Genomic DNA, 57671 nt, shown 5'->3' with positions numbered 1-57671 from the left:
GCAGGTCGGCTTTCGCACGGGGATGCTCAAGGTAGGATTGCCCGGCGCCAGGGAAGGACTCCAGGCGCGCGATATCACCATCGCCGAAATGCTCAAAGCCAGGGGCTACAAGACGGGCCAGTTCGGAAAAAACCACCTTGGCGACCTCGACGAACATCTGCCGACGGCGCACGGCTTTGACGAATTCTTCGGCTCGCTCTACCACCTCAATGCCGAAGACGAACCCGAGCATCCGGACTATTTCAAGAATCCCGAACTGCGCAAGCGCTATGCGACGCGCGGCGTGATCCACAGCTGGGCCAACCCGGGCGGTGCGCAGAAGATAGTGAGCACCGGTCCGCTGGACAAGAAGCGCATGGAGACGGTGGATGAGGAGGTCACCCGGGAAGCCATGCGCTTCATGGAAGAATCCAAGAACGAAGGCAAGCCGTTCTTCCTGTGGTGGAACTCGACCCGCATGCATATCTGGACGCGGCTGAAGGCGCAATCGCAGGGCAAGACGGGCCTGGGCATCTACCCGGACGGCATGGTCGAACACGATGCCATGGTCGGGCAGTTGCTTGACAAGCTGAAGCAGCTTGGCCTCGAAGACAATACCATCGTGATGTATTCGACCGACAACGGCGCCGAGAAATTTACCTGGCCGGACGGCGGCCAGTCACCCTTCCGCGGCGAGAAGAACACCAACTGGGAGGGCGGCTACCGCGTGCCATGCGCCATCCGCTGGCCCGGCGTGATCCAGCCCGGCACGGTACTGAACGATATCTTCGCGCACGAGGACATGTTCCCCACGTTGCTCGCGGCCGCAGGCGAGCCTGACGCCAAGGAGAAGCTGCTGAAGGGAACCAGAGTGGGGGGTAAAAGCGCCAAGGTCCACCTGGACGGATACAACCTCACCGATGCCCTTGCCGGAAAATCGCCAAGTCCAAGGCATGAGTTCTTCTACTTCAACGACGATGGCTCACTGGTCGGCCTGCGCTACGACCAGTGGAAGATCGTGTTTGCCGAGCAGCGCGAGCATGGCATGAATGTCTGGCAGGAACCGTTCGTTCCGTTGCGGTTGCCCAAGCTTTTCAACCTGCGCTCCGATCCTTTCGAAACCGCGGACCATGAAGCCATGGACTACGAGCGTTGGCGTGTGGAACACCTGTTCGTGATGGTGCCGGCGCAACAGTACGTCGGGCAGTTCCTGTCGACCTTCAAGGCGTTTCCGCCCAGCCAGAAGCCGGGCAGCTTCAGCATTGACCAGGCCTTGTCGGCGCTGCAGAACGGCGCGCAAGGCAGCCGGTAACGGCCACCCGGCATGCCGATGTCGCCGGTACGGAAGTCGCCGCCGGTAGTGAAGGCATCGGCGTTGGCGTCTGGCTTGTACCAGTAGCCGCGCATGACCTGCGGCCCCTTGGCGCAGACTTCGCCCGCGGTGAAGGCGGGTCGGTCGGCGTGCCGGCGCAGCGCCGTGTCGAACAGCGCGGTCAGCGAGTGCGGCGTGTCCGCATCGATCGTGGCGGAAATGCCGCCATAGCCGCGAGCCAGGCCGCTTAACGTTGGTAAGTCTGTGCAGCGCGCGCACCCGCCTGGCGCAGTCGCTCAATGACCGTATCCGCCGCGGGCGACAAGACCCGCTTGGCGTGTCGCACCACACCAACAGGCGGCAGCCTCATGTCCAGGTTCAAAGGTAGGAATCGGATCAGGCCTAGTTGGGCGTCGGCATGCAGGATCTCAACCGGGAACGGACAGATCATGTCCGTCTGCAGCATGAGCGAGCGCATGACCAGGAATGAAGTGGTTTCGACCGGATTGGGCGGCAGTCCTTGTCCGGTTGTGCGGAACATGCTTTCCAGCGCCGCCCGCGTATGCGTGCCTGGCGGTGGCAGTATCCACTGAAGGCCCATCAGGTCGCCTAGCCGCAGGCGGCGTTTGCCCACTAGCGGATGCGCCGCGCGCACGCCTATGCGAAAGGTCGACTCGTACAGCACCTCCGTGAGTAGGTCCGCGTCGTCTCCCGGCCAGAAGCGGCCTACCAGCATGTCGATCCGGCCTGTCTTCAATTCCTCGAACATGCTATCCGAATTGCCCTCTATGACCCGGACGGTAATGCGCGGCGCGTTGGCGGCCAATGATGTCAACGCCTCGGGGAGCAGCCATGGCGTGGCAACTGGCAGCGCCCCGACCGTCACATGGCCAGCGCCTCCGGAGTGCCAGAGGCCTAGCTCTTCTTCCACATCCCGAAGTTCAGCAAGTACAAGCCGTGCACGCCTGCACAAGATCAGCCCGGTGTCGGTCAGCACGCTACCTCCGCTGCTCCGGCTCACCAGCACTTCCCCCACGGCTTGTTCCATCTGTCTCAGTGCTTTGGTTGCGGCCGGCTGGCTGATATGAAGTGCATCTGCCGCACCTAGAAGTGAGCCGGTATCGGCGATGCCGATGAGCAGCCGCAACTGGCTGAGCTTGAGGCGGTGGGCTAAAGGTGAGTGGTTCATGTGTGGCGAGCAGGAATCGATATAACCGAAGGTTATACAGATTGGAATTTATTTCAATCGTTTATTTATTGCCCCATCTCTATACTCGCTCCGCAAGCAACACATCAAATTCATCGAACAACGATAGCGGAGATCATGCATGCTCCCTGCACCAGGATTGGTGGGCCTTACATCGGCACTCGAGATTTTTGAGTTCGTCGGTGGAAGACATGTCCACCTGCGGTCAGGCCGCACGTTCCGGCCGGTTGACCAATGTGCGATTGAGGCAAGTTGCACCGCGAGATGAGCTTCTGGGTGCCATGTCAGCCCGAGTGGTTCTACTGCTACGCGGGACTTGTGGTGCATGCATTGCTAAAAGAGACCTGCCATGCCTTCCAAACCAAACTTCCTACTCATCACAACCGACCAGCAGCGTGCCGATCATCTCGGCTGCTATGGCAATGTCCGTATCCGCACCCCCCACATTGACTCGCTTGCCGTCAGGGGCCGCCGCTTTGACCGCTTCTATGTAGCAACCGGGGTCTGCATGGCGAACCGCGCTTCGCTGATGACGGGGCGGATGCCATCCCTGCACGGTACGCGCTGCAATGGCATTCCTCTTGCCCGCAACAGCACCACCTTTGTTGACCTGTTGCGCGATGCCGGTTACTACACAGGCCTGGTCGGCAAATGCCATTTGCAGAACATGACCGACATGCCGCCGGAAGAGCCTCGCGACCCGGTGCCTGCAGGGCTGCAGGCACCGCCGCCGGCGCTTGCTGATGCTGTGACGGGTCGCTGGGGCGAAGGCGGCTATGACATGGAGCTGCTGCGCAAATGGCGCCAGGATCCGGCGCATCGCGTGCAGACACCTTATTACGGCTTCGATCACGTGGACCTGTGCACGATGCATGGGGACATGGTCGAAGGCGACTATGCGCGATGGCTGCGGCAAGTCGCTGGTGATATCGATCAGCTCCGCGGGCCAAAGAATGCGCTGCCGGACAGCCGCTATACCGCGCCCCAGGCGTATCGGACCCGTGTGCCGGAGGAACAGTATCCCAGTGCCTGGGTCGGCGATAGGGCGGAGGCTTTCCTTGAGCAAGCTGCACGGGGTGATCGACCATTCTTCCTGCACTGTTCGTTTGCTGACCCGCATCACCCCTTTACACCGCCAGGCAAATACTGGGATATGTACGATCCGGACGACATGGTGTTGCCGGCATCTTTCTACCAGGCGGAGGATTCGCTGTTTGCACCGGTAGCCGCCTTGCACAACGAACGTGCGCAGGGCAGGGGGCGTATCCATTCCACAGTCAGCTTCGCGGCCAGGGAGCGCGAGGCGAAAGAAGCCCTGGCACTCACGTACGGAATGATCAGCATGATCGACGACGTGGTGGGAAGACTGATGGCAGGGTTGCGGGCGCTGGGTATGGACCGGAATACGGTCGTAGCGTTCACCAGCGATCATGGCGATTTCATGGGCGACCACGGGCTGTTGCTCAAGTCTGCGCTGCATTATCAGAGCCTAATCCGCGTGCCGTTTATCTGGGCAGATCCGTACCGCGATACTGAAGGCGCAGCGACCGATGCACTGGCAGGAACGATCGATATTCCGGCTACTGTCCTGGCGCGCGCAAAGCTTGCGCCGTTCCATGGCATGCAGGGCCGCAGCCTGCTTGGGCTGATCGACGGTCAACACGCCGGCGTGCGTGACGCAGTGCTGGTGGAGGAAGACGGACATGCGCCAACATTTGGCCTGGACAAGCCGGTTCGAGCCCGTACGGTGGTAACCGCCTCACACCGATTGACGCTGTATGACCAACCTGGATGGGCGGAGCTCTATGACCTGCGTAATGACCCGAATGAGTTGGTCAACTTGTTCGAGGATCCCCGGCATGCAAAGGTGCGCGCGCAGATGTTTGAAGTGATGGCGCGTGAGTTGATGCTGGCCGATGACAGGGCGCCGTTTCCGTTGGGGAGAGCCTAGCGCCAGTGGAAGTATTGTTGACGTGCTCTTACAAAGTGGCAGAGACCACCAGAGCTCTGCCTGTTGAACCGGAGAAAAAAGTGCCCCCCAAAACTTACATGAGGCGGCAGTATGCCGTCAGCAGCAGTCCGCTGCGCCGGCTGATGCTTGTGGCCATGGCAACCGTTGGGTTCAGCGGACTTGGGATCGCATCGGCGCACGCTGACCCGTTTCCAGCCAAGCCTATTACGTTGATTGTTCCTGCCGTTGCAGGAGGTGCCATGGATGGCATCGCCCGGTTAGTTGCTCAGCGCCTGGGCACGCGCCTGGGTCAGCCGGTGGTGGTCGACTCCAAGCCCGGAGCAGGAGGAACGGTCGGAATGATGCTTGCCGCCAAAGCGCCAGCAGACGGGCATACGTTGGTGATTGCGGCCGACTCCTACCTCACAGTGACGCCGCGCCTCATGCCGGCTGGCGCGTTTCAGCCAACCAACGCCTTGATGCCGGTGGTCGAGTTGGGGTCGTCGCCAATGGTGCTGGTCGTCAATCCGTCGCTGGGCGTACGGACACTTCCGGAATACCTCGCAAAAGTCCGGGGGCGGCCTGGGACGGTGACATATGGCTCAGCGGGCTCTGGCTCGCCTCATCATCTCTTCATGGCAATGCTGGACCAGCAACTCGGACTTAAACAGGTCCACGTTCCATATAAGGGGGGCGCCCAAGCCTTTGCTGACCTGCTGGGTGGGCATGTAGACAGCATGTTCATAGTAATGAGCACCGCTGAGCCCTACATCAAAAGCGGCAAAGTGATAGCGCTGGGAGTGTCAGGATCCAGACGATTGGCGGAGCAACCTAACGTGCCGGCAATCGGAGAAATTGCCCCCGGCTATGAAAGCGAATTCTGGTTTGCGATCCTCGCGCCGAAGGGCACGCCGCCTGCAGTCGTCACGCGCCTAAACCGGGAAATTGGAGCAGTGCTGGCCGAAGCCAAGGTGACCCAAGGCATGCAGGCAATTGGCGTTACGCCCGCAAGTGGCGGAACGCCCGATGCATTAGTGCAAAAGCTGAGGCAAGAGGATGCGAAGATGGACAAGTTGATCCGCTCGATCGGCCTCAAGCCCGAATAGGCCTCACCGCGGCGGAAACCTACCAGCCGCCGAGGTGGGGCACGGCTGGACGAATGCTGGCACCACGTTGGTGACTTGCTGCAATCTAGGTCCTCAGCGTGGACGCCAGGCAGTCTTCAGGACTTCCCAACCGGGGAGCATGTATTGTCCGACCCCTTGCCTCTCACTCATGCCGGCCCGTCTTGCCCGCTGCCGACGAGTCCAGGCTGCGCTCCAGCAGTGTCAGGTCGTCGCGCAGGAGTTGAAGTATGGCAGCCGGCCCGGCTCGGTCGAGCTTGCGGCTCGAGGGCAGTTCCACTGAGCCCAATGCCATGTCGGCAATCTGGCGTGCCACTTCACCCATGGAAACTTGCCCGGATGGATTGAACCACCACGCGGTCCAGTTGCACATGCCGATGATCGAGAACGCAGCGACCTTGGCATCCATGACGCGGAACTTCCCCTGGTCGATACCGGATTCAATGGCCTGCCGGAACTGAGCTAGCACGGCGCGCCGGGATTGCTCGGCCAGCTTGCGCTGCTTTGGCGGCAGGTTGTTCTCATTGCGCTCCACCACCCTGAACTGCAACGGGTGGGACAGGATCAGCATCGCGTGACGCATGACCAGGTGGCGCAGGATGCCGGAAGGCGTGCGCATGGCTTCGGGGATTGCCTCGGTAGCCAGGTCGGCGGCGGTGCGCGTCACCGCGGTGGTCAGTTCCTCAAGAATCGCTTCCTTGCTCTTGAAGTAGTAGTACAGGGCCGGGCGGCTCAATCCCACGGCGTCGGCGATGTCGTTCAGTCCGGTGCCGTCAAAACCGCGCTCGATGAACAGGCGGGTCGCCACTTCCAGGATCGAGTCCCGCAGCGCATCGCTCTTCGTCTGTGCCTTCGCCATAGATTGTCATTCGGATTTTCGACGCAGGCGTCGAGAAGCTCATCACGATAAACAAAAAGTCGGCTGGACGCCAGTTCCGGATCGGCATCTTGGCGGTCCTGGCTGCTGCCGTCTCATGCTTAGTACGTAACTTTCTCCGCTAGTTTCAACGCGCTCGAAAAAAATTTTACGTATGTGTCAAAAAATCGACTATGCTGTAAAAAACGGAGTGAATGACGATGACAAGCAAGACGCCTCCCAGCGCTTCGCCCGCGCTTTCAGGCCCTATTGCGGGCTTTCTCAACACGGACTGGAATCCGCGTGACGTGCCTCCCGGCACCGTGACGCGCAACGTCGTGCTGCGCACCGAGGATGGTGCGGCCACGGGTGGCTCGCTCTATGCCGCAGGCCAGCCGGATACCGTGGTTTGCATCATGCATCCACGTGAGTTCATGGCTTGCCACTACCTGATTCCCGACATCGTAGAAGCGGGCTATGCAGCGTGGTCGCAGTCCCCGCGTTCAGTGGGGAACGACCAGCGCCTGGAACATGAATTTGCGCTGTACGACGTGGCGGCCGGTGTGCGCTACCTGCGTGAAGCGGGCTTTCGCCGCATCGTGCTGCTGGGCAATTCGGGAGGCAGCGGGTTGTATGCCCTGTACGTTCAGCAATCGAATGCCGCGCCCGAAGCGCGTATCGGCCGGACGCCCGGCGGCCGCGCCACGAATCTTGCGTCGGCGCTGCTGCCGGCGGTGGATGGCGTCGTGTTTGTCGCGCCACACCCCGGCCAGGGCGTGCTGCTGCAGGGCTGCATCGATCCTGCTGTGGCCGACGAGCGCGACCCGCTGTCTGTCGACGCGGCGCTCGATGCATTCTCCGCAGCCAATGGCTTTGCACCGGCCCCTGAGTCCTCCAGCTATCGTGCCGACTTTGTCGCGCGCTATCGCGCCGCGCAGATGGCACGGGTGCAGCGCCTCGACGAACTGGCCAGGACGATGATTGCCGAGCGCATGGACGCTCGTGCCGAAGTGAAGCGCAATCCCGGTTCCGTCAGCGATGCCATCCGGCGCCGCGCCGCCCATACCCAGCTCTTCACCGTCTGGCGCACCGATGCCGACCTGCGCTGCTTCGACCTGTCGCTCGATCCGTCGGACCGCAAGTACGGCTCGCTCTGGGGCGCGGACCCGTTTGCATCCAACTACGGTTCAGTCGGCTTCGCGCGCGTGTGCTCGCCCGAAAGCTGGTTGTCGACGTGGTCAGGCCTGTCGTCGAACGCCGCGCTGTCCCGTACGGCCCCGGCCATTCACCAGCCCACGCTGCTGATCGAATACACGGCGGACCAGGCCTGCTTCCCGAGCGTCATCGCGGACATCTTTCACGGCATTGCAAGCACTGACAAGCAGCACCACCGCGTTCGCGGCGACCACCACGGCCGCGCGCTGGCCAAAGGCGAGGAACCCGGCCGCTACGCGGCGGGACGCCTGCTGCAGACATGGCTGCGCGAGACCTTCCCGCAATAGCGCACCCGACACACACACACGACCCATTCCGATCCGGAGACACAACGATGCATGCAAGGACCGCCCCGTCCGACGCCGCCGCGCCACTGCGACTGCACGGCGTCGACCATACCGCCCGGCCCACCTGGCGCCTGAAGGAAACCGTCACGTTCTATCGCGACATCCTGGGCCTGCCGCTGATCCACACGATCTCGGCGCGCGGCTGGGGGCCTTCGACGCACCCCGACTTCCTGCACTTCTTCTTCGACAGCGGCAAGGGCAGCACGATCGCGTTCTTCTATTACCTCGGCAGTGACGAGCCCGAAGCGCTCGCCAGCCGCGACAGCCGGCCGCCGCTCCCGGACGACCACGTGTTCGACGCCACCCACACTGCCTGGCTGGTCGATACGCAAGAAGAATTACTGGCATGGAAGACGCGCCTGGAAGCGCGCGGCGTGGTGGTGTCCGCCGAAACTGCGCATGAGGTGATCGAGTCGATCTACTTCCGCGACCCGAACGGCTATTTCATCGAGATCACGCGCAAGCTGCGGCCGCTGGCGGCGCTCGATGCGCGCGACGCCGATGCGACGCTCGCCGCGGCCATCGAACTGGAGGACGAAGCCCGTGCCACGCAAGCGCGCGTGACGTCGATCGACGATATCTGGGTGCGCAAGGCAGAGCTCCTCGGCCGCCGCCTGAACCTGGACCAGGAGTGTCACGCATGAGCCAGTCCGCCCTGCGCATCTTTGTGCTGAACGTGCCCGAGTTCGCCTCACTGACGGAAGCGGCGCGCAGCCTGCCGGCATGCCGCCTCAGCGACCTTGGTGACTACACCGTGATCGCTTCCGATGAGCCGGTCGAGTTCGGGCGCCGCGCCCTTGGCCTGAAGCCCGCGGTCTGGTACGGCCTCTTCACTGGCGGGCTCGACGGCAGGATCGAACGATTCGACCGCGATATCGTGCGCATCGTGCCGCGCAATGCCGCGGTGGCATGAACGCCGGAGACCATCATGACCGGTATTCATTTTCCGATTGAGGGCGTGGCGTACTGTCCGCCTGCCGACGCGGCGCGGTACTTCGCAAGCGGCGCATGGGTCGACGACACGCTCGGCGGCGCACTGCGCAAGACCGCCCGGCGAGTGCCGCACCAGCCGGCGTTCATCAGCGACGAGCGTTCGATCACCTTCGCCGAACTCGACGCGCGCAGCGAGCGCCTCGGCGCCGCGCTGCATCGGCTCGGTCTTCGGCCCGGCGATCGTGCCATCTTCCAGATGGGGACCACGATCGACACCGTCATCGCGCTGATGGGTTGCTACAAGGCTGGCGTTGTTCCGGTGTGCGCGGTGCCGCAGTACCGTGAAGTCGAGATCGGACAGCTTTCGGCGCTGTCCGAGCCGCGCGCCTATTTCGTGCAAGCCGATTTCAGTGCGTTCGACCTGACCGGCTTCGCTCGCGGCATGGCGCAGCGCTATCCGTCGATCCGGCATCTGATCGTCGCGCGTGGCGTCAGTTCCGCCGCACAGGGCCCGCTCGCCGAACACGGCATGGATGCACTGATCGATACGATCTCTTACGAACAGGCCATCGAGGTGCTGGCCGGTGTCCTCATCGGCAGCGAGGACGTGCTCAGCTTCCAGTTGTCCGGCGGCACGACCGGCGTACCGAAGATCATTCCGCGCTTCCACGCCGAGTACACCGGCCATGCGCTGGCCAGCATGCGCCAGCTCGGCCAGACCGCGCAAAGCCGCCTGATCTGGTCGCTGCCGCTGCTGCACAATGCCGGCCAGCTCTACGTGCTGGTACCGGCCGTGGCCGGCGGCATGACCTCGGTGCTGATGCCGCGCGTCGACATCCAGCGCATGCTCGAACTGATCGCGGAGCACCGCGTCACGCACGGCATGTCGATCGGGCCGGTCGCGCCGCAGATGATCGCGTACCAGGACATTGCGCAGCACGATCTTTCATCGCTGGAACTGTTCGGCACGATGACGCGTGCCGACGCGCTCGAAGCGCATCTCGGCGTACCGTGCTTCAACCTGTTCGGCACGACGGAAGGACTGCTGCTTGGCGCCGGCGCGCGCTTTCCCGCCACGATGCGGCATCGCACCCAGGGCTTCTCCGGTTGCCCCGATGACGATCTCCGCCTGCTGGTACCCGGCACGGACGAGGCAGCAGCGCCGGGAACGCCGGGCGAGCTCTGCTTTCGCGGCCCGTCCAGCCTGCGCGGCTACTACAAGGCACCGGAGGCCACCGCGCAGTCACTGACCGCGGATGGATTCGTGCGCTCCGGCGACCTCATGACCGAGCACGTGGTCGACGGCTACCGCTGCTTCGCGTTTGAAGGCCGCCTGCGCGACAACGTGAACCGCGGCGGCGAAAAGATTGGCTCGGAAGAAGTGGAGGCGTACGTCAGCCGGCATCCCGCCGTCGCGGACGCCAAGCTCGTCGCGATGCCGGATCCGCTGTACGGCGAGAAGGGTTGCATCTACATGATCCTGCGCGCGGGCCATGTGGCGCCAGATGTCACCGAGCTGGCCGGGTTCCTGGTGGCGCAGGGCCTGGCGAAGTTCAAGTGTCCCGAGCGTATCGAAGTGGTCGTGGAGTTTCCGGTAACCCGGGTCGGCAAGGTCGACAAGGCCGCGCTGCGGGCCATGGTCGCGCGCCAGCTCGAAATGGAAGCCACCGAATCGGGGAGGAAGTCGGCATGACCTGCACAGACGCCGTAGCACACCAGCACCCCCCATCATCCCATCAAGGCTGACCAGCATGAACAGTCGTACCTACCGTATCGGGCAGATCGTGCCCAGCTCCAACACGACGATGGAGACCGAGATTCCCGCCATGCTGCGCGCACGGGAACAGATCCTGCCGGAACGTTTCACTTTCCATTCGAGCCGCATGCGCATGCATCGCGTGGTACGCGAAGAACTGGAAGCCATGAACCGCGAGGGACTGCGCTGTGCCGCCGAACTGGCCGATGCGCGCGTCGACGTGATGAGCACGGCCTGCCTGGTTGCCATCATGGCGATGGGCCCCGGCTATCACCGACAGGTGGAGCAGGACCTGCTGCGCGTGGCGCGCGAGAACCACTGCAATGCGCCGGTCATGACGTCGGCCGGCGCGCTCGTGACGGGCCTGAAGTCAATGGGCGCGCGCCGCATTGCGTTGATGGCCCCTTACATGAAGCCTCTGACCGAGGCCGTGGTCCGGTACATCGAGCATGAAGGCATTGAAGTGCTGGATGCGTTGTCGTTCGAGATCCCCGACAACCTCGAAGTCGGCCGACGCAATCCCATGCAGTTGCTGGAAGACGTCAGGCGCCTGAACACCGCCAATGCCGACGTCGTCGTGCTGTCGGCCTGCGTGCAGATGCCATCCCTGCCGGCCATCCAGGCCGCGCAGGACGCCATCGGCCTGCCGGTCACGTCCACCGCTGTCTGCACGGTGGGCCAGATGCTGGAGCACCTGGATCTGGCTCCCATCGTTCCCAATGCCGGCGCGGCCCTGGCGCCGGCACGCAAGTAAGAGGCTTACCATGAATGTCGTCGTCATCGGAGGCGGCCCCGCCGGCCTGTACTTCCCCCTGCTGCTCAAGCAGCGCCATCCTGAAGACCGTATCGTCGTACACGAGCGCAACGAAGCGGGCGCCACGTATGGCTGGGGTGTCGTGTTCTCCGACATCGCGCTGTCGTTCCTGCAGGACGCCGATCGGGCGTTCTTCCGGAAATTCACCGCGCATCATCAGCGTTGCGACTATATGGAGGTGACCCACCAAGGGGTGCGGGTACCGCTGCGCAACAACCACTTCTCGCGCACGTCGCGCATTGACCTGTTGCGCGTGCTGCAGGAAGCATGTGCCGAAGCGGGCGTCGAGATTGTCTACGGCAGCCGCGTGAGCGATCCGGCCGAACTGGCGGATGCCGACATCATCGTGGCAGCGGACGGTATCAACAGTGAGGTAAGAACCCGGCTGGCGGAGCATTTCCAGCCAAGCTTCGAGGTGCGCCGCAACAAGTTCGCCTGGTACGGCACCCATCAACTGTTTCACCCGGTCTCGCTGATCTTCCGGGAGACCGGATACGGGGTGTTCATCGCCCATGCGTACCAGTACAGCGACACATTATCGACCTTCCTGGTGGAAGTGGATCCCGACACCTGGCAGCGCGCGGGCCTTGACACCGCTACTGAAGATGAGAGCCGTGCATTCTGCGAACAGGTCTTCGCGCGAGACTTGGGCGGGCAATCCCTGCTGGGGAACAGATCGAACTGGTTCCAGGCGAGCGTGGTGCGCAACGAACACTGGTCACATGGCAAGGTGGTATTGCTGGGCGACGCGCTGCGTAGCGTGCATTTCTCGCTAGGCTCCGGCACCCGCATGGCTATGCAGGATGCAATCGCGCTGTGCGAGGCCGTCTGCGCACATCGGGACGACGTGCAGGCTGCGTTCCGGACGTTCGAGGACAGCCGGCGCGACGCTTCGGCAAAGTTCCAGGACGCGGCGCGCCGCAGCCTCGATTGGTACGAGTCGGTCGAAAGCAAGATGCACCTCGATCCGGTGGCGTTTGCCTACGACTACATGCTGCGCACGGGCAGGGTCACGCATGAAGACCTGTGCCAGCGCGACGCGGAGTTTATCGCCCGAGTGGAAGCCGGTGGCTACCACGATTCCGTTGACGCACCAGCTGCGGCATAGCCGTACACCTACGAGAGATTCTCGCAAAACTCTCTGTATCAGCACAAGCCGCAGCATAGCGGCTGTGCGCTGACCATCCCAGGAGACAACATGACTGTCCCATCCGCCCCCCAAGGCACGGCGGCCGGCACGCCTGCGCGTGCCGCCGTCAACGTGCGCGAATTCATCGACGCGGCGCGCCTCTCATCCCTGCAGTGGCGCACCATCGCATTGTGCTTCACGATCGTGGCACTGGACGGCTTTGACATCGCCATCATCGGCTTTCTTGCTCCCCATATCCGCAGCGAATGGTCGCTATCCATGGTGGCATTGGGGCCGCTGTTCTCCGCCGGCCTGCTTGGGCTGATGACCGGCGCCTTCATCTGCGGTCCGCTGGCCGACCGCATTGGCCGACGCCGCGTGCTGATCCTGTCGGTGGCCTGGTTCGGCGCGGCATGCGCCGCGTCTGCCGCAGCGCCTGGCATCGGTTGGATGATCGCACTGCGCTTCCTGACCGGGGTCGGGCTTGGCGGCGCCATGCCAAATGCCATTACGTTGACCGCGGAATTCAGCCCTTCGCGTCGGCGCGGCACTTTGCTGACGGTGATGTTCTGTGGGTTTTCCCTCGGCTCTGCGCTGGGTGGGGTGGTCACTGCCTACCTGATCGAGCATGTCGGCTGGCGCGGCGTGCTGGCATTGGGCGGTGCGCTGCCGCTCGCGCTGGTTCCGGTGCTGGCGCTGGCTTTGCCGGAATCGGTGCGCTATTTGGCCACGCGTGAAGGCATGCAGGCACGGATCGCTGCCATCCTGGCACGCATCGATGCAAGCCGGATCACGAGCGGCCAGCGCTACGTCGCTGACGAACCCGAGGGACCCAGCTCTCCAGTCAGCCAGCTCTTCGCGCCGCGCTACCGGCAGGGAACGCTGTGGCTCTGGCTGGCGTTCTTCTGCAGCCTGCTGCTGCTGTACCTGATGATCAACTGGCTGCCCATCCTGGTCCAGCGCAGTGGCCTCTCGCTGAAGGAGGCGTCGATGCTCGCAGGGCTGCTGCAGGGAGGCGGCGTGGTGGGCGCCATCGTGCTGGGCATGCTGCTGGACAAGTTCAATCCGTACACCGTGGTGGCCGGGGCCTACACGCTCGGGGCGTTCGCCGTGGCCTGCCTGGCTTCAGTGAGCACGCCCATGGCAATGGCGGCCGCGATCTTTGTCACCGGCTTTTGCGTCAGCGGGTCGCAGGTCTGCGCCAATGTGCTGGCGTCGGCGTTCTATCCGACTTCAAGCCGTGCCACGGGTGTGGCATGGGCACTCGGCATCGGGCGGGTGGGGGCTATCGCAGGCTCGCTCGGCGGCGCGTTCCTGCTATCCGCAGGCTGGAGCAATGCGGCACTCTACCTTCTGCTGGCGATTCCGGCAGTGGTCGCGGGAATCGGCATCTACCGGACCGGGCGCGTCCAGGTGGTGGTCAACATCCCGGAGCCTGAAGTCGAGGCAGACCGCACCCGCATCGAAGGCGGCCGTGGGCGCCGTCGCGCAGGCCAGCGGAGTGAAGACCCTGGTCTTGTCGCACCTGGCGCCCGCCGATAGCAGCGAAGGCCGGTGGCGCAGGGCGCAAAAGGGGTATTCCGGCCGTGCGGTAGTTGGCAAGGATCTCATGTGGCTGGGTGCAGGCTCGCCGGTCTCTGCGGGCAAGGCACGCTAGCAGGTTGCCAGCGACCTGTTGGCCGAAGAGGCAGGTCCACGACGGGATCGGGTGTCGACGAGGCAGCCCGGACGGGCACAGAACCGGCTGCTGCCGTCGACGCGTGAGAACTCTCCCCGGCGAAGCAGGCGCAAGCCTGTTTCGCATGTCCCGCCGCTGAGCACGACATAGACATCATCCCTCCCGAATTCACGCAGCCGGCCCCAGTCGGTCGGTCAGAGCGCATCTTCGACGTTCCGCCAGCCTTGTCCTATAATGATTGACATCACAACGATTGATCGAGCAATCACATGATGCCCCAGCCACATAGCGATGAGCCCGCCGGCCAGGTCCTGCCGTTCCGCAAATCCTTGCTGGCCATGCTGGGCGTGTCATTCGTGGTGATGCTGGTGGCGCTGGACCAGACCGTGGTCGGCACCGCGCTGCCGACAGTCGTGGCGGAACTGCAAGGCTTCGAGTACTACGCCTGGGTGGTTACGGCGTACCTGCTGACGTCCGTCATCACCGTGCCGATCTTCGGCCGGCTGGGCGACTATTACGGACGCAAGCCTTTCGTGCTGGCGTCGATCGTGGTGTTCACCGTCGCGTCGGCGCTGTGCGGGCTCGCGACCAGCATGCCGTTCCTGGTGCTGGCGCGGGCGCTGCAGGGCATCGGTGGCGGCATGCTGGTGGGCACGGCCTTCGCCTGCATTGCCGACCTGTTTCCCGATTCGCATGTGCGGCTGCGCTGGCAGGTGATGCTGAGTGCGGCATTCGGCATTGCCAATGCCATCGGGCCGTCGCTGGGGGGCGTGCTGACCGAGTGGTCCGGCTGGCGCGCGGTGTTCTATGTCAACCTGCCGGTCGGCGTGCTGGGCTTGTGGTTTGCCTGGCGTTACCTGCCGCACCTGCGCCAGCAGGCGCATGGCGGGCCGGTGCGCGTGGACTGGCTCGGGGCCTTGCTGATCGCGGTCGGCCTGGGCGCCATGCAGATGAGCGTCGAGTTGCTGCCCGGGCGCGGCTTCGATGCCTATACCGCGGGCCTGCTGGTGTTGTCGGCCCTCGCGATGGTGGCGCTGTGGCACTGGGAGCAGCGTTGCGCCAACCCGATCCTGCCGGTGGAGATGTTCCGCAACCCGGGCCTGGCGCCGCTGTTCCAGCTGTCGGTATTCGCCGGCTTCACGATGTTCGCGTTGCTGCTGTATGCGCCGTTGCTGTTCCAGGGCGGATTTGGCCTGTCGCCGAAGGAAGCGGGGTTGCTGATCACGCCGCTGGTGGTCTGCATCACGGTCGGCAGTATCGTCAACGGCCGCGTCATCACCCGCATCCGCCGGCCCAACGCGATGCTGTATGCCGGCTTTGGCATGCTGGCGCTGGCCACGCTGGCGCTGTCGCAGGCCACGCGCGCCATGCCGCACGGGATGCTGCTCGCCATCATGCTGGTGGGCGGCTTCGGGCTGGGCTTCATCATGCCCAACCTGACGGTGTTCGCACAGCAGACCGCCGGGCGCGAGCACCTTGGCATTGCCACGGCGATGCTGCAATCGTTGCGCATGGTGGGCGGCATGGTCGGTACTGCGATCGTCGGCACGCTGGTCACGCGCAGCTATACCGGCGGCGTCGACCACGCCATGGCTGCCGCCGGGGCCAGCCAGTGGGCGGCGCGCATGGGCGATCCGCAGGTGCTGATCGACAAGGCCTCGCAACTGTCACTGCTCGGCGAACTGGGCCAGGCCGGGCACAATGGCGCCTTGCTGCTGGAGCAGGCGCGCATGTCGCTGGTCAGCGCGATCCACCTGGGCCTGCTGGCCGCCGGGATCGCCGCTGCGGTGGGCGTCTGGTGCGCGCACCGGGTGCCGCCGGTCAGGCTGGCGCGCACCGCGGAGCCCGCGATGGCGGCGGAGTGAGCGCATGCCGGATGCGGCGCTTGCGCCTGTGACGGCGCCTGTGTATCCCTGAGGAGAACGGATGGAACTGGAGCGACAAAGCGTGGCCGTACTGCAGCAGTTCGGACGCACCTATCGCGCGTATGCGGCTGCATTCGAGCAGTGCATCGGCCTGCCGCTGCCGCGCTGGCGGATCCTGCATGTGCTGTACCTGCAGGAGGATGCCATCGCGCAGCGGGCGCTGGCCGACCGCGTCGGCATGGATCCGGGCGCACTGACGCGCCAGCTCAAGGCCATGCAGGAACTGGGCTGGGTAGAGCGGACCACGTCGGAGCGCGACAACCGCGTGACCCATGTCACGCTGTCGCAGGCGGGGCAGCAGCTGGTGGCGCGCGTGATGCCGCTGCGCTCTGCCTTCCTGCAGGATGTGCTGACCGAGGTCTCGGGCTCGACCATGCAGGACCTGTCGCGTGGACTGGCGCAGCTGGAGACCGGCATCGCCCATGCGCTGGCGCGGCTGGAGCAGCCGGACGCCGTGGCCTGAGTACCCCGGGGAGTACCGGGGGCCCGTGCCGGCGCCGGCCATTCAGCAGCCGGACAGCAGCATGCCGTTGAGCGCCGCGAATTCGAACAGCTCGCGGTCGTTGGTGACCCCCAGCTTGTGCATGGCGCAGTTCTTCTGGCGGCTGATGGTCTTGACGCTGCGGCACAGCAGGATCGCGATCTCGCTGACGGAGCGCCCGGCCAGGTACATCCGCAGCACTTCCATTTCACGCGCCGACAGCCGCTCGGCGCCGCCATGGCTTGCCGCGGGGTTGCCGGGGTCGGCCTGGGACAGGATCTCCATGGCCGACTTGCCGATGTAGTGGAAGCCGCGCTGGATGCGGCTGATCATGGTGACCAGCTCCGATAGCGGGGCGTCTTTCAGCAGCAGGCCATGGACTTGCGTATCGAGGATGGAGCGCAGCACCAGCGGGTTGGTGATCATGGTGAGCACGGTCACGGCCAGCGACGGGTGGCGCCGGCGCAGGGCGGCCAGCATGCGCAGCCCATCGCCGCTGCCCTCCTGCTGCGAGGGCATGTGGTAGTCGGTGACGACGACATCGGGCCGCAGGGTCGCGACGCTGTTCAGCAGTGCCGTTGCGCTGGTCACTGTGCCGCAGATTTCCCATCCGGTCTGGGTGTGCAGGCGGTCGGCAACGGCCGCGCTGACTACCGGATGGTCATCGGCAAGCAGGATCCTCAATGCCATCGGGTCTCCTCGGTCCTGGTTCGTGCAGTGCGTCATGCCGCGCCGCGCTCAAGAAAACGCCGCACGTCGGCCGACGTGCGGCGAAATGGCGACGCCAGACAAGTTGACGCCAGACAACTGCATGCATCGCCGCAGGACGGGCCAAACGGGAGACGGCCGGCGCGCTGCGATGCATGCGCAGGATACTGGCTGTGCCGTGGCACGAAAGTAGGAGAATTCGCAAAGCGCATCCGGCCACCGCGACGCCTGATGAAAAAGGCGCTGGCACCTAAGGGTGGCCAGCGCCTGGTGGCGCATCGAGTGCGTGTAAATATCGGCTACGGGGCTGCGGGTGCCCTTGCGCGGGTCACGCGAGCGCGGCAGCCTGCGCCGAGGCGGCAGGCCGCTCGCTGCGGCGGCCGTCGATGGCCTTGAGCGGATCGCGCAGCACCGCGCTGCCGACTTCCATGATGTCGCGCAGCACCGCCTTGTCGTGGCTGCGCTCCGGCCCCCAGAAATGCAGGGCGGCCCATTCGGGAAAACTGCTCGGCGGTGCCAGCAGCCGCGTCTTGCGCTCGCGCGTGACCAGCGGCACGTTGAAGTCCAGCACCGGGCAGATGCCGCCGGCGGCATGCAGCAGCGTGATCTGCGTATGCCAGGAAGGCACCACGGTCTCGCGGTGCCCCGGCGTGCCGGCCTGCCGGCTCAGGAAGACGCGCAGCGGGCTGCCGGCTTCGCAATCTTCCTGCAGCAGGATCCAGTCTGTTTCGCCTTCGTCGTGGCTGCCTTCGCGGGCGGCGCTGACGAGGCGGCGCGGCGTGGCCATGATGTTCTGCTGCTGCACGCGTTCCGGGTCGTGCCCGCCGTCGACGACAAACGCGCAATCCAGTTCGCCGCTATCGAGATGCCTGGCAAGCGCGGCATCGGCGATCACGGGGCGCGTGATGAAACTGTCCTGCGGGAACTGCTCGCACAGCGTGGTCAGGATTTCCGTAATGACCGGGTCGCCGATCGACGACGAGAAGCCGATGGAAATCCGCCTGCCGTCCGCGCGGCGCTGGCTTATGCCCGCTTCGCCCGGGCGCACCAGCTGGTTCCACTTGGCCAGGATCTGGCGTGCGGTCTGCTCCAGGCGCAAGGCGTGGGGCGTCGGCTCGAGCATGCCATTGCGCTTGACGAACAGCGGATCGCCCGTGATTTCGCGCAAGCGCGTCAGGCTATAGGCGACAGTGGGCACGCGTCCCTGGGTACAGGCGGCGACCGCGTTGAGGTCGCGATACTCCATCACCAGGACGAAGACATGTAATAGCTTGGTGCTGACGTGACGCATTCTGGCTTCTCCCGATCCACGATTCTTTTTTCTGCTTTTTGTTTGTCCGATGCGTACAGCGCCGCGCGCAATGGAGCGCGCAGCAAAGCATGAAACGTGCTTATCCGACGGGGCGGCAATCCGCCGCCCATACTGCAAAGCCAGCTTGGAAAATAACGCCTGTCACACTCGGCGCGGCAGACTGGATCGGCCCACGCCCTCCGGGCAGGACACTTTGGATGATCATGCACGACTCCTAATTTCCGACTTGCGTCGACAAATTGGCGCGGTGACTCCTTGATCCTTCAGGCCTGATGATTACCGGCAACGTGGGGGCCGCGCACCGGTTCTCTTCACGGTGGCTGCGGGGCTGCCGGGCCGCTTCCTGCTTGCGCCGCGTGGCGCATTGCGAAAGCGTGCGAAATTTAGTTGTGCCGAGGAATCTTAATACATGGTCTGCAAAAGTCCTAGAAACTTGATTTGATGACAGACTTCTAACTTTGCTTTCATCGCCCTTATCCGGTGCGCCATACACGGGGCGCAGCCCTGTCGGCGCAAGGCGGAGCGCGGTTTGCCAGGGCCTTCCAAGTCATTGCCACAGTGCTGACACAACGTGGACTCCAAATTGGCTTAACAAAATATGGCCATGGCAGCGGCCTCGCCGGCATGGCACGGCATGGCCGGTGGCCGGTGGCCGGTGCGGCGCCGGCGAGGCTTGCGAATTTCCTGAAAGATGAGTTGCCGGAAATGCTCGCGCACCTGCGCTCTGGTGGCTTGCGCAGGTCGTTGCGGCAACGCTGCGAGCCACGTTCACCCAGATAATTTTCTTAACTCGCCTTGCGAAGACACTGAATTGCCTTTTGGCGCGACCGTGGGCTAACGTAGCCCAGAGTCGGCACGGTTGGCGGCGCGTTCTGCGTTGCCTGCTCCAGCGCCGGCGCCGTTGTGGAGCGGAGAGATTCGTGAACAGACGGTATTCGGAAGAACAGATCCGCAGCTACCTGGCCGAGGCGGCCAGCGGCGTGCCGGTGCGCGAGTTGTGCGCGCGCTATGGCTTCAGCGATGCTTCGTTCTATGGATGGCGGGCGCGTTACGGGGATCAGAGCCAGAACGATGCCCGTGACGGGCGCAAGCTGCGCGAGCTGCAAGAGGAGAATGCGCGGCTCAAGAGTATGCTTGCGGACGCGCTGCTCAAGCTTGAGCTGCTGCGCAACCGTACCGGCCGCCGCCAGGGCAGCGGCAAGGATCGCTGACGCACGGCCGGTTTCCGCAACGCACGCCGCGCACCATGGCTGCCGCCATGCGCTGCACCGGCCCCTGGAGAATACTGGTTTTGAAGAAGTTCGTTTGCAAATGCGGCCGGCTGACGGCTGCCATGGTGGCAATTTCCCTGCACGCCGCATCGTGGGCGGCGAGTCCTGCCGCATCCGCAACAGCCGCCGCCGGCGGTACGCCGATGGTGGCGCCACCGCCGCCGCGGATGCTGGACGAAGCCACCGCCGTGGTCGAAGGCCCCGGTGGCACCTTGTCTGCATCGCAGCGTCAGCACTGCCAGGCTTTGCTGGACCAGATCAATGCGCTGCCAAAGGGCCCCCAGTGGTCTGAAGGCAAGTCGTCGGTGACCACGGCAGACGGGCGCACGTATCCGACACTGGAGCGCCAGCCGGATCGCAAGCGGCTGGAAGAGGCCTATCGGCAGGAGTGCACGCAGCAACGCCGCTGAGCGACGCGCTTGCCATGGGGCCGGATACGCCGGCAGTGGATGCCTTCTTTGGCTATCCCGGCCCCGCGGCGCGTCGCCGGCGGCAAAGGCGCCGATTCCCGACACCTCGTCATCCCTGGTACGAATTCCGCGCCGCATCGTCTTCGCGCGCAGGCCGCTGCGCGCTGGCCACCTGTCTCGGCAACGCCACAGATGGTATAGAACCCGGGAGCGAAGGAAGCGGGCTAGATCAGTGTGAAATTCTGGCATCGTCGGTCAATTTTCGGTGATCTCCATCCTACGTTGTTCGGAGTCCAATATTTTCCACCGCGCCAGGAGAGAAAACGGACACGAAGAGGTGGTTGGCGGGTGTGATATGCTGCAACGCACAACAAAGGCACCCGGGGGAGATTCCGTCATTTGAGCAGGAGTCCTCATGACCAAGAGCCTGGCCGCTGACTGGCACGCACAACTCCGGCGCATGAGCCGGGTGCAGGCCCGAACTGAAAGGCAGCTGAAGTCCTGGCTGCAACGCCTCGACTCGCTGAACCCGCTGACACCAGCACGTCCGCAGGACGTGCTGGCCCGACCGCACCCCCCGGCTGTTGCGCCCACGCTGCCGCTGCCCAGGTTGCCACGTCGGTCGCCACACCGGTCGCCCGTCACGCCGGACGAACTGCCCGGCACCTGGCAGGCACACCGGTTGCGCCTGGCGGCACTGCCCGGCGACCTGGTGCCGCAGCTGCCCTACCACCTCTATATCCCGTCCAAGCGCCATCGCGGCCCCTTGCCGGTGGTGGTGCTGCTGCATGGGTGTCGCCAGACGCCCGATGCCATCAGCGCCGGCACGCGCATGAATGCGCTGGCCGAACAGGAAGGCTTTATCGTCGCGTATCCGCAACAGCCGCTGCGGCGGCAGGTCCAGCGCTGCTGGCAGTGGTTCGACCTGAGCGCCGCCGAAGGCGGGCGCGAGGCGCAGGCCGTGGCGGCGCTGCTCGATGCGCTGGCCGCGCGCCAGGATGTGCGCGAGCGCGAGATCTACCTGGCCGGCATGTCCGCCGGCGCGGCCATGGCCGCGGTGGTGGCGCTGCGTTATCCCGGCAAGGCGGCGGCGGTGGCCATGCATTCCGGTGTCGTGATCGGCGCCGCCCATACGCCACGCGCCGGCCTGCACGCCATGCGGCACGGCGCGACGGCCGAGCCGGCATGCCTGCTCGACGCCGCCGGTGTCGCGCCAGGCGGCCCCGCCATGCCGGCGCTGGTGATCCACGGCCTCGCCGACGACGCGGTGCACCCGGTCAACGGCAGGCTGCTGGCGCGCCAGTTCCTCGCCTACAACGGCCTGGAGGACCGGCTTGCCGCGACGCCGGATCCTGCGCCCGGCGAGGAACCCGGCCGCTGCCGCGAATACCGCTTCGGCCGCTGGAGCCGCGACCTGGTCGCGCTGGTGGAGGTGGAAGGACTGGACCACGCCTGGAGCGGCGGCGACGCCAGCTACGGCTTCCACAGCGATATTGGCCCCGACGCCAGCGCGATGATGTGGGATTTCCTGCGGCAGCACCGGCGCTGAGCATGCCCGGCACGCACAGAGCGACCACATCGCCGTGATCGAAGCTGGACTACCAATGCGCAGACGTGATACCTGAACTGGAGAACTACGCTGACGCCCCCTCCGACGTCGCATCAATGTCTCCGGCGTTGAACTCGGTCAGGCAATTAGAACTATCAGAAAATCTGAACGATTCCATCAGTATTATTCGATTTTCTTTTTGAGTGCGGTGCCGCAAAGTCTGGGCAAGGAGTTAAACATGAATGCACGAGCGCCCCTGACTGCACTGGCTCTTGCCGGTGCCTGGCCACAACCTTCTTTTGTTTCCACTGCCTCCGGCACCTCCGTTCCCTATGTGGAAGCTGGGAGCGGCGCGCCAATGGTATTCGTGCACGGGTCGCTGTGCGACTACCGCTATTGGGAGCCGCAGCTCGCTTCTCTGTCGAAGGACTTCCACTGCCTCGCTCCGAGCCTGGGCCACTATTGGCCGCAAACCAGTGCGTACGGACGCGGCGACTTCAGTTGGGAGGCGCACGTTGCGGAGATTGCGGAGTTCATCGATGCGCTAGGTCTGGGGCCGGTCCATCTGGTCGGCCACTCGCGTGGCGGTTGCATTGCGTTTCATCTAGCGTGTGAATACCCTCACTTGGTGAGCACGCTCACGCTCGCTGATCCAGGCGGCCCACTTCAGGCAACACCGCAAGCAGGGGCCGGCAAATTGCCGCCGGCCACCCATGCGTTGAGAGAGAAGGCTGCAGCACTGATTGAGCAAGGCGAATTCGATACCGGTCTGAATCTGTTTGTAGACTCGGTAACCATGCCTGGTTTTTGGAGCAAGAGTTCCCAGGGCTTCCGCAGGATGGCGCTCGATAATGCGCTCACACTGCCGAAGCAACTGCGTGACCCGTTGCCCGCCTACACACGCGAAGCGGCCGGCAAAATCCAGTGTCGAACGTTGCTGATCGATGGACAAAAGAGTCCGCGCATGTTCCGTAGCACGGTCGATAAGCTTCAAGAATGGATCGTGCAAGCTAAGCGTCAGACAATTGCCGGAGCCTCTCACGGCATGAATATTGCCAACCCAGGCGCGTTCAATCGGGCGGTTGCCGAGTTGGCTAGCTAGAGGGGCCTTGTCTCGCAGAGTTCGTGGATCGAGGCGTTGATCGCCATCGTGACCGGGGAAATTTTAACGCGTCCTTCACGGAAGGCGCGCCTACAACGACTTCAGGTACTCCGCCAGATCCGCAATCTGCTCAGCGGTCAATCCCAGCCCTTGCCTGGTGTTATAGGTCTGCGCAACGTCCTCCAGCGTTGCAGCTGACCCGTCGTGGAAGTAGGGCGGATGCTGCCACACACCCCTGAGCGGACTGGTTCGATACTGCTTGCTTGCCGAACGTGAGGCATAGCTGGGCGATTCCGGTTCGGCCATCGAGTCGCTCGGCGGATGCAGGCGCGCATTGGCGTCGGTAAACAGTGTGCCGCTATGGCAGGTGGCGCAGCGGCCGGCGCCTTCGAACACCAGCCTGCCTCGCTGGGCCGCCACGGCGTCGAAGCTGCCAGCGGACGGCGCCGGTGCTTTCAGGGACAGCTGGTAGGCTTGCAGGGCCGGCAGCTTGCTGGTGACGAGATCTTCCGTGCCATGCGTGATCGACAGATTCAGCCGGGGCTCGGTGAAGGTGCCGAGGCCGCCCATTTCGACCACGGCCACATAGCGGTTCCAGTAAGCGATCTCTTCGCCGTCGCCGGTGACGGTAATGCGATGGATGCCGTCCAGGCCGTAGGCGGGCGGAATCACCACGGGCTTGCTGAGTCCGTCGACATTGTTCCTCGGATCAAACTTGCCTGCGCCCCAGGCATTGAGCACGACTTTGGTGGCAGCATCGACGGCAGGCGACAACGCGATGATGGCGCCCGGATTGAGGTCGCGATTGGGCCATCCGTCCAGGCGCTTGCCGATGCCCGGTGCGAACGAATTGTCGACGGTCGAATGGCACAGCGCGCAGGTAATGCCGACGCGAACCAGCTTGTCGACCCCATTCACCGTTTGCACCGTACCCTGGACGCCGACGACCGCGTTCAGCTTCAGCAGCGCCACCGTGGTGGCCGGGCTGTTCAGGTCGACCGTGCCGTTGGCGATGCCGTCGGCGACCGCTGCCGGCAAGGCTTCGACATCCACCTTCAACCCGACGGACAGCGCGGTCACGGGGTCGACCATGGTGCTGATGACCTCATGCATCTTCAGCGTATCGGTCCAATGCGCTTCATCGCCGAACGTATCGAAGCGGAAAATCTGCTTGCCCTGCTCGACGAGTGCCGCCTGCCGCGCCGCGTCATTATTGGCCGGGGCGGAATCGTCGGAGGAGCCGCCGCACGCGGTGATTGCAGTGACCGCGGCGCCTGTTGCCAGGACGGCCAGCAGTCGCCGGTATCGGCACGCCCCGCGCATCGGTTGAATCGGGCGCCCGGTCGCCGTTGCCGCCGCGCGAGGCGCGGGTCTGGACGGATGCGGCTTCATGGTCATGACTCCTCCCGGTGGTTGGGTCTCGCAGCGAAAGACAATGGCTCACTGTTCTTAGACGCAGGAACCTGCGCGAAGGTGACAAGCCGCACCGGGCGAGCGTGTCGAGGGGCAGGCAGTGGACTATCGTCAAGGACAGGGTGGCCGTGCCTGTCACCTTTGCGCGCCTGCATGCGTCTAATGGGCGCGGAACGTAAGCGAAACGGACGGGGAAGCGGCGCAATCGCCACGACAAGAAGGAACGGGAAGGGAGGAGGAACCCCACCATGCCAAATGACCGGATCGACCTGCGTCCCCCGCCGATGGCCGATCCCCGGCCCGATGCCGACCTGGTGGCCAGTGCGCGGGCGGGGAGCGCCGACGCGTTCGCGGTCATCATGCGCCTCAACAATCGCCTTCTGTTCCGTGCGGCGCGCGGCGTGGTAGCGGACGACGCCGAAGCCCAGGACATCGTCCAGGAGACCTATCTGCGGGCGTTCACCAGCTTGGACACGTTCCGGGGCGATGCCGCCCTGAGCACCTGGCTGGTGCGCATCGCCATCAACACGGCGTTGAGCGCACGGCGCACCAGGGGGCGGTTCGTGTCGATGGAACAGAGTGAGGAGGACGGAGGGGATTCCTGGCAGGAGACACTGATGGCAATGCGCAGTGCAGACAGGGAACGGCCCGACGCGATGGCAGAACGCGGCCAGATGCGCGACATCCTGCAAGCCGCGATCGAGCGGCTGCCAGCGATGTACCGCAGTGTATTCATGCTGCGCGCGGTCGAGGACATGAGCGTTGACGAAGCGGCATTCTGCCTTGGCGTGAGCGGCGACGTGGTCAAGACCCGCTTCCTGCGCGCGCGCATGATGCTGCGCGCCATCCTTGCCGAGCAGGCGGCGCCCTACCTGCACGGGACCTTCCAGTTCGCAGGGTCTCGCTGCGATGCCGTGGTCAGCCACGTGCTTGCGCAACTCGACGTGCGCGGACTGCTCACGCCGCATTGACGTCCGACCGGGTCCGAACTGGCGCCTGTTGCGAGTGGGTGATGGCGCTATGCGCCCAAGGCGGAGCAAGCCCCATTTCAACGGGTTCAGTAGCCATACGCCCAAAAAGCGATGATAACGGCACTCGGATAAATGCTTACGGTGGCTTGCTGCGCTGGTGAGGCAACTCGGCAAGGGGCGCGTGACAACGCTGACGCGCCCAAGCGATCCTCACCCGGTGGGGCAGTGGCAGCTCCCGTTTCGATCCCTCCGAATCGCCGTTTCGGAAAAGGCCAGTTGGCCAGACGGCGTCACGCCTCTACTCTTCCCGCATGCATCCGATCCAAGCAGATGCCACACAACGCATATCAAACGAAGGAGCGTATCAGCAATGCATGACTTGCCTCTCGACGGTGTGGTCGTGGTCGAGCTGAGCGACAGCGCTTCGGCGCCGTTCGCCGGCCAGATCCTGGCAGCGCTCGGCGCGGACGTCTGGAAGATCGAGCGGCCCACGGGGGATTCGGCGCGCGGCTGGGGACCGAGCAAGTGGAAGGGCAGCGGCGCGGCCTTCCATGCCATCAACCGCGGCAAGCGCTTCATCAGCCTTGACATCAAGGACCCCGGCGAGCTGGCCAAGCTGCACCAATTGATCGCGGAGCGCGCCGACGTTTTCTTCCACAACCTGCGGCCCGGCTCGGCGGCGCAGTACGGGCTCGATGCGGACAGCCTGCGCGTGACCAAGCCGGAGCTGATCTGCTGCGAAGTCGGCGCCTTCGGCCACCAGGGTCCGCTGAACACCGCGCCGGGCTATGACCCGCTGATGCAAGCGTTCGCAGGGATCATGAGCATCACCGGCGAGGAGGGGCAGTCGCCGGTGCGTGCCGGGGTGTCCATTGTCGACTTTGGCACGGGTATGTGGGCCGTGATCGGCATCCTGGCGGCGCTGATGCGCCGGCAGAAGAAGCACGTCGGCGCGACCGTCAGCAGCTCGCTGCTGGAAACCGCGATTGCCTGGATGTCGATCGGCGTGGCCAACTACAACGCGGACGGCGAACCAGGCTCGCGCCATGGGTCCGGCGTCGCCTTCATCGTGCCGCATCGCGCCTACCAGACAGCCGACGGCTACCTGATTGTCAGCTGTGCCAACGATGCGCTGTTCGGTCGGCTTTGCGAGACGCTGGACCGGCCAGAATGGGCGCGTGACGAGCGCTTTGCCACCAATGCGGGGCGCCTGCGTAACCGCGCCCTGATCGATGGACTCATCGGCGAGCGCCTGGCCGAGCATCCGCGCGCCTACTGGCAAGAGCGGCTGGGCGCCGCCGGGCTGCCGTGCGCCCCGATCCAGACGACCGAGGAACTGGTGCATCACGCGCAGACGGAGGCGCTGGGCATCATCGGCAAGCCGTCAGACGAAGAGCTCGCTGTCGTCGGCTTGCCACTGTCGTTCAACGGCAAGCGTCCGCCGCCATTGTCGGCGGCGCGGGAAGTCGGCCACGACAACGCGGACCTTGAGTGCCTGACCACGCGCCCAAAGGCTTGACAACTACGACGACATGTAACAACGGAGAGAGACATGACCGAAGTTCCGGAAACGGAGAGTCTCTTCGCCGAGATGCATGAACAACCCGAGACACCATGAGTGCCAACGCGAATGCTGCTAGCGCAGCCACCACGAACAACCCTGAGCGACCCCTGAGCGGCGTGCGAATCCTGGCGGTCGAGAATTTTGTTGCCGGGCCTTTTGCCTCGATGTGGCTCGCCGATGCCGGTGCCGAAGTCGTCAAGGTGGAGTCGCGTGACGGCGGGGATTTTGCGCGCAGCACCACTCCGGTGAAGAGCGCCGCGGACGGCTCCGTGCAAAGCTTGTCCTTCCTGCGCAACAACCGGAACAAGAAGAGCGTCACGCTGGACCTCAAGCATCCCGAAGGCAAGCGGATATTCACGCAACTGGCATGCGAAGCGGACATCGTTCTGGAGAACCTCCGGCCCGGCGTGATGGACCGTCTCGGCATTGGCTATGGCGCGCTGCGCGAGCACAACCCGCGCCTCATCTATGTCGCGATCTCCGGTTTCGGGCATGAAGATGTGATGCCGAGCCCGTACACCGACTACCCGGCCTTCGACATCATCGGGCAGGCGCTGAGCGGGCTGATGTACCGGCCCGAGCGCCAGGGAGACCGGCCGACTTACCTCGGCTTCTCGATGACCGACCTGCAGGGCGGCATCCTTGCCGCACAGGGGGCGCTGCTGGCTCTTTATCAGCGCGAACGAACCGGGTTGGGGAAGAAGGTCGACATTTCGCTCTATGACGCCTCTCTGGTGCAGAACGAGATCTCGGTTGCGATGTACTCCGCCTTCCACAAGCCCGCGCCCCCGGGGTTGCATGCCGTGACGGCGCCGTTCGGCACCTTCCGCGCCAGCGACGGGTATATCGTCATCGCCGTGCTGGGGGATCATATCTGGCAGCGCTTCTGCCACGTGATTGGCATGCCTGCCCTGCTGGAGGATGCGCGCTTCCAGGACGGTATGGCCCGCAGTGCCAACAGCGACGCGCTCAACCCGCATATCGACGCATGGCTGGCGACGCGCACGCGCGCCGAGGCTGTCGAAGCACTGCGTGAAGGCGGGGTTCCGGCCTCCGCGGTCAATGACATTGCTGATGTCTTTGTATGCCCGCACGTTGCCGCGCGGCAAATGCTGATGACCCTGCAGGACCCGGCATGGGGCGCCGTCCAGGTCGCGGGCAATCCGATCAAGATGTCGGATACGCCGGAGCCGGAGGCTGGCCTGCCACCCCGGCTGGGTCAGCATACTGATAGCGTGCTGGGCGACTGGCTACATATGAATGCGCAGCAGCTCGACGCACTGCACGCGTCGGAGGTCATCTGAGCAGCGCCTGGGCATCTGCCCCGATGCAATCAACGTCTCAATGGATAGAGGTTCTCCGCAATGACAAGTCTTGAAGGGAAGGTTGCCATCGTTACCGGCGGTACCGGCGGGATCGGGAAGGGGATCGCGCTACAGCTTGCTGCTCTCGGTGCCATCGTCGTCATCAGTGGCAGAACGGCAGCGAAGGCTGAGGCGGTGCTCGCCGAGATCCGCCACGCCGGAGGTACCGGGGATTTCCTGCCCGGTGACGTCCGCTCCAAAGCGGACATGGATGCGGTGGCCACCGAGGCCGCCCGCCGTCATGGTGGTATCGACATTGTTGTCGCGAACGCCGGCGGCAACGACGACGAGGCACGCCGCCCCGACGTCAGGGGACCGTTCGGCGATATCGACCTGTCGCGTGTTTGCGCCGTGGTGGCAGAGAACACCGCTGCGAAGCTGCTCCCGGTACAGTCGGCGTTGCCCTTCATGCGCCAGCGCGGAGGCGGAAGCGTCGTCTTTGTGACATCCGAGGGTGGCCGGGTGCCCACGCCCACCCAGACAGCGGTCGCGACCTTCGCCGGCGGGCTGATCAGTGCGAGCAAGGTGCTTGCCAGGGAGCTGGCCCGAGACCGGATCCGCGTGAACTGCGTGTGCGTGACGGTGGTGCGCGACAGCCCCTCCTGGCAGGCTGCATTCGAGAAGGAGGGAGGGGTCTCGGAGCTCCACCGCAAGCAGTATGAAAAGATCATCGCCAGCAGCCCACTTGGCGTGGCGGCGCCGCAAGACATTGGCCAGGTGGTGGCATTCCTGGCTTCGGATGCCGCGCACTACCTCACGGGGGCGACGCTCAGTCCGACGGGTGGGTTGACCATTCACTGAGGCGACTGCGCCGCCCGACGCAGAAAATCCACCAGCCAGCGTGCACGCTCCTGGCCGGGCGGGCTGTGCGGTCCGGCACGTCGTGCATCGGGTCTTCCCGATAAAGGGGGCGCCGGCTATTGGATAGGCGGTGCTTCGGGTGTCGGAGAAAAGTGGTGCTGTAGAATCTGCCACACCCCCAGGCGCCTGACCAGCACCCAAGTCGTGCGCAGTGCCGAGGCGGTTTCGCGCCCGTCGGCGAGCACGAAGCGGAAGTTTGCGTGCCCCTGCGCCAGCAGCGTGTCCGCGCCAAGCTCAACCAGCGTTTGGTCGACCAGGGACATTGATGCCGAGCGCAGCGTCCCGGCGTACGAGGCAAAGTACCCCAGGATCGCCGCATGGCCCACGGCATGGCCCGGGCGGCCCCCAAAAAACAGGGCTTCGGGCGCGTACAGCGCGGTCAGCGCGTCGGCGTTCCACGTCAGCGCGGCGGCGTTCCAGCGGCGCTCGACGTCTTGCAGGGCGGCATGCACGCGCGAGGCGTTCGTGCTCGTGGCGTGGTGTTCGGTCATGGTTGCCATGTCATTGCCTGGCGCGGCCCGGGCGTTCCTGGCCATGCCTGTCTTGTGGCGTTGCGAGCAATGCTAGGACGATGACGCCACCAGCTCAACCGAAAAGACGTAGTGTTCCGTACCTTGGGAAGCTACGACGCCCTGCTGCGGCTGCAGCTCTGATGGGCGCGTGTTTGCGGGGATGTTTCAAAGTACGGGAGAGTTCGCGCAACGCCCTTGGCTATCTGGCACCGCTGCAGCATAGTGAATCCGTGCATGCCGGAAACGGTATCTGTTGTCTCCATGCTCGCCTCCGAGCGAGCTTATGCCCCGACCGGCTTGCCGCGGGGCTTCTTTTTTTGTTCGCGCCGTTGGCGCAGCCTTCGGCCAAAGACCTCCCTCCCATGCTGAAGCAAGGCCTGCGCGGGCGCCATGCCTGCACATGGCGCCCGCCGTCAGCTGAAGCCGGACCTCAGCGTTTCCCGGGCCGCACGTCAGCCAGGATCGACGCGATGTTCCCCACATTCTCCAGGTCCAGCACCGCATCGATGACGCGAACGATGTTGGCCTCGGGAATGACGTCCCGCGCGTTGTCGCGGAACTTCTGTACCAGCTCTTCGGTGCTCATATGGCTGGCCGGGTCGGGGGAGGGGCTCCCCTTCGGATAGCGCCGCTCGCCGGCAAAGATCTGGCCGCGCGCCGACACCTCGATCTTCGCCGGCCGGCTGGCCGCGTGGCCGGTCAGCAGCGCCACATAGTCGGGGTGCACCGCGTGCTCGACCTTGTCCATCAGGCGCATCACGGATTCGCCGAAGACCAGTTCCGGGTCCTGCCAGGCCTTGCCCGGGGGCACGCGATGCGCACCCAGCGCGATGCCGTGCGCGATGCTGAACTGTGCATCGTGCACATGCCTGATATCCCGGTTGAGCCATACCGGCTGCTCGACGAAGCCTTCGACCCAGACCTTGATGCCGTCGATCTCTTCCGGCCGCAGTTCGTTCTGGTCGACGATCTCATTGAGGCTGTCCAGCAGGGCATGCAGGATGCGGCAATGCGGGTAGGGCTTGTAGGCCTGCTCGGTGGGGAACTGCCAGTCGGTGCCCAGTGCCGCGAGGATGCGGTCCGGCTCCCAGCGCGTGGTGCCGATAAAGCGCGGAAAACCATACTCACGGTCGTCGAGGATCTGCAGGTCGCCGCGGTGGCCGAACTCGGCCATGTGCGCAGCGGCCATGGCCGCCTGCGTCAGGGCGCCGGCAAGCAGGTACTTGATCGTGGAGCTGGGCGCATGCTGGAACCAGGCGACTTGCGAATTTACCGGGCTGATGCTGCCGGCAATCCCTAGCGCATGCGCTGTCGTCTCGGCGCCCAGTCCCTTCAGCTTGACGATGGCCGCCGTCGCGCCGAAGACAGTGCTGCTGTAGCCATAGATCTTCGGCGGCGACACCTTGCCGTCCTTGGTGTCGCGCAGGTAGTCCATGGCCTTGCCGAGCCGGTAGGACATCTCGTGCGAGACGGCCAGCGCGGTGATCAGGTCCTGGCCGGACCGGCCCATGGCTTCGCCGACCGCCAGCGCGCCGGGCAGGACATAGGGCGTCACATGGCCCGGCGGTACCACGGCATCCATGTCGAGGGCATTGATCAGTTCGCCGTTGGCAAAGGCCGCGCCAACGACCGACACCCGCTGGTCGGTGCCGATGATGGTGGCGTCGCCCGCGGCGCCACCCATCAGTGCGCCGTAGTCGATCCCGATCTTGCCCTTGGGCTGGTCGACGGCGGCCAGCGCGCATCCCAGCGAATCGAGGACGATGCGCTTGCATTCGTCCACGACCGCCGGCGGCAGCATGCCATAGGTGCTTTGTTCGGTGAAGCCGGCCAGTTGCTCGACGATGGTTGTTGCCATGGCATTCTCTCCAGGTAATGTGTCGCGCCCCTGCGGCAGGGGCTGCCAGGGGAGTTCGGCTTGTCGTTCGGCTTACTCTTTCGGGATGCCCAGGTCCGCCACGACCTTGATATTGCGCTGAAGATCCTGGCGCAAGAACGCAGTGAATTCCTCCGGGGACAGGTTGCCGGCTTCGGCGCTGTCCTTGCGGAACCGCTCGCGCACGCCTTCGTTGGCCTGCGCCGCCTTCAATGCCTTCGCCAGCCGCATGACGACAGGCGTTGGCGTGCCGGCCGGCGCCGCCAGGCCCATGTAGACATAGAAGCTATAGTTGGGCAGACCCTGTTCGGCCAGTGTCGGAATATCGGGAAACGCCGGCAGGCGCTTGGGTGACGAAACCGCGAACGCGCGCAGCTTTCCGTCCTGGACGTATGGGCCCGACGAGTTGGCGCCGTCAAAGATCATGTTGACGCGGCCGCCAAGCACGTCCGGCATGGCGCCGGCGTTCCCCTTGTAGGGCACGTGAAGCATCTTGATGCCGGCCTGGTGCATGAACAGCGCGGCGGCCATATGGGTACTGGTGCCGATGCCTGCGGTGGCATAGGACATCGTGCCCGGGCTGGCTTTGGCATGCGCGATCAACTGCGGCAGGGTCTTGTCCGGCTGAGCGGAGAAACCCACCATGATCAGTGGGGCCTTGTTCATCATGCCGATGCCGGTGAAGTCCCGTGCCAGGTCATAGCCCGGCTCCAGCTTGGTGGCTTGCGCCAGCGCCAGGGTGTTGGCGGTGGCGAGGAGGGTGTAGCCATCCGGCTTCTGGGCTTTCACATAACGGATGCCTAGCAGCCCGGCAGCCCCAGCCATGTTTTCCACGACCACGGGTTGGCCAAGGTTCTCGGCCATCTGCTGCGCCACGGCGCGGGTCGTGACGTCGAGCAGCGCGCCCGGCGCCGAATTCACGATGATCCGCACGGGCCTGGCTGGATAAGCGTCTGCCGCGAATGTCGGGCCTGCGGCCAGCGCCATGATGATCACGCCGCACAGGCGGTGAAGGGAATGGGTCATTGCTGCGGTCTCCTGTCTCGATATCCTGTTGACAGCCCTGCGTGCAGGGTGGCGTATGCACGCATGGTCGGATCCGGAGCAGGCGAGGTCAATACAGCGCTTGCCGCCGTTCCGTGCAATGAGCGAGGGGGTTAACCCCCATGGAGCTTCATCGAACCGGCCCTCAAACTCTACCTAACGTTCGTCAGGTACGGGCGCACCGCCATGCGCCGCATGCTACGTGGGTAGCGGGCGCAAGCATATCCATGGATACGGAGACGCCCATGTTGCAGCAAGCAGGCGCGAGGCCGCGAGGCCATCAACCCGGGATCGGCGCGATCTGGCCCAGGCCGGGCCGGTCCGCTACGGCGGAAAGTCAGGTGCGGGTAGCGCCGCTGGCCCGCGGCCTGGCCGTGCTGGCCGCCTTCGGCCCGGAGCAGGCCTGGCTGGGCAACCAAGAGATTTCTCTGGAAACCGGCATCCCCGCGCCCACGGTCACGCGGCTGCTGCAGTCGCTGGTCGCACTGGGATACCTGCACCACGACGAGGTGCGGCGCAAATACCGGCTCGCGGCCGCCTCGCTGGCGCTCGGCTATGCGGCGATCGCCGATCCTGCCGTGCAGCGCGAGGGCAGCATAGAGATGCGCAAGTTCGCCGAAGCGACCGATACCTACGTGGTGCTCGGCACGCGCGACCGGCTCGATGTGATCGTGCTGGACAGCCGCGTGGGCAGCCAGGCCGTGCTGGACCTGCGCCTGACGCCGGGAACGCGCCTGCATATTGCGTCATCGCTGATGGGATCGGCACTGCTTGCAGCGATCCCGGAACTGGAGCGCTGCTACCTGCAGGGCAATGTGGAGCGCAAGGCCGGCCGCGACTGGCCCTTGCTGCGGCGGCGCATGGCCGAGAAGATCTCGCAGGTCCATGAACTGGGTTTCTGCATGTCGCTCGGCGAGTGGGAGCCTGAGTTGGCCGCCGTCGCCGTGCCGGTCCGCGTGCCGGAGCAGCCGCCGCTGGTGCTGGCCTGCATTGGCCGAACTGCGCGCATGGCGCGCGCCCGCGTCGAACGCGAGCTGGCGCCGTGCCTGCTGGCGATGGCGCAGGTGCTGCAGGAACGGCTGGCATCGCGCGAATAAGGCGAGCAAAATAGGCTGGGCCCTCACCTTCCCGCCAGCCGTTCATGACCGAATTCAACCGCCTGCACCTGATCCGCCAAGTCGACCTGTTTACGTTGCGGTTGTTCCTGTCTGCTGTGGAAGAGCAGCAGATCGGGCGAGCCGCGAGCCGAGAGAATATTGCCGCTTCGACGGCGACCAAGCGGATCCAGGACCTGGAGGATATCGCTGGCGTCAAGCTGCTCGAACGCGGACCCAGGGGCGTCGTCCCGAGTCCCGCGGGCGCGGTGCTGGTGCGCTACGCGCGCCAGATCCTGGACAGCATCGAGAACCTGCGTTCCGAAATTTCCGCCTTCACCGAAGGCATGCGCGGCAAGGTGGTGGTGGCTTCGGCGCGCTCAATCATCGCGCCATTTCTTGCCCGCGAGCTGGGCGACTACGCGCGCGATTTCCCGCTGGTGGAGCTGGTGGTGCGCGAAGTCGAGAACGCCGCGATCATCGAGGCAGTGTCGCGCGGCGATGCCGACGTAGGGGTGTTCGCCATGGCCCACGAGCTTGAGCTTGGGGGCGTCGACGTGACACCCTACCGCCGCGACCGGCTGGTCGCCGTGGTGCCCAACACGCACGCGCTCAGCGCGCGTGAAATGGTCAGCTTCGAAGACCTGCTGCCGGAAAGGCTGATTCCGGTGGAATCGATGCTGGGCATGTTCCGCGCCGCGGCGAAACGCATGGGCGCCGAGTTCGCGCCACCGTTCCACGTCGTCAGCGCCGGGGTGGCGACCAGCCTGGTCCAGGCCGGGCTGGGCGTGACTGTGTTGCCCGAATGCCTGCTCAGCCACGATATGTTCGATCAGGTCACCAGCGTGGCCATCGACGAGTCGTGGGCCGTGCGCACCACCCATATCGCCACGGCCCGCGGTCGTGTCCTGAGCCCGCCTGCCGCCGCGCTGATGAAGCAGCTGCTAGACCGCCCGCGCGGCGAGCCCGCCGTATCAGGGCAGGGCTGAGCGCTACCACGCACCGTCGCGCAACACTGCGCGCTTGCCCCGTCCAGGCGCCTCCTGCGGCTCACTTCGATCCCACCGAATCGCCGCTTCGGAAAAGGCCAGTTGGCTTGCCTGCTGCACACCACTACGCTTCCAACACGCATCGCAGCAATCGCAGCAAGGGCTCGCTGCAATGCAGGCAGATGCCAACGCAAACCAATGGAGGCAATACAGTGCAACCGAACTTCCTGAATGAATCGCAGGCCTTGTGGCTGGATACCGTGAACCGTTTCATGGACAACGAGGTCACGGTCGAGTACGTGCGCAAGTGCGACCAGAACCGTGACTATCCCTACGAGGCCTACGACAAGATCGCCAAGCAGGGCTGGCTGGGGCTGCTGTTCAGTGAGGAAGAGGGCGGCGCCGGAGGCGACATCTTCGACTACACGCTGATGGCCGAAGGCCTTGGAAAGTTCGGCTTCGATTTCGCGGCGGCGGTCCTGGTGCCGACCTTCACGGCGATGAATATCGCGAAGTACGGCACGGCTGCGCAGAAGGACAAGTACATCAAGCCGTTCATCGAGGGCAAGATCCGCTTCTCCGTGTCGATCTCCGAGCCCGACGCCGGCTCCGATGCCTCCAACACGAAGACCCGCGCCCGTCGCGACGCGAACGGCGACTGGATCGTTTCTGGACAAAAGCTGTGGTGCAGCGGCGCAGCGGCCAAGGACACGGTCATCGCCATGCTGGTGCGCACGGACGCCGACAACAAGCACGGCGGCCTTTCCGTTCTCCTGATCCCGAACACGACGCCGGGCCTGGTGATCAACAAGCTTCCGACCCTGTCGCGCCATGCGACCGGCACCACCGAGATCTTCCTGGATGAAGTGCGCGTGCCGGGCGATGCGATTCTCGGCGAAGAAGGCCAAGGCTGGGAAATCATCACCAAGCACCTGGAACTCGAACGTTGCTCCGTGGCTGCGGCCTATGTCGGCAACGCGCAGACGGCGGTGTCGAAGGCAGTGCAGTACGCCCATGAGCGTATCCAGTTCGGCAAACAGTTGTGGGATTTCCAGGTGCTCAAGCACATGCTGGCCGACCGCCAGACCGAGGTGGATGCCGCGCGCCTGCTTTGCTACCGTGCCGCGCAAATGGCAGCTGCCGACGTGCCGTGCAGCCGTGAAGTGTCGATGGCCAAGCTGTATGGGTCCGAGACGCTCAAGCAGTGCGCGCTGACCGGCATGCAGGTGCTGGGCGGCTACGCCAACCTGCCAGAAGCCGACATGGAGCGCTACCTGCGCGAAAGCGTCCAGTCCACCATCGGCGGCGGCACCTCGCAGATCCAGAAGACCATCATCGCCAAGTCCATGCGCTTGGGCTGATCGCGCAACCACATCAAGGAACCAGAGAAATGACTGACACGACCAAGCGCGTTATCAACAACCGTATCGACCAGACCTTTGACGAGCTGCAGGTGGGTCAGGTATTCCGCTCGGGCGGGCGCACCATCACTGAAGCAGATGTCGTCAACTACTGCGCACTGACCGGCAACTGGATCGAGATCCACTCCAACACGCACTACGCGTCGAAGACCCGCTTCGGCCAGCGCCTGGTGCAGGGGTCGCTGACCTACTCGATCGTTACTGGCCTGATCCAGTTCGGCCTGGGCATCCAGGCGAACTACGGCATCGATAATATGCGCTTCCGCAGCCCGGTGTACATCAACGACACCATCTACGCGGTGTGCGAAGTGATCGGAAAGAAGGAGAAGGACGACAAGTACGGGGTGATCAAGTTCCGCATCAGCGCGATCAACCAGAACGGCGACCTGCTGCAGCAAGGCGAATGGAGCCTGCTGATGCTGCGCAAGCGCGAAGACCTCGACGCGCTGATCGCGTCGTCACTGCCTGAACTGAAGGCGGCCTGAGGCAATGGCGGCCATGTCGACCAAGCCAGTGGCGGCCATCATCGGGATGGGCGACGCCTACGCGTCCCGGGCGGATCGCAAGGACCCGCTGCAGCTAGCCGCCGAAGCCACGCGGCGCGCGCTGCAGGACGCGGGCATTACCAAGGACCAGGTCGACGCCGTCTACACCGGCCGCTCGCCCTGGGCGGACAAGCGCTCGCAGTGGAGCAACATCTTCATCTCCCACATGCAGATGCCGGTGAAGCGCACCAGCGAGATCACCATGCACGGCGCCGGGCTCACTGCCACGCTGGCGGTGGCCTCGGAGATGATCGCCACGGGCCAGGCAGAGTACGTACTGTGCCTGCAGAGCGACGCGACCGAGCTCTTTGTCGATGCCGTGGCAATGGGTGCCGAGGCCGATGCCGATCCGCAGTTCGAGGTGCCGTATGGCCCGATCATCCCGGCCGCGTGCCGCTACCTCCATGAGTTCGGCCTGACCGAAGCTGACCTCGCGGAGGTCGCGGTGGCCAACCAGCGCTGGGGCGTGCATCACCCGCATGCTGCCAAGGCGCGCTTCGGCGAGATCGACCGCGAGACCGTGCTTGCGTCGCCCTATGTCGCCACGCCGCTACGGCGCTGGATGTGCTCCACCTGGGGCGGCGGCACCGGCGGCGCGCTGGTGATCACTTCGCCGGAACGGGCAAAGGCGGCGCGCAACCCGGTCTACCTGATAGGCTACGGGTCAGCCACGACGCATGAGTACCTGGGCGATCGCATGAACATGCGGTCGTGCAAATTCCCCGAGCTTGGCGCGATGCCCAACCTGATCTACACCGCGACGGCGGCGGCGGCGAGCCAGGCCTACGCCATGTCGGGGCTGTCGCCGGCTGACATCGACATGGCGCAGGTCTCGGTGAACTTCGCGCACATGGGACCGATCGTCATGGAAGACCTGGGCTTCGCGAAGAAGGGCCGCGGTATCGACCTGTACCGCGAAGGACGCACCGGGGTGGACGGCGACCTGCCCACCGACACCAACGGCGGCTGGCTGTCGTTCGGCCAGCCGGGCATCTCCTGCAATATGGACAGCATGGTCGAGGCCGTGCGCCAGTTGCGCGGGGAAGCGCTCGGGCTGGCGCCGGCGCGCCGGCCGAAGACAGTGCTGGTGCAGGGTGCCGGGGGCATGCTGGCCGCCGGCAGCGTGCTGCTGCTGTCTTCCTCCACCTGAACCTCATCGGAGCACGTGATGATCCAAACGCAAGACGGCTGGCCGCAGCCGTACCAGCTTCTCGATGCCCGGCCCTACTGGGAAGGCCTGGGCGCCGGACTGCTGAAATACCAGCGCTGCGGCGGATGCGGCCAGGCGGTCTGGCCGGCCCATTCCTTCTGTCCGCACTGCAACGCCGACCAGCTCGCCTGGGAAGTCTCCGCCGGCCGCGGCAAGCTGTATTCGTTCAGCACCGTGATGCGGGGGCCGACGCCGGCCTTTGCCGCGATCGCGCCGTACACAGTCGGCTTTGTCGAGATGGACGAAGGCTATTTCCTGTTCACGCAGATCGAAGGTCCGCCCGAGTCGATGCAGATCGGCAACCGCGTGCAAGCGCACATGATCGAACGCGGCGGGCAGGCGCTACCGGTGTTCACCCAAGCCTGACGCAGCGCCAGACATAACAGATAGAACGGAGAGAGACATGACAGTACGACTAGCAGCGCCCGGCCGCCGGCGCTGGCTACGGCTGGCGGGCGCCGCCGGCCTGGCCGCCTGCGCGGCACTATCGCTGCCCAGGCCCGCCGCGGCCGCGGAATGGCCGACCCGGCCCGTGAAGATCGTGATTGCGGTCGCGGCGGGCTCCACCGGCGATATCCTGGCCCGGAGCCTGGCGCAGCGTCTCGAAGGCATCTGGAAGCAGCCGGTGATCGTCGAGAACAAGCCCGGAGCAGGCGGCGTCATCGGCACGGAATACGTGGTCAACGCCACGGATGGCCATACCCTCTTGCTGGGCACGCAAAGTTCGATCCTGCCCAGGTTCACCACCAAGAACCTGAAGTTCGACCCAATGACCGACCTGGTGCCAGTGTACAAGGTCATCAACTACCAGCTCGTCATCGCGGTGAATGCCGAAACCGCACCAAAGGCCAAGACGCTGCGCGAGCTGGTCGACCTGAGCAAGAGCAGCCCCAACGGGCTGTTCTTCGCCGGCACGGGCCAGACTTCGGTCTTCAACCTGACCATGGCCCTGCTCAACAAGTCGCTGGGCATGAAGTACACGCCGCTGGACTTCAACAGCATCGGCACCATGAACCTGGCCGCCATGCGCAACGACGCGCAGTTCCTGGTCAATACGCCCAGCTCGATGAAGTCGCAGATCGATTCGGGCAAGCTCAAGCCGCTGGCTGCCATCAGCGCCGAGCGTTACGCCAGCTTCCCTGAGTTGCCGACACTGGCCGAGGCGGTGGGCTACAAGGGTTACTTGCCGCTGCTGTGGGCTGGCATCTTTGTCCCGAAGGGAACGCCGGCCGCGGTGGTGGACCGCATTGCGCACGACTTCAGCACGCTGGAAGCGGACAAGGCATTCCGCGGCAGCATCGAGTCGAAGCTGAGCGGCCGCATGGTGGCGTCGTCGCCGTCGGCGTTCGCGAAGCAACTTGCTGAAGAGGCCAACGTCTGGAAGAACCTCTTTGCTGAAATGAACTACAAGCCGGAGTAGCCATGTCAGGACCGCTGGAGGGCGTACGTATCCTGGACCTCACTAGGCTGGCAGAGGCCGGCCCCGCCGGACCCTGAACGGCCATTGAATTCCCAGGAGACCAACGACATGGCGCGAAAACCAACCGGGCCCCTCGCGGGCATCAAGATCGTGGAACTGGGCGGAATCGGCCCGGGGCCGTTCTGCTGCATGTTGTTGTCCGACCTGGGCGCCGACATCATCCGCATTGACCGTCCGTCGCCCTCCGACGGCGGCGCGCCGGTCGAGGCACGCTTCGACCTGCTCAATCGCGGCCGCCGCAGTGCCGCCATGGACCTCAAGCAGCCGGCGGCGGCCGCGGCGGTGCTGCGGCTGGTCAGCCAGGCCGACGCCGTGATCGAGGGTTTCCGCCCCGGCGTGGCGGAACGGCTCGGGCTGGGCCCGGACGACTGCCACAAGGTCAACCCGCGACTGGTCTACGGCCGCATGACCGGCTTGGGGCAGGACGGGCCGCTGGCCCAGGAGCCTGGGCACGACATCAACTACATCGCGCTGACAGGCGTGCTGCATTCCGTCGGCAAGGCCGGCGAAGCGCCGTCGATCCCGCTCAATCTCGCGGGCGACTTCGGCGGCGGCTCGCTTTACCTGGCGCTGGGCGTGGTCAGCGCCATCCTTGAGAGCCGCATGTCCGGGCGCGGACAGGTGGTGGATGCCGCGATGGTCGACGGATCGGCATCGCTGATGACGCTGATCTACGGCCTGCGTGCAGCAGGGTACTGGACCGACGAACGCGGCACCAACCGGCTCGACTCGGGTGCGCCCTGGTACAACGTGTACGAGACGAAGGACGGCAAGCATGTCGGTATCGGCGCCAACGAGACGCGCTTCTACCGCAACGCCGTGAAGCTCCTCGGGCTCGACGTCGACAAGCTGCCCGGCCAGCACGAACGCACCGGCTGGCCGGCGATGCGCGAGCAGTTTGCCGCCGCGTTCCGGACGCGCACGCGCGACGAGTGGGCAGCGCTCGCGGCTGGTGCCGAGGCCTGCATCACGCCCATCCTGTCGATGGGAGAGGCGCCGCACTGCAACCACCTGCAGGCACGCAAGACTTTCGTTGAAGTCGATGGCGTGGTGCAGCCGGCGCCGGCGCCGCGCTTCAGCCGCACGCCGGGAAGCATCCAGCGGCCCCCGGCCCGTCCCGGAGAGCACACCGACGAGGTGCTGGGCGATTGGGGGTTCTCCGCGCAGGAGCTCGCGGCGCTGCGCGACGCGGGTGCGATTCGATAGCGTCAGCTGCGGAAGCGGCCGCTTTCGAGACCGATAGCCACACCAAAAAAATGCGCTTGGTCGCGCTTTGACACGCGAGCAGGCGCCAGTTCCCTTTACCTCTTCCCTTTTCTACTTCTTGTCTTGCTGTCCGGCGGCACACGCATGGAAGCGGCACGGCCGGAGCCAATCCGTCAGAACTTATGGCGAATATTGACCATGACCCCGGTCTGATTCTCGCCCGGCGTGATCGTGCTGCCGAAGCCGTTCAGGCCAAGGTTGGAGTTGTCCTTGTTGCGCACGTACCCCACGTTCAGGAAGGCATCGGTACGCTTGGACAATGCGTAATTGGCGGATGCGACCAGCATCCATGGATCCTGCCCGTTACGCCGGTTGTTCACGTAATAGCCCGCGCCGGTCAGGGTGAGGGCAGGCGTAGCCCGGAAACGGTAGCCCAGCCAGAACAGGTCGTTGCGGCGCGCGACACCGATATCGCCGTTGAACCAGCGATAGCCGGCCAACACGGTCGAGCTGCCTAAGCTGACGTTGGCCGCCGCCGCGATGCGCCGGTCGGTCTGGCCCGAGTTCTGACCGGTGATGCCACGCGTGCCTTGCTGCTGGTCATAGATCACGGTAGCGCCGAAGTTGCCGCCGGCGTACTCCAGGCCGCCGCCAAAGGCACGGTCGCTCTTGACGTCGCCGGGTACCTCGGTGCCGAGCGACGTAGTGCCGCCGCTGGTGATGCTGGTACCGCGCGCAAAGCTGTACAGGGCGGTTGCCGTGACTGGGCCGAACTTGCCCGTGTACTTGGCCGTGTTGTCGTAGCGTCCCGCAAGGTTGGTATCGATCGACAGCGCCGAATAGCGTGCCGCCAGCACCATCGGCTCATAGTTGATCAGCAAGTCGAACAGGGCGTTCTGCTGCCGGCCGAGCGTGACGCGGCCCCATTTGTGGTCCAGGCCCACGAACGCCTGGCGGCCGAACAGGCGGCCGCCCTGGCTGGATACACCGCTGTCGAGATCGAAGCCGCTTTCCAGCGCGTAGACCGCTTTCATGCCGCTGCCCAGGTCCTCCACGCCGCGCAGGCCCCAGCGGGAGCCCGACGCGTTGCCGGACGTCATGCGAAACAGCTTGTCGCCGGCGGCATTGGCGTTGTTCAGGTATTCCAGGCCGATGTCCGCGACGCCGTACAGCGTGACGGATGATTGCGCGGCGGCGAATGGTGCAGCCATGGACAACAGCACTGCGGCGTAATACCGACGCTTCATAGGGCTCCTCCGTTGTGGTCTTGTATGTGTGCGGAGTCTGTGAGATGTCGTGCGATGGCGTCAAAGCCCATGCGACAACTGTGCCGTGCAATGAAATTGATGGCACTTGAGCGAGCCCGCTGGTGCGGGTTTACCTCATGGAAGCCGGCCGTCCTGGCTGCCAGAATGTACCTAACAATCGTAAGGGATGCGGGCGGGGCGATGTGTTCCCTTCTGCAAGCTGTACGGAGTCGCAATGAGCCCTTCCTCACCCGTCACCATGACGCTGGAGCGTGGCCTCCAGGTACTGCGCGCCTTTCGCGCGGAGCGCGTGCCCCTGACCAACGGCGAACTGGTGCGCCGGACGGGACTGTCCAAATCCACGGTGTCGCGCCTGACCATGACGCTGGTCAGCATGGGCTTCCTGCGCCGCGTGGCGGGGGGGCCGCAATTCGAGCTCGGCAGCGGCCCGCTCGGCATAGGTCACGCCTACCTGGAAACCAGCGCGGTCACGCGGCTGGCCCATCCGTTCATGCAGCAGCTGGCCGACCGGCTAAACGTTTCGGTGGCGCTGGCGGTGCCCGACCAGCTCGACATGCTCTATGTCGCATATCGCACCAGCACGCGCATCGCCACGCTGCGGCTGGGCGCAGGATCGCTGCTGCCGATGGGGCTGACGGCGATCGGGCGGGCGTGGCTGTGGGGATTGCCCGAGAACACACGGTCGGGCTACGTTGCCTCGGTGGTAGAGGCCGCAGCGCCGCAGGCCGAAGAGGTGCGGAAGAACATCGAGGCGGCGTTCGAGGACCTGCGCACGAGCGGCGTTTGCATGTCGCTCGGCGAATACCAGCGCAATGCCTACGGCATCGCCCTGCCGCTCAGAGTGGGGCGCGCGGACACGCTGATGGCGCTGAACTGTGGGGCGGTCGACCTGCGCGCGGACGTCGACGCGATTCGGGCGCGCATCGTGCCGGAACTGAAGGCCGCCGCGGTGGAGCTGATGGTGCTGCTGCGCGATGTCGGCAGCGACGCTTAGTGTGCCGCGCCGGGGCCGCGTTCCGTACTCCGGAAGCCATGGTCCGGGCTGCGGACCGCACGCGGGGAGCGCCCGCGCGCGCCGTCGGGCGCCGGCTCCCGATGCACAGGGCCAGGCCCGACGCTCCGGACCGTGCCACGGCATTCCAAAGTACGGCACAACACCGCTGCCTTGATTGACGTGCTTCGGTCCGTCGCGCACGCTGGACCTATGCGATGGCGCTCCTGACGCTGCATGCACTGTCTTGACCCAATCGCGCCGCAGCAACCGTGCAACCAATACGCTGGATTATCGATGAGTGACTCTCTGCACAATGACTGGATCCCTACGGGAGACGATATCGCCACGGCGAACGTGTCGGCGCTGGTCACGCGCCTGGGCCTGAAGGATTACGACGAATTGCTGGCCTTCTCCAACGAGAAGCCCGACGCCTACTGGGACGCCGTCATCGACTTCTGCGGGGTGGCGTGGGACGTGCCGTACACGCAGTATGTGGATGCCTCCAAGGGCAAGCCGTTCCCGAAGTGGTTCCCGGGTGGGCAGCTCAACTGGGTCAAGTCCGCGCTCAGGTGGGCGGACGATCCCGCGATGGCGTCGCACACCGCCGTGGTGGCGGAAAAGGAGGGCGGCGCGGTCGAGCAGCTGAGCTATGCCGAGCTGGCGCGCAATGTAGCCGGCTTTGCCGGCGGCCTGAAGGCGCTCGGCGTCAAGCGCGGCGACCGGGTTGGCCTGCTGGTGGAAAACGGCGTCGAGGCGACCGTGACTTCGCTGGCCGTCGCATGGATCGGCGCGGTGACGGTGCCGCTGTTCAGCGGCTTCGGCGTCGATGCGATCGTGTCGCGCCTGTCGTCATGCTCGGCCAGCGCGCTTGTGGCCACGACCGGATTCTCGCGCCGCGGCAAATGGGTCGATACGCGCAGCCTGGTCGACGAGGCGCTGTCGCGTCTGCCGGACATCGGCACCACGGTCTGGAAGCATGCGGGCGAGGCGATCGTCTTCGGCGATGCAGTGCTCGACTGGCAGCAGGTGGCCAGCGCACAGCCGGATCCCGCACCCGAGCGGATGTCGCCGGACGATCCCTTCATGATCATCTATACCTCCGGCACCACCGGGAAGCCCAAGGGCACCGTGCATACCCACGGCAGCTTCCCGCTGAAGATCGCGCACGATTCGGCCATCCATTTCAATGTCAGCCCGAAGGATGTGTTCTGCTGGCCGGCGGACATGGGTTGGGTGGCCGGCACGCTGGTGATGTCGTGCGCGTTGCTGCGCGGCGCGACGCTGGTCTGTTACGACGGCGCCCCGGACTACCCGGACTGGTCCCGCATGTCGCGCATCGTCGAGCGCTACGGCGTGACGCACTTCGGCTCCGCGCCGACGCTGATCCGGGGCCTGGCCGCCAACGAGGCCGTCGCCACGCAAGGCGATACTTCGACGATCCGGCTGCTGATCACCGCTGGCGAAAGCATCGCTCCGGAACACTTCCTGTGGTTCCAGAAGGCGTTCGGCAGTGGTCGCCGCCCGGTCATCAACTACACCGGCGGCACCGAGGTGTCCGGGGCGCTGTTGTCCAGCGTGATCGTCAAGCCGATCAGCCCGGCCGGGTTCAACACCGCCTCGCCGTCGGTGGCCGTGGACGTGGTGGATGCGGACGGCACCTCGGTGACCAATACCGTGGGTGAGCTGGCGATCCGGGGGCCGTTCGTCGGCATGACGCAGTCATTCTGGCAGGACGACGAGCGCTATCTCGACACCTACTGGAACACGGTGCCGGGCCTCTGGGTGCACGGCGACCTGGCGCTGCGCCGTGACGACGGCACCTGGTTCATGATGGGCCGCTCCGACGACACCATCAAGCTGGCGGGCAAGCGCCTTGGCCCGGCCGAAATCGAGGACGTGTTGCTCGAACTGCCGGAGATCGCTGAAGCCGCCGCCATCGGCGTGGAGGACCCGGTCAAGGGGCAGAAGCTGGTTGTGTTCCTGGTGCCATCGGCCGCCATGACGCAGTCGAACGAGGCGCTGGCGGCCGCGGTCAGCAAGCATGTCGACGGCCGGCTGGGGCGCCCGTTCCGCCCGTCCGTGGTCCACGTGGTCGCGCAACTGCCCAAGACGCGCAGCTCCAAGATCATGCGCCGCGTGATCCGCAGCGTTTACACCGGCCTGCCTGCCGGCGACCTGTCGGCACTGGACAACCCGCCAGCCCTCGAAGAGATTCGCGCCGCTGCCGCGCATTGACGACGCCGTGACGGCGCATTGATTGACGGGAGCGTGTGTATTTCTTGTTCGCTTCACACGCCCCCGCACTTTTATTCAGGAGATTCCATGTCGAAAAGCAGTACCGCCGCGGGCGCGGCCTATGAGAACTATTCAAGCCTGGCGTTTGACCGCCCGAGCGAGGGCGTCCTGCGCATCACGCTGAACCGTCCCGAGCGCCTGAATGCGCTGGATGCACCCGGCCACGACGAGATCGCCCGCGTGTGGCGCGATATCGATGCCGACCCGAGCGTCAGCGCCGTGGTGCTGTGCGGCGCGGGCAAGGCCTTCTCCGCCGGCGGCGATTTCGACATGGTCGAAGAGATGATCGATTCCTTCGACGCGCGCGCCCGCGTCTGGCGCGAGTCGAAAGACCTGGTCTACAACATCATCAATTGCTCCAAGCCGATCGTTTCGGCGATCCACGGTTCCGCCGTCGGTGCCGGGCTGGTAGCGGCGCTGCTGGCGGATATCTCGGTGGCGGCGCGCACCGCGCGGCTGGTCGACGGCCATACGCGGCTCGGCGTTGCCGCCGGCGATCACGCCGCGATCGTGTGGCCGCTGCTGTGCGGCATGGCCAAGGCCAAGTACCACCTGATGCTGTGCGAGCCGGTGAGCGGCGAGAAGGCGGAGCAGATGGGGCTGGTGTCGCTCGCCGTGGATGAGGCAGAACTGCAGGACACGGCGGTATCGATCGCCACGCGACTGGCCAATGGCGCGCCGTCGGCGATCCGCTGGACCAAGTATTCGCTGAACAACTGGCTGCGCCAGGCAGGCCCGACCTTCGATGCTTCGCTGGCGCTGGAGATGTTCGGCTTCGGCGGGCCGGAGGTCAAGGAAGGCGTGGCCTCGTTCCGCGAGAAGCGCGCTCCGGTGTTCCCGCGCACGACCACGGCCTGAGCGGGAAGGGCGACAACGGGCCGGGGCGATCCGGTCTCGTTGTCGGCGCCCCGGTCATGCAATTTCGATGCACGGAACGTCTTGGAAGGCTTGATTGACCAGCGAAGGGCCGGCGGTCAGGATCGATTCCATCAGCCGTCGTCTCGCCCAGACGAGGCAACCAGTGAGATGGAAGCTAAAGAAGATGTCCAAGGTTCTTGAAGGTATCCGCGTCCTCGATTTCGGACGCTTCATTGCCGGCCCGTTCTGCGCAGCGCTGCTCGCCGATTACGGTGCCGACGTCATCCGGATCGACCGGGTCGGTGGCAGCGAAGACCGGTTCATCGTGCCGGTCACGGATTCAGGGGAGGGCGCGCTTTTCCTGCAGTGCAACCGCAACAAACGCTCGATCACGCTGGACATCGACAGCGAGGAGGGCCGCGAGGTGGTGCGCCGCCTGGTGGAGAAGGCTGACGTGGTGGTGGCGAACATGCCGCCGAAAACGCTGGCGAACCTGGGGCTGGATTACGCGACGCTGAGCGCGATCAATCCCGGCATCATCCTGACCGCTTCGACGGCCTTCGGCTCGCATGAAGGCGCTGGCCACCGGGTCGGCTTCGACGGGGTGGGGCAGGCGATGAGCGGTGCTGTCTACATGTCTGGCACACCCGACAGCCCCACCAAGGCGATGGTGCCGGTGGTCGATTTCTCGACCGCCTTGTCGTGCGCGCTCGGCACGGTGATGGCGCTCTACGAGCGGCGCATCAGCGGGCGCGGGCAATGCGTCGAGGCGTCACTGCTGCAGACGGCGCTGAACCTGTCCAGCGGGGCGCTGATCGAGGAAGCGGCGCTTGCCATTGACCGGCAGGCGATGGGCAACCGCAGCCCCTCCTATGGGCCCTCGGACATCTTCCGCGTGGCCGATGGCTGGATCATCGCCCAGGTGATCGGGCAGCCGCTGTTCCGGCGCTGGGCCAACCTGATCGGCGCGCCGGAACTGTTGGACGATCCCCGTTTCAGCGACGACTTGCGGCGCGGCGAGCATGGTGAGTTCCTGAGCGGCCTGATGGGCAAATGGTGCGTCAGCCGCACCCGCGATGACGCGCTGCGGGAACTGGAGAAGGCCAGGATCCCGGCAGCGCCGGTCTATTCCCCGCGCGAGGCGCTGGATGATGCCTCGATTCAGGAGTCGGGCGCCTACATCTGGCTCGACTACCCGGGCCTGCCGCGCAAGGCGCCGATCGTGGCGCCGCCGGCGATGTTGTCGCGTACCCCGCCCGATGTTGTGCGGCGCCCGCCCACGGTCGGCGAACACACCGAAGAAGTGCTGGCCGAGGTGGGTTACGACCGCTCGCAGGTTCAAGCCATGCGCAAGGCCGGCATCGTCTGACAGCACGACCCGCACCACCCGCAATTCGCACAATGCGAACTGGTGGTTCGCCAGTGACTACTTGAGCGCAACCGGCCGGCTCCACTAGCATTGAATCAAAGCAATGGGGACCTGCCCGAGCCAAGCCAGGCCGGGAAAGCGCGGCGCCGGCGCGTCGTTAGCAGTGGTAAGAGCAATGGAAGTGACAAGGGCCCGGGGCGCATGACGGCGGGCCGACAAGAAAGGAGACAGTAGTGCCAGCAAATCAATCGCGGCCACTTGAAGGCATCCGCGTACTGGACCTGACCGTGGCGCTTGCCGGGCCATATGGCTCGCTGTTGCTTGGCGGCATGGGCGCGGAGGTGATCCGCGTGGAAGCGCCCGGTGGTGGGGACATTGCACGGACCAACCCGCCGTTCGTGGGCAGCCACGGCATCCATTTTGGCCAGCGTGAAGACGGCGAGGTATCGCTGACGGTCCTGAACCGGTCCCGCAACAAAAAGAGCATCACGCTGGACCTGAAATCGGAGGAGGGCCGCGAGCTGTTCATGCGGCTGGCCGAGGAATCGGACGTCGTGCTCGAGAACTTCAGCGAGGGTACTACGGCCAAGCTCGGCGTGGACTACGAGCAGGTGAGGCAGCGCAATCCGCGCATCGTCTACGCGTCGGTCAAGGCGATGGGCGAGCCCAGTGCGTTCCCGGGGCTCAAGGGCATGGACATCATCGTCCAGGCGCTCAGCGGCCTGATGGAGGTCACTGGCTACGCCGATGGGCCGCCGACGCGCTGCGGCCTGCCGATCGCGGACCTGGTCGCGCCGATGTATGTCGCCAATGGCATCCTGGCCGCGCTGATTCACCGGGGCCGCACGGGCGAGGGCCAGCGCGTGCAGGTGTCGATGCTGGATTGCCTGGCATCGTGGGTGGCTGAAGAGCACTTCGACGTCATGGGACGGGAAGGCTATCCCTCGCGCACCGGCAATTACCACGACCGGCTCGCGCCGTTCGGGGTCTATCCGACGCTGGACGGGCACGTGGCGATTGTCGCGTTCCAGCCGGACTGGATGCGCGGGCTGCTGGAATCGATCGGCCAGCCCGAGCTGCTCGAGGACCCGCGTTTCAGCGGCCGCGGGCCGCGCATGCGCAATGCCGCAGCACTCAACGAGGTAATCGCGGGCTGGACGAAGCAGCGCAACTCGGCCGAGGTGGTGCGCGAACTGCTGGACAACCGCGGCGTGCCCTGCGCGCCGGTGCGCAAGCCCGACGAGGTGCTGCACGACCCGCGGCTGCATGAGAGCGGCGCGCTGATGAACCTGGCCCACCCCGATTTCGGCCCGGTGGACGCGGTGGGCATGGGCCTGCCGATCCGGTTCTCAGCGACGCCCTCGCAGTTCGACCGGCCTGCCATGGCGCTGGGTGGTGCCAACGAGGAGATCTACGGCGGGCTGCTCAAGCTCAGCCCGAACGAGATCCAGGCATTGCGCGAAACGGGGATCGTCTAGCCATTGCCCGGCCGGCTGATCGTCTGATCCCTTCTCCCGCGAAGTGGGAGAGGGGAGCAAACCGCAGTCACCGGCCTGATTCAACAGGAGAAAATGTAATGATTTCACGCCGTAGCTGCCTGCAGTTGCTGCCCGCGCTGGCAACGCTACCGTTGTCGGCGCTTGCGCAGGCCTACCCGTCCCACCCGGTCCGCTTTATCGTGCCGCTGAGCCCTGGCTCCGGTACCGACGTCGTTGCGCGCTACATGAGCTCGGAGTTGGCAAAGGCCATGGGCGGATCGTTCGTCGTCGAGAACCGCATGGGAGCCAGCGGGATCATCGGCACAGATCTGGTAGCAAAGGCACCCGCCGACGGCTATACGATCCTGTTCAACTACGCGGCGCACTACTCGAACCAGTTCGTGGAGAGGACGCCGTATGACGCGGTCGCCGACTTCGAGCCGATCGCCCGCCTGGCGACCTCGGCGATGGTGCTGGTCACTGCGGCTAACTCACCGTTGCAAACGGTGCGAGATCTCATTACCGCCGCGAAACGCAAGCCGGACGGGCTGTCCTATGGCTCACCCGGCAATGGCACCACGCCGCAGATGGCGGCGGCGCTGATGAGCAATATGGCTGGGATCCGGATGAACCACATTGCATACAAGGCGCCGGCGCAGGTCGCAATCGATGTGGCGGGCGGACAGCTGGATGCCGGCTTCGGCGGCGTGGCCACGTCGCTGCCGCTGGTGAAGGCGGGGCGTTTGCGAGTGCTGGCCGTGACCAGCAAGCAGCGGTCGACCTATTTCCCCGACGCGCCCACCCTGGACGAGGCTGGCTTGAAGGGCTATGAACTGGTCACCCCGATCTGGGCATTTGTCCGCCGCGGCACGCCGCAGGCAATCATCACGCAGTTGTCCGACGCCATGACTAAAGCCGCCGCGGCGCCGGCCTTCAAGGCGTTCTGCACCAGCCAGGGGCTGGAGGTCGACATCCAGGACGCTGCCAAGGCCCGCGCCAATGCGGCGGCCGAACTTGAGCGCTGGAAGAAGCTGGTGGCGCTGTCTCAGGCGAAGGCAGGATGACAACGCCTGCATGCTGAGGGCTATCTACCCTCGCTGAATGCCGGGGAGGGGGATCCGGTTCGCGATCGGGAGGTGCTGCTGCAGCATTGGTTCACGAAGCCACGGCCTGCGCCCGTCGCGCCGGCTTGCGCACCTGCCTGGGCCGGACGCCTTCAAACAGGATCGCGCAGAGTTCGTCGATCACCTTTTCGGGCGAACCCTTCTTCGGGTTGAACCAGGTCTGCACTGAAGTCATCGTGCTCAGGACGAACACGCGGCACAGGGCGATGTCGATGTCCTCGCGCAGGTGTCCTTCGGTGCGCAGGTCTTCCAGCATGCCGCTCCAGAACGTCTGATGCTGGGCCCGTCGCCTGAGATGGCGCTCGCGCACCTTGTCCGGCAACTCGGCCAGCTGGCGCCCATGCGCCAGGGTGTAGTCGCCGTACTTGATCATCGCGCTGAAGAGGCCGAGCAGGCCGGCGCGGAAGCGCTGCTCGGCGTCGGCGCCAGGCGGGAGCGCCGCGATGCGCGCCTGTGTGTGCGCAAAGATGCTTTGGGCGCCGTGTTCCATCACCGCATCCAGCAACTCTTCCTTCGAGGAGAAGTGATAGTAGATGCTGGCCGCTTCAATGCCGGCCTGGTCGGCGATCCCGCGCATGGTCGTGGCGGCATAGCCTTGCGTGCCAAAGGCGCGCGCCGCCAGGCGCATCAGCTTCTCGCGGGTGTCCACAGTGGTGGCGTTGGCCTGGCGTTTTGTCATGATTTATGAGGGCCGGAGCCGGATTCCTGGCAGGGTTGCGGAGATTTCTCCCCACGGACGTTACTTCATCGGGCGTGCAAAATCTACCTAACGTTTGTGGGAGCCCGCCGCGCGGCCGGACTGGAGCACGGTCAGGCCTGGAAGAGGGCTGCAATTTACGTCCCGCGGCTCTGGACATGTCACCCCTTGGCTCACTGCGCGCTGCTCTGGTAGGTAAGCTGGTAAGACGCTTGGTAAGCCAGCGAACTCAGGATTCCTTCGACAGTTGCGCGATGCGCTTCCAGTGCGCATCCTCCTTCGGCAAATCAGCCAGGAACTGGCGGCGATCCGCGATATCAACGTACATCGACTGATGAGCGCAGAACGCCTTGAACGCGGGCGACTGAGCGATCCGCACCAGTTCGTCGGACAGGCGCTGGACGATGGGGGCCGGCGTCCCAACGGGGGCGAGGGCGCCGATCCACGACGCGACCTGGTAGCCCGCAACCCCCGCTTGCGCCGAGGTCGGGACATCGGGGATCTCACCCCACCGCCCGGCGCTCGTGACGGCGAGACCGCGCAGCTTGCCCGCCTTGATCATCGGCACCACGCTGGGTGCGCCCTGGCATGTAAAGTCCACCTGGCCGGCAATGACGTCGGTCACGGCCGGGCCGTTGCCCTTGTAAGGGATATGCCTTGCGCGCGTTTTCGTCAGGTCGTTCAGCATGACGGAGCAGAGATGAGAGGTGCTGCCCGCTCCCCCGGATGAGTACGTGATCTCGCCCGGCTTGCGCTTCATTGCCGCGACCAGGTCGCTCAGGGTCTTGTAAGGCGAGTCGGCCTTGACTACGATGCCCAGCGCGGAACTGCTCACCCTGGCAATCGGCACGAAGTCCTTGACCGGATCGAAGGTGACCGGACCCTCGGCAAACCACCGCGTGGTCAGGTGGGGAACACCGGCGAACAGCAGCGTGTAGCCGTCCCCGGGAGCCTTGGCGACCGCGTCCGTGCCGATGAGCCCGCCGGCGCCAGCCCGGTTGTCCACCATGACCGGGGTTTTGAGGTTCTTTGCCAGTGCCTCGGCAACAAAGCGTGCCGTAATGTCGACCGCCGTGCCTGGGGAGGCCGGGACCACAATTCGAATCGGCCGCGACGGAAATTGCTGCGCAAACGCCGACGGCGCGCAGGCAACGGCCCCTAGTGACGCCAGTGATTTCAGGAAATGCCTTCTGCTGAACATGATGTCTCCTCTCTTATGCCTCGAAGATAGGCGCGGCCGGTGTGCTGGGCAATCGTCGCCCATGAACCGTTCCGTGCTTTGAGCGCTGATGCAGGGTCCTCCTCTCAAAGCACGGAACGGCATGGGCAGGCGAGTTGAGTTCTGGGGGGAAGGCGCGCACGATCGACCGGGCATAGCTATCAGGAGACAATGGTGGGACCACTTGCTGGAGTGCGCATCGTGGAGCTGGCGGGCATCGGGCCGGCTCCCTTTTGCGCCATGTTGCTTGCAGACCTCGGCGCGACGATCATTCGCGTCGACCGGAAAGAGCCATCGGGGCTGGGCCTGTCACGGCCGCTGCAGTTTGATCTGGTGTTGCGCAACCGAAAGTCGATCCAGGTCGATCTGAAGGATCCGGCCGAGCTGGAACTGGTTCGCACGCTGATCGACAAGGCGGACGCACTGATCGAGGGATTCCGCCCCGGTGTCACCGAGCGGCTCGGATTGGGGCCTGATGCATGCCTCGCGCGCAATCCGAGACTGGTGTACGGCAGGCTGACCGGCTGGGGCCAGGATGGCCCGCTGGCCCAGACGGCCGGGCACGATATCAACTACATCGCGATCACCGGACTGCTCAATGCGATCGGGCGTGAGGGCGAGCCGCCGACGGTACCGCTCAATGTCGTTGGCGACTATGCCGGCGGCTCGGTCTATGCCGCACTTGGCATCGTGAGCGCCATCCTGGAGGCGCGTGCCTCCGGCAAGGGGCAGGTCGTCGACGCGGCAATTGTCGATGGCGTGGCGTCGCTGCTGACGGTACATACCGGGCTGCGCGCGGCCGGCCTGACCGGATCGGAGCGAGGCACCAACCTGCTGGATTCGGGGGCGCCATTCTACGATGTCTACGAATGCGCCGATGGCAAGTACATATCGATCGGCCCGATCGAGGCCAAGTTCTACCAGCAGCTCCTCGAACGACTGGAGCTGGACCCGTCCGCGCTGGGTAAGCAGGCAGACCGCGCCGACTGGCCGGCCGCTCGCCGCTTGTTTGCTGCGCAGTTCAAGACGCGAACCCGTGCGCAGTGGACGGAGCTGCTCGAAGGCAGCGACGTGTGCTTTGCGCCCGTGCTCGACCAGGAAGAGGCCTTTGAACATCCGCACCTGAAGGCACGCGGCACCTTTGTCGAGGTGGATGGCGTGATGCAGCCGCGCCCGGCGCCGCGCTTTTCGCGTACGCGCGCCGCCGATCCGGTTCCTCCGGCCGCGGCCACCCCGGAGAATGCCGCCCTGGCACTGGCTGAATGGCTGACCAGGGAGCAGCTTGCCAACCTGGCGGCCGCCGGCCGCATCCAGAATGGAGCAACGCAATGATCAGGCGCCGCACCTTCCTTCAGTCGCTGCCGGCGCTGGCGGCTATGCCGGCATCGTTCCCGGCTTCGGTTCTCGCCCAGGCCTACCCCTCCCACCCGGTGCGAATCATCGTACCCGTCAGCCCTGGCTCGGGCAGTGATGTCGTGGCGCGCTATATGAGCGCCGAGCTGACGAAGGCCTTGGGCTCTGCCTTTGTCGTGGAGAACCGCCTTGGCGCGAGCGGGATGATCGGCACGGACTTCGTCGCCAAGGCGGCACCGGACGGCTACACGCTGCTGTGCACGTACGCCGCGCACTATTCGAACCAGTGGGTCGAGAAGACGCCATACGATGCGGTCAGGGACTTCGAGCCGGTCGCGCGGCTGGGCATGTCGGCGCTGCTGCTGACTACTGCGGCCAATTCGCGGTTCCGCACGGTCCAGGAGGTTATCGCGGCGGCGAAGCGCAAGCCCGGGGGCGTGTCCTTCGGGTCTTCGGGAAATGGCACCACGTCGCACATGGCGGCGGCGCTGATGAGCAGCATGGCCGGCATTGAGATGACCCACGTCCCGTACAAGGGCCCGGCGCAGGTCGCGGTCGATACGGCGAGCGGGCAGGTCGACGTTGGCTTCGGGGGCGTGGCCTCGTCGCTGGCGCTGGTCAAGGGGGGACGATTGCGCGTGCTGGCAGTCACCAGCCTGCAGCGTTCGAGCCAGCTTCCGGATGTCGTGACGATGGACGAGGCCGGCCTGAAAGCCTATGAACTGGTCTCGCCGATCTGGGTCATGGCGCCACGGGGCACGCCGCCTGCCATCGTCACGCAACTGTCCAGGGCAATGACCGCGGCGGCTGCGACGCCCGCGTTCAAGTCCTACTGCATCGGGCAGGGCCTGGAGGTCGATATCGCGGATGCCGCTGCGGTTCGCGCCAGTGCGCCGGCTGAACTGGAACGGTGGAAAAAGCTGGTAGCCCTGACGCAGGCCAAGGCAAAGGCCGGCTGAAAGCCGGCCGATAAGTCTCCGACAAGGAGAGCGAGCCGAGCCCGGTCGGCTCGCTTGCTCTATCCGAAACTCAGTGCGTCAAGGCCATCAGGTCTGCGGCTTTGATGCGCGGATCCATCTTCCTGAGCGTCGCCAGCAACGTCTGCGCCCGGTCTTCGCCAAGCACGTCAACCGTCAGCTCCATGAATTTCGCGTCCTGTTCGGCTTCCGACATGGGATTCGCCAGGGAACCGATCGGATCTTCCACAAATACGTGCTCGGATGTGCCATCGCGGAAGGTCACGGTGACATCGGCGACGAACTTGCCGGGGTAGCGCTGCTCGAGTTCCGGCGCCTCGGTAATGCCGATGCCACGCGCCACTTCCTTCACGGGGTCCATGTCGAGCTTGCCGGCCAGGTAGTCGCGGTGCACCTTGTAGCCATTGCCCATGCCGAGCACGGCGAATGCCATCTGCGTTGGCAGGCTGAACTGGACGTGCTCGATGTTCTTCGGCTCGTACGCGTTGGCATTAGCGGTGCCGACCACCACGTTGAAGGCGGGGTGGATGCGGGCCTGGATATCGGCGATGTCGGCGCGCCGCGCCGCCAACGGGCCGATTGCGTCGATATACGCATGGGTGCAATAGCAGGCGCAGTAAGCCTTGAGCCAGACCGTGCCAATCTCGAACCGCTGGTCGAGGCGGAACCGCTCCTCGGCCCGATCGCCCGGGCCACGCTGCAGGAAGGTGCGGAAGAAGCCTTTGTTGCCGCTCAGGAAGGCGCGCGGCCCGGTGATGCCGGCCTGCGCCATGTCGGCCGAGACCATGCCGCTGCGCGTCCCGATGCCGGCGTGCACCCGCTTGACCGAGCCACCGGTGGAGGTGTACTCGGTGGTGCCGGCCGCATGGCTCAGCGCGATGGAGAGCGCGTGCAGGGTGGTTTCCGCATCGAACTTGCGCAACTTGGCCGAGACTGCCGCGGCGCCGAAGCTGGACAGTACCGCATGCGGGTGATAGCCGCGCTTGAGCAGGTCCGGCGCCGCCAGCACGCCGATCCGGGTGTAGACCTCGTAGCCGGCCACGATCGCGGTGATGACCTCCTCCAGGGTCGAGCCCAATTCCTCGCCGAGCGCGAGCGCCGCGGGAATCACGCAGCTGCCGGGATGGCTGGCGCTGGCTCCGTGCGCATCGTCGTACTCGAAGCCATGGCCGTAGGCGCCATTGACGAAGGCGGCGTCCGCGGCACTCATGGGGGCTGTGCTGGCGGCGACGTGGCTGCGGCCGGGGCGTTGCCGGGCGGTGGCGAACGCGAGTACCTGGTGCGACCATGGCATCTGCGAGGTGCCGATCTGCAGGGCGAGCTGGTCGCGCATGAGCCGGCTCACCCCGGCATGGGCCGGCGCGTCGAGCTGGTCGAAGGTCAGGTCCCGGATCAGGTTAACCACAGCCTGCTCGAGAGGTGGGCAATTGGCCGCCGAACTGGAATCGGATTGGATTGTAGTCACAGGTGCGTTCCCGGGGAAAAGTGTCATTGGTGCGTGCCGCGTCGATGGCGACATGCACTGGCATGGTGACCAGATTCCCCGCACGCATTGGGGCTGTCAATCCGAGGCGGGCCCCGGTTCCGTACAGTGAGCGCAAGCGTGCCCCCGCCCGGCCGCGGCAGCCGTGCATGCTCGCAAGGCATGACGGTATACTCGCGGTGAGATTCGCGGGCACGCAGCACGATGCTGCTACGCAACATGCGAAGCCTGACCCGGCGACAGACCGGTTCCAGCACTGAAGGAGACACCATGAGCACGCTGAGCGTGCATGGCCTGACCCGGCGGGTCGACCTGTTCACCCTGCGGCTGTTCCTGACGGTGGTGGAAGAGCGCCAGATCCGCCGCGCTGCCATTCGCGAGAACATTGCCGCCTCCGCGGCAACCAAGCGCATCCAGGATCTGGAAGACATTGCCGGCGTGCAGTTGTTCGAGCGCAATCCCAGCGGCGTCGCGCCGAGCGCGGCGGGCGAAGTCCTGGCGCGCCATCTGCGCCTGCTGTTCGAGAACCTTGAGGACATGCGCCGGGAACTCGGCGAATTCTCCGAGGGCGTTCGTGGCCATGTCACCGTGGGCACCACGGGCGCCGTCATCATCCAGTACCTGGCACGCGAGATCGGCGAATTCTCCCGCAACTTCCCGCTGGTCGAGCTGGAGCTGAAACAGGACGCCAATACCAACCTGGTGCGTTCGGTGGTGGCAGGGGATGTCGACCTCGCGGTGTATATCGTCAGCCCGGATATCGACGATGAGCCGCTGGACAGCCTGCCGTATCGCGTCGACCGACTGGTCGCGCTGGTGCCGCATGGCCACACGCTGGGCGAGCAGCCAGAGGTCGCCTTCGCCGATCTGATCCGCGAGCCGTTCATTGCCATGCACCCGAACACCACGCTGATGTCCGATGTCAATCGCGCCGCGCGCGAGATCGGCCGGGTGGTGCATCCCAAGTTCACGATCAATGGTCCCGAGGCGGCGCGCAGCCTGGTTGAGGCGGGCCTTGGCGTGACCATCCTGCCGGAGTGCATGGTCTCGCTTGAGGCCAGCACGCGCTCGACTGTGTTACGGATCCCCGAACCATGGACGACTCGCAGCGTGCGCATCGGCACGCGCCGCGGCAAGGCGGTCACGGCGGCGACGCGCGCGCTGATCCGCCAGCTGACCGAGCAGCCTGGGCCGGGGTCATCCTGACCCGACCGGCATACCGGATGCCTGATCGCGGTTGGCGAATCGCCGTGTCGCGGAACACAACTTGGCGCCTCGCCGCCTGCTGATTACCCTTGAGGCGTGACGGGATGCTGCGTCGTGGCATGCACATGCAAGTCCCGTCTTTCAAGGGAATGGACCCATGTCAGACGCCGCGACCGGCCGCTACTTCGAGGACTTTGTCATCGGCAGCGCCTGCCGGCATGCTATCCACAAGACCATCTCAGAGGCCGATAGCCTCCTGTTCAGCACGCTGACCTATGGCATGGAGCCATTGCACGTGGACGAGGCGTATGCCGAAGCCGCACCATATGGCATGCGTGCAGTCAACAGCATCCTGCTGCTGGGGCTGGCATGCGGGATCGGTGCGGCCGGACTGGCACGGGGCCTGGTGCCGGGCACCGTTGCCTTCTGCGACGTGCGCTTCACGCGGCCCGTCTTCATCGGCGACACCATCCATGTCGAGAGCGAGGTGCTGGACAAGCGCGACGACCCCGCGCGCCCTGACGCCGGCCTGATCGAACTGGAGCGTCGCGCCTATAACCAGCGCAACGAGGTGGTAGCCAAGTTTCGCTGCCTGCAACGATTGCCGAGACGCCATCCCGCAGGCTGAAGCCGTCGGTGCATCGCCGGTTCGCGCAATGCGAATCGGTGGTTCGCCAGTCACTACTTGAGTACAACAACCTGGCCCATCTAGCATCAAGGCCACGGGATCTCCCAAAATTT

General features: G+C 65.1%; 50 protein-coding genes (1 of these 50 cut by a window edge). 38 read left to right on the top strand and 12 right to left on the bottom strand.

What is annotated here, in order from left to right:
* A protein-coding gene (locus tag JTE92_RS10350; protein WP_116386905.1) for an arylsulfatase crosses the window boundary here: on the top strand, positions 1-1291 show its 3' portion. The gene continues 296 nt to the left of window position 1, outside the view; 1291 of the gene's 1587 nt are visible here — the last part of the coding sequence; its start codon lies beyond the left edge, outside the window; the stop codon is at positions 1289-1291.
* Positions 1292-1538: 247 nt separating this feature from the next.
* Here the strand turns inward: JTE92_RS10350 and JTE92_RS10340 are convergent, their stop codons facing one another.
* A complete protein-coding gene (locus tag JTE92_RS10340) occupies positions 1539-2480 on the bottom strand; it encodes a LysR family transcriptional regulator (RefSeq protein ID WP_084254442.1) in 942 nt (313 codons plus the stop codon).
* Positions 2481-2847: 367 nt separating this feature from the next.
* Between JTE92_RS10340 and JTE92_RS10335 the strand changes: the two genes are divergently transcribed.
* Both JTE92_RS10335 and JTE92_RS10330 read left to right on the top strand, forming a co-directional pair.
* Entirely contained in the window at positions 2848-4449 is a 1602-nt protein-coding gene (locus tag JTE92_RS10335) for a sulfatase family protein (RefSeq protein WP_063237282.1), read from the top strand.
* A gap of 260 nt (positions 4450-4709) precedes the next feature.
* Positions 4710-5555 carry a Bug family tripartite tricarboxylate transporter substrate binding protein gene (locus JTE92_RS10330; RefSeq protein ID WP_169834798.1) on the top strand — a complete coding sequence of 282 codons (846 nt, stop codon included), beginning with the start codon at positions 4710-4712 and terminating at the stop codon, positions 5553-5555.
* A gap of 163 nt (positions 5556-5718) precedes the next feature.
* Here the strand turns inward: JTE92_RS10330 and JTE92_RS10325 are convergent, their stop codons facing one another.
* Positions 5719-6432 (bottom strand): TetR/AcrR family transcriptional regulator, encoded by a 714-nt coding sequence (locus tag JTE92_RS10325; RefSeq protein WP_063237280.1) that lies wholly within the window; start codon positions 6430-6432, stop codon positions 5719-5721.
* A 218-nt stretch (positions 6433-6650) separates the two neighbouring features.
* Here JTE92_RS10325 and JTE92_RS10320 point away from each other — a divergent pair, with 218 nt between their 5' ends.
* The 9 genes from JTE92_RS10320 to JTE92_RS10285 all read left to right on the top strand — a co-directional run bounded on the left by JTE92_RS10320 (position 6651) and on the right by JTE92_RS10285 (position 16689).
* A complete protein-coding gene (locus JTE92_RS10320; protein WP_371136910.1) occupies positions 6651-7931 on the top strand; it encodes an alpha/beta fold hydrolase in 1281 nt (426 codons plus the stop codon).
* A 47-nt stretch (positions 7932-7978) separates the two neighbouring features.
* A complete protein-coding gene (locus tag JTE92_RS10315; RefSeq protein ID WP_084254441.1) occupies positions 7979-8635 on the top strand; it encodes a VOC family protein in 657 nt (218 codons plus the stop codon).
* The gene (locus tag JTE92_RS30390; RefSeq protein ID WP_084254440.1) at positions 8632-8904 is read left to right on the top strand and encodes a hypothetical protein; all 273 of its coding nucleotides are present in this window, start codon (positions 8632-8634) and stop codon (positions 8902-8904) included. Before JTE92_RS10315 ends, JTE92_RS30390 begins: the two co-directional genes overlap by 4 nt.
* Positions 8905-8919: 15 nt before the next feature.
* A complete protein-coding gene (locus JTE92_RS10310; RefSeq protein WP_063237278.1) occupies positions 8920-10617 on the top strand; it encodes an AMP-binding protein in 1698 nt (565 codons plus the stop codon).
* 58 nt (positions 10618-10675) lie between these two features.
* Positions 10676-11434, top strand: a complete 759-nt coding sequence (locus tag JTE92_RS10305; protein ID WP_063237277.1) for a maleate cis-trans isomerase family protein — start codon at positions 10676-10678, stop codon at positions 11432-11434.
* A 10-nt stretch (positions 11435-11444) separates the two neighbouring features.
* On the top strand, positions 11445-12602 hold the full coding sequence (locus JTE92_RS10300; RefSeq protein WP_063237276.1) for an FAD-dependent monooxygenase: 1158 nt from the start codon (positions 11445-11447) through the stop codon (positions 12600-12602).
* A 90-nt stretch (positions 12603-12692) separates the two neighbouring features.
* Positions 12693-14165, top strand: coding sequence for an MFS transporter (locus JTE92_RS10295; RefSeq protein ID WP_371136888.1), 1473 nt, complete (start codon positions 12693-12695; stop codon positions 14163-14165).
* Positions 14166-14570: 405 nt separating this feature from the next.
* A complete protein-coding gene (locus tag JTE92_RS10290; RefSeq protein WP_063237275.1) occupies positions 14571-16166 on the top strand; it encodes an MFS transporter in 1596 nt (531 codons plus the stop codon).
* 61 nt (positions 16167-16227) lie between these two features.
* Positions 16228-16689, top strand: a complete 462-nt coding sequence (locus JTE92_RS10285) for a MarR family winged helix-turn-helix transcriptional regulator (RefSeq protein WP_063237274.1) — start codon at positions 16228-16230, stop codon at positions 16687-16689.
* Between the two features lie 42 nt (positions 16690-16731).
* Here the strand turns inward: JTE92_RS10285 and JTE92_RS10280 are convergent, their stop codons facing one another.
* Together JTE92_RS10280 and JTE92_RS10275 are read right to left on the bottom strand one after the other, a co-directional pair.
* On the bottom strand, positions 16732-17397 hold the full coding sequence (locus JTE92_RS10280) for a response regulator (RefSeq protein ID WP_063237273.1): 666 nt from the start codon (positions 17395-17397) through the stop codon (positions 16732-16734).
* Positions 17398-17743: 346 nt separating this feature from the next.
* Positions 17744-18706, bottom strand: a complete 963-nt coding sequence (locus JTE92_RS10275; RefSeq protein WP_063237272.1) for a LysR substrate-binding domain-containing protein — start codon at positions 18704-18706, stop codon at positions 17744-17746.
* A gap of 941 nt (positions 18707-19647) precedes the next feature.
* On the opposite strand from JTE92_RS10275, the gene JTE92_RS10270 reads away from it, so the two are divergent.
* The 4 genes from JTE92_RS10270 (at position 19648) to JTE92_RS10255 (ending at position 23059) form a co-directional block, all read left to right on the top strand.
* Positions 19648-19938, top strand: coding sequence for a transposase (locus JTE92_RS10270; protein ID WP_029047543.1), 291 nt, complete (start codon positions 19648-19650; stop codon positions 19936-19938).
* 35 nt (positions 19939-19973) lie between these two features.
* Entirely contained in the window at positions 19974-20408 is a 435-nt protein-coding gene (locus tag JTE92_RS10265) for a hypothetical protein (RefSeq protein ID WP_232353418.1), read from the top strand.
* Between the two features lie 415 nt (positions 20409-20823).
* Positions 20824-21957, top strand: a complete 1134-nt coding sequence (locus JTE92_RS10260; RefSeq protein ID WP_063237270.1) for an extracellular catalytic domain type 1 short-chain-length polyhydroxyalkanoate depolymerase — start codon at positions 20824-20826, stop codon at positions 21955-21957.
* A 238-nt stretch (positions 21958-22195) separates the two neighbouring features.
* Entirely contained in the window at positions 22196-23059 is an 864-nt protein-coding gene (locus tag JTE92_RS10255) for an alpha/beta fold hydrolase (RefSeq protein WP_063237269.1), read from the top strand.
* 90 nt (positions 23060-23149) lie between these two features.
* Here the strand turns inward: JTE92_RS10255 and JTE92_RS10250 are convergent, their stop codons facing one another.
* Complete coding sequence (locus tag JTE92_RS10250) at positions 23150-24451, bottom strand: c-type cytochrome (RefSeq protein WP_239477782.1); 1302 nt, start codon at positions 24449-24451, stop codon at positions 23150-23152.
* Between the two features lie 269 nt (positions 24452-24720).
* Between JTE92_RS10250 and JTE92_RS10245 the strand changes: the two genes are divergently transcribed.
* The 4 genes from JTE92_RS10245 (at position 24721) to JTE92_RS10230 (ending at position 29172) form a co-directional block, all read left to right on the top strand.
* Positions 24721-25443, top strand: coding sequence for an RNA polymerase sigma factor (locus JTE92_RS10245; protein WP_063237267.1), 723 nt, complete (start codon positions 24721-24723; stop codon positions 25441-25443).
* 370 nt (positions 25444-25813) lie between these two features.
* Positions 25814-26962 (top strand): CaiB/BaiF CoA transferase family protein, encoded by a 1149-nt coding sequence (locus tag JTE92_RS10240; RefSeq protein WP_063237266.1) that lies wholly within the window; start codon positions 25814-25816, stop codon positions 26960-26962.
* 95 nt (positions 26963-27057) lie between these two features.
* Entirely contained in the window at positions 27058-28311 is a 1254-nt protein-coding gene (locus tag JTE92_RS10235) for a CaiB/BaiF CoA transferase family protein (protein ID WP_063237265.1), read from the top strand.
* A 60-nt stretch (positions 28312-28371) separates the two neighbouring features.
* Positions 28372-29172, top strand: a complete 801-nt coding sequence (locus JTE92_RS10230; protein ID WP_063237264.1) for an SDR family NAD(P)-dependent oxidoreductase — start codon at positions 28372-28374, stop codon at positions 29170-29172.
* 116 nt (positions 29173-29288) lie between these two features.
* Here JTE92_RS10230 and JTE92_RS10225 read toward each other — a convergent pair whose 3' ends face one another.
* From JTE92_RS10225 to JTE92_RS10215, 3 genes are all read right to left on the bottom strand, one after another.
* Positions 29289-29732 carry a YybH family protein gene (locus JTE92_RS10225; protein ID WP_232353419.1) on the bottom strand — a complete coding sequence of 148 codons (444 nt, stop codon included), beginning with the start codon at positions 29730-29732 and terminating at the stop codon, positions 29289-29291.
* A gap of 442 nt (positions 29733-30174) precedes the next feature.
* The gene (locus tag JTE92_RS10220; protein ID WP_063237263.1) at positions 30175-31602 is read right to left on the bottom strand and encodes an MmgE/PrpD family protein; all 1428 of its coding nucleotides are present in this window, start codon (positions 31600-31602) and stop codon (positions 30175-30177) included.
* Between the two features lie 72 nt (positions 31603-31674).
* Complete coding sequence (locus JTE92_RS10215) at positions 31675-32646, bottom strand: Bug family tripartite tricarboxylate transporter substrate binding protein (RefSeq protein ID WP_063237262.1); 972 nt, start codon at positions 32644-32646, stop codon at positions 31675-31677.
* A 359-nt stretch (positions 32647-33005) separates the two neighbouring features.
* Between JTE92_RS10215 and JTE92_RS10210 the strand changes: the two genes are divergently transcribed.
* The 8 genes from JTE92_RS10210 (at position 33006) to JTE92_RS10175 (ending at position 40609) form a co-directional block, all read left to right on the top strand.
* On the top strand, positions 33006-33761 hold the full coding sequence (locus tag JTE92_RS10210; protein WP_232353420.1) for an IclR family transcriptional regulator: 756 nt from the start codon (positions 33006-33008) through the stop codon (positions 33759-33761).
* Positions 33762-33805: 44 nt separating this feature from the next.
* Positions 33806-34747, top strand: coding sequence for a LysR family transcriptional regulator (locus JTE92_RS10205; RefSeq protein WP_063237260.1), 942 nt, complete (start codon positions 33806-33808; stop codon positions 34745-34747).
* A 212-nt stretch (positions 34748-34959) separates the two neighbouring features.
* Positions 34960-36108 carry an acyl-CoA dehydrogenase family protein gene (locus JTE92_RS10200; protein ID WP_231942102.1) on the top strand — a complete coding sequence of 383 codons (1149 nt, stop codon included), beginning with the start codon at positions 34960-34962 and terminating at the stop codon, positions 36106-36108.
* Positions 36109-36137: 29 nt separating this feature from the next.
* Positions 36138-36653, top strand: a complete 516-nt coding sequence (locus tag JTE92_RS10195; RefSeq protein ID WP_063237259.1) for a MaoC family dehydratase — start codon at positions 36138-36140, stop codon at positions 36651-36653.
* A 13-nt stretch (positions 36654-36666) separates the two neighbouring features.
* Positions 36667-37863 carry a thiolase family protein gene (locus JTE92_RS10190; RefSeq protein ID WP_063237258.1) on the top strand — a complete coding sequence of 399 codons (1197 nt, stop codon included), beginning with the start codon at positions 36667-36669 and terminating at the stop codon, positions 37861-37863.
* Positions 37864-37881: 18 nt separating this feature from the next.
* A complete protein-coding gene (locus JTE92_RS10185; protein WP_063237257.1) occupies positions 37882-38289 on the top strand; it encodes a Zn-ribbon domain-containing OB-fold protein in 408 nt (135 codons plus the stop codon).
* A gap of 37 nt (positions 38290-38326) precedes the next feature.
* Positions 38327-39343: a Bug family tripartite tricarboxylate transporter substrate binding protein gene (locus JTE92_RS10180; RefSeq protein WP_063237256.1), complete on the top strand. Its 1017-nt coding sequence runs from the start codon at positions 38327-38329 to the stop codon at positions 39341-39343.
* A gap of 108 nt (positions 39344-39451) precedes the next feature.
* Positions 39452-40609: a CaiB/BaiF CoA transferase family protein gene (locus JTE92_RS10175; RefSeq protein WP_063237255.1), complete on the top strand. Its 1158-nt coding sequence runs from the start codon at positions 39452-39454 to the stop codon at positions 40607-40609.
* A 173-nt stretch (positions 40610-40782) separates the two neighbouring features.
* On the opposite strand, the gene JTE92_RS10170 is transcribed toward JTE92_RS10175, so the two are convergent.
* On the bottom strand, positions 40783-41856 hold the full coding sequence (locus JTE92_RS10170; RefSeq protein ID WP_063237254.1) for a porin: 1074 nt from the start codon (positions 41854-41856) through the stop codon (positions 40783-40785).
* Between the two features lie 235 nt (positions 41857-42091).
* Here JTE92_RS10170 and JTE92_RS10165 point away from each other — a divergent pair, with 235 nt between their 5' ends.
* The 6 genes from JTE92_RS10165 to JTE92_RS10140 all read left to right on the top strand — a co-directional run bounded on the left by JTE92_RS10165 (position 42092) and on the right by JTE92_RS10140 (position 49935).
* Positions 42092-42871, top strand: coding sequence for an IclR family transcriptional regulator (locus tag JTE92_RS10165; RefSeq protein ID WP_063237253.1), 780 nt, complete (start codon positions 42092-42094; stop codon positions 42869-42871).
* A 294-nt stretch (positions 42872-43165) separates the two neighbouring features.
* Positions 43166-45106, top strand: a complete 1941-nt coding sequence (locus JTE92_RS10160) for an AMP-binding protein (RefSeq protein ID WP_063237252.1) — start codon at positions 43166-43168, stop codon at positions 45104-45106.
* 87 nt (positions 45107-45193) lie between these two features.
* Positions 45194-46024: an enoyl-CoA hydratase/isomerase family protein gene (locus tag JTE92_RS10155; RefSeq protein WP_063237251.1), complete on the top strand. Its 831-nt coding sequence runs from the start codon at positions 45194-45196 to the stop codon at positions 46022-46024.
* Between the two features lie 184 nt (positions 46025-46208).
* Entirely contained in the window at positions 46209-47393 is a 1185-nt protein-coding gene (locus JTE92_RS10150; protein WP_063237250.1) for a CaiB/BaiF CoA transferase family protein, read from the top strand.
* A gap of 233 nt (positions 47394-47626) precedes the next feature.
* Positions 47627-48871 carry a CaiB/BaiF CoA transferase family protein gene (locus JTE92_RS10145; protein WP_063237249.1) on the top strand — a complete coding sequence of 415 codons (1245 nt, stop codon included), beginning with the start codon at positions 47627-47629 and terminating at the stop codon, positions 48869-48871.
* A gap of 98 nt (positions 48872-48969) precedes the next feature.
* Positions 48970-49935: a tripartite tricarboxylate transporter substrate binding protein gene (locus JTE92_RS10140; protein WP_063237248.1), complete on the top strand. Its 966-nt coding sequence runs from the start codon at positions 48970-48972 to the stop codon at positions 49933-49935.
* Between the two features lie 91 nt (positions 49936-50026).
* On the opposite strand, the gene JTE92_RS10135 is transcribed toward JTE92_RS10140, so the two are convergent.
* Together JTE92_RS10135 and JTE92_RS10130 are read right to left on the bottom strand one after the other, a co-directional pair.
* Positions 50027-50674 carry a TetR/AcrR family transcriptional regulator gene (locus JTE92_RS10135; protein ID WP_063237247.1) on the bottom strand — a complete coding sequence of 216 codons (648 nt, stop codon included), beginning with the start codon at positions 50672-50674 and terminating at the stop codon, positions 50027-50029.
* A gap of 247 nt (positions 50675-50921) precedes the next feature.
* Positions 50922-51893 (bottom strand): Bug family tripartite tricarboxylate transporter substrate binding protein, encoded by a 972-nt coding sequence (locus JTE92_RS10130; protein WP_063237246.1) that lies wholly within the window; start codon positions 51891-51893, stop codon positions 50922-50924.
* A gap of 189 nt (positions 51894-52082) precedes the next feature.
* On the opposite strand from JTE92_RS10130, the gene JTE92_RS10125 reads away from it, so the two are divergent.
* Positions 52083-53243 carry a CaiB/BaiF CoA transferase family protein gene (locus JTE92_RS10125; RefSeq protein WP_063237245.1) on the top strand — a complete coding sequence of 387 codons (1161 nt, stop codon included), beginning with the start codon at positions 52083-52085 and terminating at the stop codon, positions 53241-53243.
* Positions 53240-54223 (top strand): Bug family tripartite tricarboxylate transporter substrate binding protein, encoded by a 984-nt coding sequence (locus JTE92_RS10120; RefSeq protein WP_063237244.1) that lies wholly within the window; start codon positions 53240-53242, stop codon positions 54221-54223. The genes JTE92_RS10125 and JTE92_RS10120 overlap by 4 nt, the downstream gene beginning before the upstream one ends.
* A 70-nt stretch (positions 54224-54293) precedes the next feature.
* Here the strand turns inward: JTE92_RS10120 and JTE92_RS10115 are convergent, their stop codons facing one another.
* On the bottom strand, positions 54294-55733 hold the full coding sequence (locus JTE92_RS10115) for an MmgE/PrpD family protein (RefSeq protein WP_063237243.1): 1440 nt from the start codon (positions 55731-55733) through the stop codon (positions 54294-54296).
* Positions 55734-55994: 261 nt separating this feature from the next.
* Between JTE92_RS10115 and JTE92_RS10110 the strand changes: the two genes are divergently transcribed.
* Positions 55995-56930 (top strand): LysR family transcriptional regulator, encoded by a 936-nt coding sequence (locus JTE92_RS10110; protein ID WP_063237242.1) that lies wholly within the window; start codon positions 55995-55997, stop codon positions 56928-56930.
* A gap of 157 nt (positions 56931-57087) precedes the next feature.
* Positions 57088-57558 carry a MaoC family dehydratase gene (locus JTE92_RS10105; protein ID WP_063237241.1) on the top strand — a complete coding sequence of 157 codons (471 nt, stop codon included), beginning with the start codon at positions 57088-57090 and terminating at the stop codon, positions 57556-57558.
* Positions 57559-57671 lie beyond the last annotated feature (113 nt).

The organism is Cupriavidus oxalaticus, from assembly GCF_016894385.1.
GTDB classification, from domain to species: domain Bacteria; phylum Pseudomonadota; class Gammaproteobacteria; order Burkholderiales; family Burkholderiaceae; genus Cupriavidus; species Cupriavidus oxalaticus.
Note: the sequence above shows the minus strand (reverse complement) of the source record. Positions and strands in the feature narration are given on the sequence as shown.

Bases quoted from the DNA above. Each gene is read 5' to 3' on its own strand.
- JTE92_RS10190 (WP_063237258.1), top strand. From the start codon at position 36,667: ATGTCGACCAAGCCAGTGGCGGCCATCATCGGGATGGGCGACGCCTAC.
- JTE92_RS10120 (WP_063237244.1), top strand. From the start codon at position 53,240: ATGATCAGGCGCCGCACCTTCCTTCAGTCGCTGCCGGCGCTGGCGGCT.
- JTE92_RS10305 (WP_063237277.1), top strand. From the start codon at position 10,676: ATGAACAGTCGTACCTACCGTATCGGGCAGATCGTGCCCAGCTCCAAC.
- JTE92_RS10295 (WP_371136888.1), top strand. From the start codon at position 12,693: ATGACTGTCCCATCCGCCCCCCAAGGCACGGCGGCCGGCACGCCTGCG.
- JTE92_RS10135 (WP_063237247.1), bottom strand. From the start codon at position 50,674: ATGACAAAACGCCAGGCCAACGCCACCACTGTGGACACCCGCGAGAAG.
- JTE92_RS10320 (WP_371136910.1), top strand. From the start codon at position 6,651: ATGACAAGCAAGACGCCTCCCAGCGCTTCGCCCGCGCTTTCAGGCCCT.
- JTE92_RS10240 (WP_063237266.1), top strand. From the start codon at position 25,814: ATGCATGACTTGCCTCTCGACGGTGTGGTCGTGGTCGAGCTGAGCGAC.
- JTE92_RS10150 (WP_063237250.1), top strand. From the start codon at position 46,209: ATGTCCAAGGTTCTTGAAGGTATCCGCGTCCTCGATTTCGGACGCTTC.
- JTE92_RS10315 (WP_084254441.1), top strand. From the start codon at position 7,979: ATGCATGCAAGGACCGCCCCGTCCGACGCCGCCGCGCCACTGCGACTG.
- JTE92_RS10275 (WP_063237272.1), bottom strand. From the start codon at position 18,706: ATGCGTCACGTCAGCACCAAGCTATTACATGTCTTCGTCCTGGTGATG.
- JTE92_RS10205 (WP_063237260.1), top strand. From the start codon at position 33,806: ATGACCGAATTCAACCGCCTGCACCTGATCCGCCAAGTCGACCTGTTT.
- JTE92_RS10235 (WP_063237265.1), top strand. From the start codon at position 27,058: ATGAGTGCCAACGCGAATGCTGCTAGCGCAGCCACCACGAACAACCCT.
- JTE92_RS10165 (WP_063237253.1), top strand. From the start codon at position 42,092: ATGAGCCCTTCCTCACCCGTCACCATGACGCTGGAGCGTGGCCTCCAG.
- JTE92_RS10125 (WP_063237245.1), top strand. From the start codon at position 52,083: ATGGTGGGACCACTTGCTGGAGTGCGCATCGTGGAGCTGGCGGGCATC.
- JTE92_RS10140 (WP_063237248.1), top strand. From the start codon at position 48,970: ATGATTTCACGCCGTAGCTGCCTGCAGTTGCTGCCCGCGCTGGCAACG.
- JTE92_RS10220 (WP_063237263.1), bottom strand. From the start codon at position 31,602: ATGGCAACAACCATCGTCGAGCAACTGGCCGGCTTCACCGAACAAAGC.
- JTE92_RS10225 (WP_232353419.1), bottom strand. From the start codon at position 29,732: ATGGCAACCATGACCGAACACCACGCCACGAGCACGAACGCCTCGCGC.
- JTE92_RS10300 (WP_063237276.1), top strand. From the start codon at position 11,445: ATGAATGTCGTCGTCATCGGAGGCGGCCCCGCCGGCCTGTACTTCCCC.
- JTE92_RS10110 (WP_063237242.1), top strand. From the start codon at position 55,995: ATGAGCACGCTGAGCGTGCATGGCCTGACCCGGCGGGTCGACCTGTTC.
- JTE92_RS10310 (WP_063237278.1), top strand. From the start codon at position 8,920: ATGACCGGTATTCATTTTCCGATTGAGGGCGTGGCGTACTGTCCGCCT.
- JTE92_RS10280 (WP_063237273.1), bottom strand. From the start codon at position 17,397: ATGGCATTGAGGATCCTGCTTGCCGATGACCATCCGGTAGTCAGCGCG.
- JTE92_RS10195 (WP_063237259.1), top strand. From the start codon at position 36,138: ATGACTGACACGACCAAGCGCGTTATCAACAACCGTATCGACCAGACC.
- JTE92_RS10230 (WP_063237264.1), top strand. From the start codon at position 28,372: ATGACAAGTCTTGAAGGGAAGGTTGCCATCGTTACCGGCGGTACCGGC.
- JTE92_RS10265 (WP_232353418.1), top strand. From the start codon at position 19,974: ATGGCTGCCGCCATGCGCTGCACCGGCCCCTGGAGAATACTGGTTTTG.
- JTE92_RS10245 (WP_063237267.1), top strand. From the start codon at position 24,721: ATGCCAAATGACCGGATCGACCTGCGTCCCCCGCCGATGGCCGATCCC.
- JTE92_RS10115 (WP_063237243.1), bottom strand. From the start codon at position 55,733: ATGACACTTTTCCCCGGGAACGCACCTGTGACTACAATCCAATCCGAT.
- JTE92_RS10130 (WP_063237246.1), bottom strand. From the start codon at position 51,893: ATGTTCAGCAGAAGGCATTTCCTGAAATCACTGGCGTCACTAGGGGCC.
- JTE92_RS10155 (WP_063237251.1), top strand. From the start codon at position 45,194: ATGTCGAAAAGCAGTACCGCCGCGGGCGCGGCCTATGAGAACTATTCA.
- JTE92_RS10215 (WP_063237262.1), bottom strand. From the start codon at position 32,646: ATGACCCATTCCCTTCACCGCCTGTGCGGCGTGATCATCATGGCGCTG.
- JTE92_RS10250 (WP_239477782.1), bottom strand. From the start codon at position 24,451: ATGAAGCCGCATCCGTCCAGACCCGCGCCTCGCGCGGCGGCAACGGCG.
- JTE92_RS10105 (WP_063237241.1), top strand. From the start codon at position 57,088: ATGTCAGACGCCGCGACCGGCCGCTACTTCGAGGACTTTGTCATCGGC.
- JTE92_RS10290 (WP_063237275.1), top strand. From the start codon at position 14,571: ATGATGCCCCAGCCACATAGCGATGAGCCCGCCGGCCAGGTCCTGCCG.
- JTE92_RS10160 (WP_063237252.1), top strand. From the start codon at position 43,166: ATGAGTGACTCTCTGCACAATGACTGGATCCCTACGGGAGACGATATC.
- JTE92_RS10335 (WP_063237282.1), top strand. From the start codon at position 2,848: ATGCCTTCCAAACCAAACTTCCTACTCATCACAACCGACCAGCAGCGT.
- JTE92_RS10330 (WP_169834798.1), top strand. From the start codon at position 4,710: ATGGATGGCATCGCCCGGTTAGTTGCTCAGCGCCTGGGCACGCGCCTG.
- JTE92_RS30390 (WP_084254440.1), top strand. From the start codon at position 8,632: ATGAGCCAGTCCGCCCTGCGCATCTTTGTGCTGAACGTGCCCGAGTTC.
- JTE92_RS10170 (WP_063237254.1), bottom strand. From the start codon at position 41,856: ATGAAGCGTCGGTATTACGCCGCAGTGCTGTTGTCCATGGCTGCACCA.
- JTE92_RS10325 (WP_063237280.1), bottom strand. From the start codon at position 6,432: ATGGCGAAGGCACAGACGAAGAGCGATGCGCTGCGGGACTCGATCCTG.
- JTE92_RS10340 (WP_084254442.1), bottom strand. From the start codon at position 2,480: ATGAACCACTCACCTTTAGCCCACCGCCTCAAGCTCAGCCAGTTGCGG.
- JTE92_RS10175 (WP_063237255.1), top strand. From the start codon at position 39,452: ATGGCGCGAAAACCAACCGGGCCCCTCGCGGGCATCAAGATCGTGGAA.
- JTE92_RS10260 (WP_063237270.1), top strand. From the start codon at position 20,824: ATGACCAAGAGCCTGGCCGCTGACTGGCACGCACAACTCCGGCGCATG.
- JTE92_RS10185 (WP_063237257.1), top strand. From the start codon at position 37,882: ATGATCCAAACGCAAGACGGCTGGCCGCAGCCGTACCAGCTTCTCGAT.
- JTE92_RS10255 (WP_063237269.1), top strand. From the start codon at position 22,196: ATGAATGCACGAGCGCCCCTGACTGCACTGGCTCTTGCCGGTGCCTGG.
- JTE92_RS10285 (WP_063237274.1), top strand. From the start codon at position 16,228: ATGGAACTGGAGCGACAAAGCGTGGCCGTACTGCAGCAGTTCGGACGC.
- JTE92_RS10180 (WP_063237256.1), top strand. From the start codon at position 38,327: ATGACAGTACGACTAGCAGCGCCCGGCCGCCGGCGCTGGCTACGGCTG.